We start from the raw sequence: 57671 nt of genomic DNA, 5'->3' as shown, positions 1-57671 counted from the left end.
CGGCGAAATCACGCGCTGATAACCCGGTAAATGAAGTTGCTGGTGAAGCAGCAAAAGCAATTACTAAAGGTTAATCACAGTCATTGCTCATCAAATTGAGATAAACTGTAAAACTAGACACACATAGCAAAGGGAATAAACATGGGAATCTGGGATAAGTTATTTGGCGAATTTGTCGATGTTATCGAATGGACTGACTCGAGTGTTGATACGATGGTTTATCGTTTTCAACGTTACGGCAACGAAATCAAATTCGGCGCAAAACTAACGGTACGCGAATCTCAAATCGCGGTATTTGTCAGTGAAGGTCAGATAGCAGACGTACTTGGCCCGGGTTTGTATGAACTTGAAACCAAAAACTTACCGATTCTGTCTACGCTTCAGCATTGGTATCATGGTTTTGAAAGCCCTTTCAAGGCTGAAGTTTATTTCTTTAATACGCGTCAGTTTGTCGACCTTAAATGGGGTACCAAAAACCCGATTATGATGCGCGACAAAGAATTCAATATGGTGCGTTTACGTACCTTTGGAACTTACAATATCCGTATTGATGACCCCGCAAAATTCATCACTGAAATCGTCGGCACTGATGGTCACTTTACCGTCGACGAAATCAGCAGTCAGTTACGCAACTTAATCGTGACGCGTTACACCGATATCCTTGGTAGCTCTGATATTCCGGTACTTGATCTTGCAGGTAATCAGGGGCAGTTAGGTGAATTACTCACTCAACGCATTGCGCCTGAATTTAAAGATTACGGGCTCGAACTGACTAAGGTTCTGGTTGAGAATATTTCCTTGCCGCCAGCGGTTGAAGAAGCACTCGATAAGCGTACCAGCATGGGTATGATCGGTAATCTGGATAAATACATCCAGTTTGGTGCAGCAGAATCAATGCAAAATGGTTCAACGGGCGGTGGTGCTGGTAGCGCCATTGAAATGGGACTAGGTTTTGCCATGGCGAATAAAATGGCAAACGATATGAATGCCCAGCCAACTGTTCCAATGCCAACACATACTACACAAGCGCATCCAGCCCCTGCTCCACCGCCATTACCTGATACCAACTGGCACGTAGCAATTGATAGAAAAGCAGCCGGACCGTTTGATCTTACTGAATTGCAACAGCTTGCGACCAATAGGCAAATTTCTCCTGGTACTTTGGCGTGGATAGATGGCATGGAAGAATGGAAATCGATCGAATCGATTCCTGCCCTAGAAGGTTTATTTGAAGAAGATAAAGCCGAGCCACCAGAGCTTCCTAATTCGTAAACTGATTATTCCTTAATAATATAAGTAATAAGATAAACATTAAGCCAAACGATTAGGCAAAACCATAACTACATAGCCACCCCCCCACTTATAGCCTGTTTTTTTTATATTTTGTTTGTATAAAAAAAGTGCTTATAAGTGGGGGGGTGTCACTAACCTTTTATTTCATGAGCTTTTCATGAAATTTACAAAAATCAGGCATGAGACTCGACAGTAGTGAGTAGTTTATTCGACAAGGAGCTGAAATTTACGCCCCTTAACACCACAGACGAAAAGAAAAACTTCGCGCGAGCCAAAGAAGACGCTCATGTCATTTCGCAAGCGCATTTTAGCTGTAAGAACTGTGGTTCAGATCTGGTCTACTCTCCTTCCTCACAGGATTTAGTATGCCGATCTTGCGGTCATCATTATCCTGTCGACACCAAAGTCGAACCCATCAAAGAATTCGATTTTAAACAGGCCTTAAAAGAACTCGATCGCCTGCAACATATTGATCCCAAAAACCAGGACGACGTCGCTGTTATTCAATGCCCTTCTTGTGGTGCAGAATTTAGCTTTAAACAGCATGAACACGCAGGCGAATGCCCCTATTGTGCGACTCCGGTTATTACCGATACCCGTTACGCACGCTTTATCGAGCCTAAGTCCTTACTGCCTTTTAAGTTTGAGAAAAAACAGGCCATTGCCATTTTTGATGAATGGATCGGCAGTCACTGGTTTGCCCCCTCTTCTTTAAAAAGCCACAGTAAGCGCGAAGAAAAACTCGTGGGGATTTATCTCCCTTACTGGACCTACGATAGCCAAACCTACAATCAATACCGTGGACAACGCGGCACCACCTATTATGATCGTCAGGTTTACTCCACAGTTGTTAATGGAAAACGTGTACAACGCGTCAGAACGGTTCCAAGAATTCGCTGGAAGCCTGTTGGTGGACAAGTCGATCTACATTTTGATGATGTCTTGATTGGTGCGTCCAAAACCCTACCCAGAACCATTATCGATCACCTACAGCCGTGGGATCTGGATAACCTGGTGCCTTATTCTGAAGAATATATCAGCGGCTTTCGCAGTGAAATCTATCAGGTTACTGTCGATCAGGGCTTTCTCCAGGCTGAAAACATTATGGAGCGTAAAATCAAGCAGTCGATACGTTACGACATTGGCGGCGACCATCAACGTATCTCTGCAGTTAATACGCAACATCAAGACACCACCTTCAAACACGTATTGCTACCTGTTTGGTCAGCGGCGTTTCAATACCGTGGTAAAACCTACCGCTATGTTATCAATGGTCGTAACGGCACCATTCAAGGTGAACGCCCTTATAGCTTTATCAAGATTGGGCTTGCGGTCATTACTGCAATCGCGGCTGCATTGGCATTGCTATACGTGATGGAAACGAACGGTGTATTCGAAAACATGAACCAATTTCAAAGTTTTTAATCAAAAGCGACGTCTTTAAAGCATATATTGCCCTGCACAAATTCACTGATTGCGAAAAAAAAATTGTGTGTTTAATATCCAAGAAACGCCCATTCTAAAGTTTGGTTTTACACCTGGTTTTAAGCTTGATTTTGATTATCGTTTTAAGTCCCGTTCTAAAGCAGATAGTTAAATTTAGCGCTTAGAAAACATGTGTTTCTGTGAATGGTATTTTTCGATGAGACAGGCGCTAATAACATGAAAATCAATAATCCTCAGAATGAGCTTTTAAAGCATCTAGAAAGCTGCAAACCCAATTGGAGCTTACCTCAAGCGTTTTATAATGATGAGAATATTTTTCAGGCTGATTTAGAAAACCTCTTTTATAGCGAATGGATTTTTATCGGACACGATTGCCAGATTCCGGATGTGGGAGACTTCTTCCGCTATGAAATTGGTGATTACGATATTATCGTTTTACGCACTGAAGACAATAGCGTCAAAGCCTTTCATAACACCTGCCGACATCGCGGTTCTCGCCTTTGCAAAGAAGATAAGGGGCAAAAATCCCAGTTAGTCTGTCCATACCATCAATGGACTTATGACCTTTCAGGCAAGTTGAAATATGCCAAAGATATGGGAGAAGATTTCAACCCTAACGACCATAAACTACATAGCGTAAATTGCGAAACCATTGAGGGTATCATTTATCTTTGCCTTAGCGATGATGCGCCTGAATTTGAGTCATTTAAAAAAACGGTTACTCCCTACCTTGAAAAGCATCGACTACACGATGCAAAGATCGTCCACGAAAGCAGCATTATCGAAGAAGGTAACTGGAAATTAGTCTTAGAAAATAATCGCGAATGTTACCATTGTGCCGGCAGTCATCCAGAACTCTGTCGTACTTATTCTGACGACCCTTCCTTCACAGGAATACCGGATGAATCCGACCCAACACTGGGCATGGTTCAAGAGCATTGGGATAAATGCGATACCTTGAATATTCCTGCAAAATTCCACCTGAGTGATGACGGACAATACCGCGTTACCCGAATGCCTTTACAGCATGAAGCTGAATCATTCACCATGGATGGCAAAGTAGCGTCTAAAAAATTAATGGTGGATTCCGCAGACAAAGAACTTGGAACGCTGTTATTTTTTCATTATCCAAATACCTGGAATCATTTTTTATCGGACCATAGCATCACCTTTTGTGTGACACCCTTAAGCACCAACAGAACCAAAGTAACCACAAGATGGCTGGTTCATAAAGACGCTGTAGAAGGCAAGGATTATGACCTAGAGACTCTAATCGCCGTATGGAAAGCGACTAACCAGCAAGATTTGGAACTGGTCGAAGAAAACCAGAAAGGGATTCGCTCACCTAATTACACGCCTGGTCCTTACTCTGTTGTTCAAGAAGATGGAGTCATTCAGTTTATCAACTGGTATCAGCAAATCAGCCAGCAAAAAGCATCTGCCGTACTCAATGCACATAGCTTAGATAAAACAGATAACACAGTACATAACGCAGATAACAAAATCGTCTATGTCGAAGATTTACCGCCCACCATTCCAGGTGAATTGACACCTGCCATCGACCTGGAAAAAGCAGTAAATGCCGCTAATACTCCAGCGACAGCCCCGATTAGCCCACAAGATTCAACACTTTTTGAGAATACGACGACACACCACGATAATTCAGCGATTGACCTGTTACAAAAAGCCAACCTGAAAAACTTTTCTAAAAAGTCCGAAGAAGATGAAGAAGATATCGAAAAGCCGAGTTTTGATCAGAACAAAATTCCCCACCTGTATTTAGACCAAAGCCAGCCGTGGGAAGCACAAAGCTCGATGTTAAAACTGATCAATATCGTGCCTGAAACGCATGATGTCATCACCTTCACTTTTCGTACGCACACCAATAACTGGTTTAGTTTCGCCCCGGGACAATTTATTACACTCGAATTGCCTATGCCCGGGGAAAAGATTTACCGCACCTATACCATTTCATCCAGCCCTTCCAGACCGCTATCTTTATCCATAACGGTTAAATTAAATCCAAACAGCATTGGCAGTAAATGGATGTTTGAAAACCTCAAACTAGGCATGGAGTTACGCGCCTTCGGCCCCGCTGGCGAATTTCATTTGTATAATCACGATGCGGATAAATACTGCTTTATTTCTGGCGGTAGCGGTATCACACCGATGTTATCGATGACCAAATACCTATTCGATCGTGGTGGTGAATTAGACATTAGTTTTATCCACTGCGCACGTAGTCCATCAAATATTATCGCCAAAGAACAGGTAGAAAGACTATCGACACGGTTTCTTAATTTCCAGATTGCATGGATTGTGGAAGACCGTGAACCCTTCCTTCCATGGACCGGATACACCGGACGCATTAACCAATTAATTCTTGAATTAACCACGCCTGACTTTTTCGAACGGGAAATTTATTGCTGTGGTCCTGCAATATTTATGCAAACGGTTCGTGATATTTTAATTGCTGCTGATTTTGACATGAGTCATTACCACGAAGAAAGCTTCGATATGCCAGTGCTGGAAGAAGAAAAAGTGGCACATGATGATGTCTTTCTGGATGAGTCTATAAAGACTACGGTGTCATTCTTAAACTCTGAGAGAACATTGCCTTCTAATCAGAAAATTACCCTATTAGAAACATCATTAGAAGCGGGTTTGAATATCCCGAGCGCGTGCCAGTTTGGTGTCTGCGGCACCTGTAAAGTGAAAAAGAAATCGGGTGATGTGCACATGGTGCATAACGGTGGCATTAGCGATAAGGAAGTCGATGATGGCTATATTCTGGCCTGTTGTTCCTACCCATTGAATGATGTGGAGATTCAGTACTAGCCTCAATTAAACGTGTGGTTTTTGGTTTAACTCACAAAACATTGAGAAAAAAACTCGCTATAAGTGGGGGGGGGGGTGCCTATATAACGCGACTAGTAATGATTTTTAGTCTTAGAATTCGCCTGTTATATGCATCCCCTGTTTTTATACCAACACACTTGAAGCTTGCCTCCTATATTGTGTCCTGATCACACTAAAGTTGGGACTAGTTTGCAATAGGCGCAGACCTTCCTTATCTTTAAGCACAAGGAAGCTAACATCTAATCAAAGAAGCATAAAACTCGCCATCGCAATACTACTACCTAGTGCAATTCCCGCTAATACATCGCTAGGATAGTGAAGCCCAAGAATCAAACGGGATAATCCAACAAGTACCGTAAACGGGACAACCAACCAATACCATTCCGGGAAATACTGTAATAAAACCGTAGTGAAACCAACCGCATGCATGGTGTGCCCCGAAGGAAAACTAAACTGATCTAACACCGCAACATTCTGCAGAATATTATCGTCAAAACGGTACGGTCGAACACGAAGTGTAGCTGATTTTAGACGGCGATAAATCAACAGTAAAACAATTGCCACAATCAGCATGTGCAGTGAAACTTTAGCCCCTTCAACACCATAGATAATGGGTAAAAGCGCGATCAGTACATACCAGAAAACGCCGTTTCCCAAGCGGCTGATCACTGCAAAAAAACGGTTGAATAAACGTTTATGGTTGAATTTATTAAAAAGCATACATAAAGGTATTTCGCTCTGGTTAAGTCGTTCTAAAAAGTTGATCACACTCTATTTCCTCCTCGATTAATTCACTTAAAATGACGTCGAACTTGTCGTAAATACTATTCCAGCTCAGTTCTTCTGCCTTTTCTCTTGCCTGCATTCCTAATTTTTTCATGTAGGATTTTGACGTGATGATTTCCACAACTGCCTGAATAAACCCCTCGTTGTCACCAAAGGGAACCGCAATACCATTGACCCCGTGGGTGATGTTTTCCTGAGTGGCGGCATAATTAAAGCTCACGGAAGGCAAATTACTCGCCATCGCTTCTATCAAAGTATTGCCAAAGGTTTCGCTCATACTGGGTGAAATGAATAAATCTGCCGACGCATAATGTCTGGCGAGCGCTTCTTTCTTTTTAACGCCACAGAAAATAAAGTCAGGGTTTTCAGTTTCAAGTGTTTGACGCATAGGGCCATCCCCCACCAGAATAAATCTGGCTTTTGGGTCTCTTGTTTTTATTGCCTGAAAAGCCTTTACTGCGAGCGGTAGATTTTTTTCAGCAGCCAGTCTGCCGACGAAAATGACGGCTAAATCATTCTCATTCATACCCCAGCTTTTGCGCAATGCATTGTCACGACGAGATGGATGGAAAAGTTCGGTGTCTACGCCCCGTGATAACACCCCGACATTGTCATAGCCCTGAGAATGCAATTCGTCTTGTAATACCCGCGTAGGAACAAGCGTAATATCGGTTTTATTATGAAAGCGACGCAGGTAACGACGCGTTAAACCCAGCAGAAAGCCAAGGTGATAATAACGGCAATACTGATCGAAATTAGTGTGAAATTCACTCACGACAGGAATGCCAAATTTATGCGCCACTTTAATGGCAGAAGCCCCTAAGGGACCTTCAGTCACAACCAATACGACATCGGGTAAGTTTTCACCCCACATCTTTTTTAAGGTGTGTTTTGCTGGTAGACCTACTTTTACTTCTTTGTAAAACGGCAGCTTAAAACCAGGTAGAAGGTATTCATGATCAGCAACGAGATCTGTATTCTCATTATGTTTGGTGGAAGAATAGTAGACATCAATTGCGTAGCCTTTTTGCTTCATTCCCTGAACCATATTGCCCAAGGTCAAAGCAACACCATTAATATCGGGTAGCCAGGTTTCTGTGACCACTGCTATTTTATAAGCACCTGAGTTAATGGGTAGATCTAAAACCGTTTCGTACATATAACCCCCTCTTTCCATTAGGGTGACTGTACTCATCGTTTGTTACGAGACTTTGTCAAATTCATGACAAATTAATGACTGATTGATTAAGGAATTATGACAAGTGTTTCTAAATGAACGCTATACCGATATGTCTTTTTAACAACTCAAAAATGTAACGATGTATTTGTTTCCTATTGTTTCCTATTGTTTTTTATTCATCACTCGCATCTAGTTTGGCTTTAATCATATCCAGAGTATCACTCCATTGCTTGAAAGCACCGCCCGCTTCCAGCTGATCTAAACCTGCTTTGGTATATGTACCTTCACGCGCGATTTCTCCCGCGAGTTCAGATAAGTCCTGTTGAGGTCTACCCAAGGCATAGTGCGCAGCTCCCAGGGTATTATGTAATACCATATTGCGCGCATCCTCTTCCTCGATACCATTTTTAATCAACCAATGATATTGCTCATCAAAGAATCGATACAACCAGCCATTCAAACAAGCCATTGCAGACGCTTCTTCAAATTGAGACTCCTGTTTGAATGCGATGGTTTTACCCAGTGAATCTGCCAACGCTTTGACTTCTGGTATGTCGGGATAAATCGGCACAAAACCTTGTGCATTTTCTGCCGCGACTACCGGTAAAATCAGCGCGAGTTTGTCAGGTAAATCAGCCTTATTTCTAACTTGATCCAGAGTTAAGCCCGCAACCGCCGAGACCACTATTTTATCTTTAGGAAAAACCAGCCCTTCCAGTAACTCGGTTAGTTGCCAAGGTCTAACGGCTAATAGAATCAAATCGGACTGATCAATCACACCTTGATTATCTTCTGCAACGATGCACTGCTGATTATCCGCGAGGTATTTAGCGCGTTCTGCATTTCTGGGGCTTACTATTACCTGACGTGTATCACCAGATCGTCTTAAACCGGTTACGGTGTACGTGGCTAAATGACCTGTGCCGAGGATACCCAGGCGTAGACGATTTGCTTGTTGATCTGTTTGTTGATTTGCTGATTTCATTAGTTATCTCGTGATTAATCTGTTTCTCTGGTTCACTAAAGCGTAAACCACTCTGTCGATAAAAACAGGAATAAATAATGATTAAATGAAAACCTTAAGCCACCCCCCTACTTATGGGGCATTTTTTATTGAGGACTTATTTTTTAAGTATGGCTTCAAGTGATTTAAGAAGGATTAAAACAATGTGAACTCAGGTCATTTTAATCGAAATATCCATTTTAATTGAAATATCCATAAAGAATAAATTTGTGATCAACCAAATCCAATCCATATTCTTCTGCGATTTCTTTTTGCCGTTTCTCAATGATTTCATCATGAAATTCAACAATCTTGCCTGTTCTTATATCAATCATGTGATCATGATTGTCTGCCGCACACAGCTCATACACCGCATTATCTGGAGAAAAGTGATGACTTTGTATTAAGCCTGATTTTTCAAACTGATTCACAACCCTGTAAATAGTGCCGAGTGATAACGGCGTCTTGTTGCGCTGTAATGCCATATAGATATCGTTAGTGCTTAGATGCTTTTTCTCCTGTGCTTCAAATATATCCAGAATAAGCATTCTTGGTTGAGTCTTTATCAGACCTGCTTTTTTTAACGACTTCATCATACCCTCAAACAGTAATAAATCTCATTTGCATCAAAGACAATGATAATGGTTATCATTTCTGTTTTCAAATACTTTATACCGTCTAATCCATGACCTCTGTCAGCCCCTTTGAGAAAGCAGACAAGCTTGCATGAGGAATGAACACCAGCTGTTTAGTATTATTTTGGCAATGGCGTTTAACGGCATTCATCGCGGTATGGCTGACACAATCTAAAGGACAAACAACAACATCTGCTTTTGAGACAATACTTGCTAATTTTTGGTGACCATCTTCTCGCCCACCGTCGTGGTGAATGAAGGCACCATTTTGTTGTTCTACTAATTGACGGAAGTGCGTGTATTGACTATTTCTTCCGCCGATATATAAAACACAACGGCCACACAAATCAGAATTAGTATTCGGGCATGCTTCACAACTATCGATTGCACCATCGGTTTGATTTAATAAACTTGCCAGAGTACTTTCAATACTGGTTTTTTCATCAGATAAGTGACTTAACTGTTGATTGAGCTCACGGTTTTTTTCTTGTTCTTGCATGGCAATTGCTTCCAATTCCTGATTGCTTTTATTGAGTCGCTCTACATTTGCTTGTGCATTTTCCAGCTCATCTTTCAATTGTTTAATTTCTTCTTCAAAACGGTGTATAAAAGGCGTGTCTTTAATACTATTCAGCTCTTCTTTTGCTTGTTGGTAGATACTTTTTTCTTGCTGAAGTTGGGACAACTCGGCTTTCAATTGTGTTAATTCTTTTTCTTTCTTATCCAGTTTTTTATTGTAAACGGCTTCATTGATGTCTATCTGATCTTGTAAGGCGTTATTACGTTTCTCTAGAATATGAAATTCACGTATATCGATTCGCGCGGTAGCACCTGATAGATGCGACAACATGTGGACCTTGCCATACACTTGATAAAGCGTCTCTTCTGTGGTGTCTGGATGCGTAAGCATCGCCCAGAAAGCACCTGCAATATCGCCGGTATTCACGGCATTATTCCATAGCGCTATTCTTTCATCTTCTGTTTTTGTTTTGGAAAAATACAAGATATTGATCTTATATTTTTTATCTAATAACTTATTTACCAGATTACTGACATAACATTTAGCATCTAATGCTTGTAAGAATGAAACGTGTATACAGTAATCGTCCCAGGAATTGATGTCCTTAATATTCGCTTTATTCCCAATTTGGCGTAATTCTTTCAACGTTAAACAGGTACCTAAAGCAGCACAATGAAAACGTGTACTTAATTCCCAAAACTTCAAACGAGATCCGCGTTTAGTCGCTTTCTTTTTAAGGTCAGGAATAGGTAATGTCGAAAGCGATGCAGATGTAACAGTAGAACCAGTTGTAAGCGATGTTTTATTAGAGGGTATTTGGCACATAACAAACCTGTAAGTCTTAAGTGAAAATCAGAATATTGCTTCTTGTAAATATAAACGATAATCATTATCATTAAAAGCCTAATCTAATGTTTTTACTTAAATTTATACTGAGGCGATTATGACTGTATTAGCTAAAACACAAAAAATAGAAATACTTCAAAAACAAGACGTTGTAGATTTAGAGCATGATGTTACTTTAAAACTTGAGATTAAAAGAAGCACCCTGAAACGACTACTGGAAACAAAACAGGTTTGCGCCAGTGATTTTCGTTGTATGGATTGCATTACCAAACGAAATATTCAGGAATTGTGTTTGGAAACATGCCTAAAATGCTTGGCGCATTCATCTAATAACTAACCCAAATCATCCTAAGCAATATAAGGATGTAACAGTTAAAACCTTAACTGCCACCCCTACTTTGAAGCCTTTTTTTATGATCTGGTCTGCTCTCTAACCACTCTATTTTATTAGTATAGATATCGGCTTATAGAGAGCAGTCCTAGAGCATAAAAAAGCAGATGCAATCTTGCTGCGATCTAACACTAAACCAAGCGAAGCCAATGAATGACTTGATTAATCTCTCTGGTGATTTATTTTATGCGGATCACTTTTACCGCCATCAAAACAGACCAGTATATCTTTAGCCAAAAAATGTCCGCTTTTCTCAAATTGCGCTTCTGAGGACAAAGAAGTAACAACGGATAAAAAAGGCCCCCTCATGGATTTTTGAATCAACTGTGTATTGATCTCACGCAGGTTTTTCTGTTTTTGGCGAAGAATGTACTTAATGACATTGAGCTCTTTATTCAACTCATTCACTTCTGTCGATAAAAGCATCTGTTCATCTGTCAATTTTTTGAGCAATGGGTCGCTGTACTTCTGACGTTTCTGGTTATTTATATTCACTTCTCACACCTTTGTTAGATTTTGTTAGATTTTGTTAACCTCTGTTACCTCGATTGATATTTTAAGAGGCTCATCTATCTCTATTCCCTGATCCACTAATTGATTTAATAAATTCGGCTCTGTCCAGGCAAGTAAATGGCTCTCTGCCATCAACAGCATTTCTAGTTCACTGTTATAACAATCGCATTTTTGATTCATCGTTCAATCTCGACCTACAACACTAACGTGCTGCTGCTTGAAGGGTCGATATCGGGATTATCTGCTTAGAAGTTTTAGCTTTTTGAATAGCTATTTGATTAGGAAATTTAGTCACAGCTTTGGGGGCACGTCTTTTCAAACCACCTTGTAACTCTGCCAACTGGATTTTAATGCGTTCATTTGACTGGATGGCCAACAATTCAGCAATGACTGTTAGCTGGTGATCACTATCCGTGTTTTGAAAATCATCGATACACAGATCACCGCTTTCGAATAATTGATTTACCTTATCCTCATTGAAATGCAACAACACATCATCATCAAATTTATTGTGAATCGAAATAAAAGGGTGACTGCAGTCTAGCCAGGCATTGATATACACATTCATGCTTAAAAAATTCATATTTACGCTCTCTATTATGTTTAGATCTATATTATGTTTAGATCTATACTATTTTTAGATCTGTACTGAGATTGATTTCGATAAAAAGCTTAGAGTGAAAAAAGCTAAAGCTCGTTATCGATCATCAATCTCACCTAAGACTGATTGAGTAAAAAAGATCTGGCTAGCACGAGACGGGGTAGAACACGTATTGGCTTGAACATAAAAAACATAACTAACACTTACCAAAGAAAAGTTATGTCTCTTTGAGGAACACTTTGTACTGCTTGGGTAATAATGATTGTTCAGCAGCAGTCAGGATTAATTTTCCTCGTCTGGTAATTGATAACAAATACTGCTTATCAGCATGACGGAGGATGGCTTTTTTATTGCCATTCAAGATTTTACTAACATCTATCTGATTCATATCTTCTGAAACCATTTTATTCACTAGTTGTTAACTCTAAATACAAATGATAACGATTATCATTACTATTGCAACTCTTTTTTTCTTTATGGTAACTTCCGCAGACAACCCTCATAAGATAAACTCTCGGTTTTTCTGTTGTGGTGAAGGTAATAACATCGTGAATAAAAATGATATTAAAGAGGCTGGTTTCAGGGTTACAAGACCCAGAGTAGAAATATTGAAGCTTCTTGAAACTTCAGAAAAACAGCATTACGGCGCAGAAGAAATTTATCAGGAGTTACTCAGCCAGGGAATCAAAGTGGGGATTGCAACGGTCTACCGCGTACTGACCCAATTTGTTGAAGCTGGGCTGGTGATCAAACACAATTTTGAAGGTGATCAATGTGTTTTTGAGTTAGACACTGGTGAACATCATGATCATATGGTTGATATGAAAACAGGTAAGATCATTGAGTTTCATGATGAGATTATCGAACAAAGACAAAGAGAAATTGCTGAAGAGCATGGCTTCGTGCTGATGGAACACTCGCTAACTCTTTATGGTGAATTTAAGGAGAAGTAACTCTTTTGATTGTATAAATTTACACCCCCCTACTTACGGGCAGTTTTTTCTGGAACGCATGCCTGATATTTAATGATGCTTTCATTCAGATCCATTCTTTTCTAGATACCTTCTTTAATAAATACGTTATTTGTTAGTAATACCTCTATTGCTACTTACGTTATTTTATCTAAATACGCGCCAACATCCCCTACTCTTCCCTCCTTTAAAATAGTTCTCATAACACTTTTTTTCTGCTGGTTTAAAGTGGCTCCCACACTATTTTTAATTTTTCTTGATAAATGTTAGTTTTTTTATGAAAAAAAATAGATCGCTTTGTGAATTATCAAAGACACCCCTTATGATACCGACTTTAATTAGCGCTTTCTTATTTACTAATACTTAATAATTTACTAACACTTCATACACGAGAGCATACTTATCATGATTCCAGAAGAAGTCGTCGATATATCGCGTTTGCAGTTCGCAACAGTCGCTTTATATCATTTTATATTTGTACCATTAACCCTGGGAATGACATTCATACTGGCCATTATGGAATCAGTCTATGTGATGACCGGTAAACAGATTTACAAGGACATGGTGATGTTCTGGGGTAAATTATTCGGCATTAACTTTGCCTTAGGTGTTGCCACAGGTTTGACCATGGAGTTCCAATTCGGCACCAACTGGTCGTACTATTCGCATTATGTGGGGGATATTTTCGGTGCCCCGCTAGCGATTGAAGGTTTGATGGCATTCTTTCTGGAATCAACCTTTGTCGGCATATTCTTCTTTGGCTGGGATCGTTTAAGCAAAGTCTCTCATTTAACCGTAACCTGGTTAATGGCTCTTGGAACTAACTTTTCGGCGCTGTGGATTTTAATCGCTAATGGCTGGATGCAAAATCCGGTTGGTGCAGAATTCAATATCGAAACCATGCGCATGGAAATGACCAGCTTTTCAGAGGTTTTATTCAACCCTGTTGCACAGGTGAAGTTTATTCATACGGTTTCAGCGGGTTATGTCGCTGGTTCTATGTTTGTCTTAAGTATCAGTGCCTGGTATTTGATAAAGAAACGTGATGTTGGCTTTGCCAAGCGTTCTTTTGCCATCGCAGCAGGCTTCGGTTTAGCTTCCATTTTATCCGTTATTTTACTCGGTGATGAAAGTGGCTATGAAACGGGCGAGTTACAAAAAGCAAAACTCGCGGCCATTGAAGCCGAGTGGGAAACAGAACCCGCACCCGCTGCGTTTACCTTATTCGGATTCCCTGATCAGGACGCACAGGAAACACATAATGCGGTGAAAATCCCTTACGCTTTAGGCATTATCGCCACCCGCTCTCTCGATGAAGAAGTGAAAGGCTTAAAGGATATTATTGCTGAAAATGAAGACCGTATCCGTAACAGTAAACATACTTATGCGCTGTTCGAAAAAGTGCGTAAAGGTGAAGCATCAGCAGTTGAAAAAGAAAGCTTTAATGAATCTAAAGGTGAGCTTGGTTATGCCCTGCACTTAAAGCAGTTTGCACCGAATGTTGTGGATGCAACTGAAGAGCAAATCAAAGCGGCAGCTAAAGACACCATCCCACATGTTGCACCCATTTTCTGGTCTTTCCGTATTATGGTCGCAGCAGGTTTTACCATGCTTTTAGTATTTGGTCTGGCATTTATCTTTACTGCACGACGTACTGTTTTCACTAAGCGCTGGTTCCTATGGGTGTCATTCCTCAGTTTACCGCTGCCCTGGGTAGCTATCGAGACTGGTTGGTTCGTTGCCGAGTATGGCCGTCAACCATGGGCTGTGGGTGAGATTTTACCAACGTCTATGGCGGTATCTTCACTTACTTATAACGATGTTCTCTATAGTTTAATTGGCTTCGTGGTTTTCTACACCATTCTATTGGTGATCGAAGTATACCTTATGCAAAAGTTTGCACGTTTAGGTCCAAGTAGCTTACATACTGGTCGTTACTACCACGAAAAAGAAGGTGGAAAAATGTATCACGCACCGCATTCATCAACCCCAGAAGCTGAGTTGTTATAAGGAGAACTATGATGGAATTTATCGATTACACAACGCTTAAAATGGTCTGGTGGTTACTCGTTGGCATACTCTGGCTAGGCTTTGCAATGACAGAAGGCTTTGATATGGGCGTCGGCATGTTATTACCCTTCGTAGGCAAAACAGACGAAGAACGCCGTGTTGCCATCAATGCTGTTGCCCCGCATTGGGATGGCAATCAAGTATGGTTAATACTGGCTGCTGGCGCGATTTTTGCGGCATGGCCGATTGTTTATGCGACCACTTTTTCAGGGTTTTATCTGGCATTAATGCTAATGCTATTTTCTCTGTTCTTTAGACCGGTAGGATTTGATTACCGCTCTAAGCTTGAGAACAAAAAATGGCGCAGTACCTGGGATTGGGGTTTATTCATTTCGGGAATCGTTCCACCATTAATTTTGGGCGTTGCATTTGGCAACCTGTTTTTAGGAGTGCCTTTTCACTATGACGATTATTTACGTTCATTCTATGACGGAAACTTTTTCGGTCTATTACATCCGTTTGCTGTGCTTTCTGGTTTACTCGCTATCTCAATGTTTGTGATGCACGGTGGTGCATATCTTATGATGCGTTGTGGAGACGAAGTCTATAACCGTACCCGCACTTACACACAATTTGCGGCGATCGCTGTGATCGCACTGTTTGCTATTGAAGGTTTGTGGTTGTGGACGAGTATTGATGGTTATGCTCTAACCAGCGAAATCAATACCGGAGCACCTGCGAATCCATTGGGTAAAACTGTGGAAATCTTTGAAGGTGCATGGCTAACAAATTACACTGAATATCCACTTACCATGATCGCGCCAATTGTTGGTTTTGTAGCAGCATTCGGAGCATTTTTATCGGCTCGCGCACGTAAAGCCGGTATAGCTTTTGCCATGACTACAATGAGCATGTTTGGGATAATCTTGACGGGTGCATTTTCACTGTTCCCTTTCATTCTTCCATCAAGCGTTAACCCCAGTCATAGCTTAACGATTTGGGATGCCGCTTCCAGTGAATTAACCTTATCAATCATGTTATTTGCAACCCTATTATTCGTACCCATTATTTTGATTTACACCGTTTGGTGTTACGTAAAACTTTGGGGTAAATACAGTGTTGAAGACATTCGTGCAAAACAGCACAGCCTTTATTAATAAAAGTACAAATAGGAGAAAATTATGTGGTATTTTGCCTGGATTCTTGGTGTTTTACTGGCTTGTGCTTTTGGCATCATTAACGTCATGTGGCTTGAGTTAAATGGCCTCGATGAAGATGAATAAACGTTAACTAATAAGATGTCTAAAAAACTAAGTAAGATATGTGGCTATGTCTGACGCCAAAGATTCTGCTAGTCCAGAATTTCTTAAAGCCCAAAAGAAAACAACGGGCGCATACTTACGCTTTTCAGTAGGTCTGGGATTATTATCAGGCCTACTGTTGATTGCTCAGGCCTGGTGTCTGGCAAACATTATCAACAATGTCATCTTTGAAAAGGCAACAGTAGCTAATCTAAACAGCTACTTTGTTGCTTTATTTTTTGTCTATCTGTTTCGTGCCGTGCTCAATTGGGCTTCGGAGTACACAGCGGTAGAAGCGGCTCTTCGCGTTAAACGCGACCTAAGAAAAAAACTACACGATCGCTTGTTCGAAGTCGGTCCCTTATCTTTAAATAACGAACGTAGTGGCGAACTCATCAACACCGTTGTCGATGGTGTCGATGCTCTGGAAAATTACTACGCACGGTATCTGCCAACCATGTCATTGGTGGCACTTATCCCACTTTCCATTCTGGTTTTCATCTTCCCCATCGACTGGATTTCGGGTGTCATTATGCTGGTGACAGCCCCTCTGATTCCGTTTTTCATGATCATGATTGGCAAAGGTACTGAACGCCTTAATAAAAAACAATGGCGCAAACTGGCGCGAATGAGTGCTCATTTTCTGGATATGATACAAGGCCTCACAACGCTCAAATTGTTCAATGCCAGTCGTCGAGAATCACAACTCATCGCCAGAATTTCAGATGATTACCGTAAAAGTACCATGTCCGTTTTACGTGTGGCTTTCTTGTCATCGTTATTACTAGAATTCTTATCAACCGTGAGTATTGCGATGGTAGCTGTACTGATTGGTTTTCGCTTGATGTACGGCGAGTTAGATTTTTTCTATGGCTTTTTTGCGTTATTGCTAGCCCCTGAGTTTTATCAACCGTTGCGCAATATGGGAACCCATTATCATGCGCGTATGGAAGCTATTGGTGCAGCTGAAAAGATGATTGAAATATTGCATCCTGATGACGTTGAAAGTGAAGATGGCTTGGTTAAGAGTGCGCTGATTAAAGGTGTCCTAAATAATGATGCTAAGATTTTAGTTTCTAGCAAATCTAGCAACTTGTCTCAAAACAATAAACTTGGAATCACTGATTCCATAGAAATTGAATTTAAGGATGTCAGTTTTGAGTACGAACCTGGCCGCCCTGCACTTGAGCATCTTTCACTAAACATTCATCCCAATGAGAATATTGCCATTGTTGGCTCAAGTGGCGCAGGTAAAAGTACGCTAATGAACTTGTTACTTGCTTTTATCAGTCCGCAGCAAGGTGAGATTGTTATCAATCAAAAGCCGTTGAGACAGGATCATCTCAATGAATGGAGACACAATATCGCCTGGATGCCACAACGTGCTCATCTATTCCAGGGAACCATCAGAGAAAATATATGTTTGGCAAACCCATCCGCCAATGATTCAGCAATGAAAAATGCCGCAAAATCAGCGTTGATTGATGAATATATCGAGTCACTGCCTGACAGCTATGACACTCACATAGGAGAACGCGGTGCAGGATTATCGGGCGGACAAATCCAGAGAATCGCTTTGGCGCGAGCATTCTTAAAAGATGCGCCACTATTATTGCTCGATGAACCCACAGCCCATTTGGATCAAGAAAGTGAGTTACTCATACAACAAAGTCTGCAATTACTCTCAAAAAACCGTTGTGTCATCAGTATCGCCCATAGACTGAATACCGTACAACAAGCTGATCGCGTGGTATTACTCGAAAAAGGCCGCGTGGTTGCAATCGCTAACCATCAAACCTTGATGACAGAAAACCCCTTATATCAAAAAATGGTCGATCTTTTCGAACAGGGAGATCAACACCATGCTTAGTGATTTTCAAGTCATGCGCAGGTTGTTTACCCTGATCAAACCCTGGTGGGGCTGGATGTTGCTTGGGGTGGTGTTATCCCTGCTCACTATTCTGGCTAATATCGGGCTCATGGCTTTATCTGGCTGGTTTATCGCCAGTATGGCAATCGCAGGAATAACAGGCGCGGCGATTAATTATTTTACACCCGCCGCGTTAATACGCGCTTTTGCCATTATTCGCACCAGCAGTCGTTATGCAGAGCGTCTTGTTACCCACGAAGCAACGTTTCGATTAATCGCCAGTTTACGCAGTTGGTTTTATGATCACTTAGAACCTCTTGCGCCAGCGGTTATACAAAATTATCGCAGTGGTGATTTACTCAGTAGAATTCGGGCTGATATAGACACTTTAGATAACTTTTATCTACGCATAATCGCACCGGTAACAGTAGCTTTTATCAGCAGTATTATTATCGTTATATTTCTCTGGCAATATAGTCAGACACTGGCATTTATCGAACTATTCTTTTTAGTTGCCGCGGGTGTTTTATTACCTTTGCTGATAAATCGCTGGGGATATTCAGCCTCTAGCAGACAATCAAAAATAACCTCGGAATTACGCTCCGCAATCATGGATAGCACTCAGGGCATGAGTGAGTTATTGATTAATGACGCAGCCAAGCGACATTCTGATTCTGTTGAAAAACTCAGTGAAGGTCTGTTAAAAGATCAGAAATCACTAGCCACACTTAATGGTGGCTCACAGGCTATGTCCGGGTTATTGGCAAATCTATGCGTGCTGTTAATGTTGATTATCGCTATCCCAATGGTAAACAGTGAAGCCATCGGACCTGCGAGTTTACCAATGCTCGCCCTGTTCACCATGGCAAGCTTTGAAGCGATTATGCCGTTGTCTTTGGCGTTTCAAACTTTACCCACAACACTCGCAGCTGCGCGTCGATTATTTGATATTGTGGACAGTAAACCTGCCGTTATCGAACCAGAGATTCCACACCCACTACCTGAATCTGCAGATTTAGTGTTTAACAATATGAGCTTGCGTTACCCATCACAGGAAAATGACGCCTTACAAAATATAAACGTAAACATCCCCACAGGAACGCATATTGCGATTGTTGGACCAAGTGGTTCGGGCAAGAGTAGTTTAATCAATGCACTAATGAAATTCTGGCCAGTAAGCTCTGGCGAAATCTGTTTTGGCGGTGTTTCTATCGAACAACTCGATGGTGAAGAACTGCGCTCACAATTTGCCGTTGCATCGCAACACAGCACACTGTTTAACAGCACCATTAAACGCAATTTGTTATTAGCAAACCGCAAAGCTACGGACAGTGAATTAGAGGCTGTCTGTAAAGTGGCCCAGATTCATGATTTTATTATGGAACTGCCAGAAGGCTATGACACCTGGATTGGTGAAGCAGGCCACAAACTTTCTGGCGGTCAAATGCGTCGCATCAGTATTGCCCGTTCCTTATTAAAATCTGCGCCTATTCTGATTTTGGATGAGCCAGGTGAAGGGCTTGACAGTATTACCGAAAAAAACATGCTGCAGTCAATCATTGAACACAACAAACAACGCACCTTGATTTTAATTACGCATCATCTTTCTGGACTTGATGCGATGGATCAAATTGTACGTATAGAGAAAGGGAATATTGTCTCTAAACAGGATAAAAAATAAATTGAAAGTCACCCCCCTACTTTAAGGCACTTTTTTTATTACTCGTTAATATTACAAGTTAAACAGATATCTCTGTTTTAAACGCAATTACCGCATCACCACCAATTCTTACTGTTACGGGTAAACCATTTTCAGAATCGACAATGACATTGACAATACCCGGTCTTCCCATCGCTTCACCCTGAATGGCTTTGAAACTGACTTGATCTTTTCCATTCTGATCGACTTCCAGTATTTTGTGTTTGACCAGATAAGCACCTAAAGGACCATTTGCATTACCCGTTACCGGATCTTCATTGATACCAATTGCAGGAGCAAACATTCGCCCATGACTAATAATAGAATCATCTGTTTTATCATTCATAGCAGCATCATTCAGCGCAAACACAAAAAAACCATTTGAATTCACTGACTCACTGATTGAAGCTAACGCCGACATATTAGGAGTTAGTTCGTGTAATGTATCTTCGCTATTGATGCCGATCATTACTTTCGAATGGCCTGTTGATGACACCTGTATCGGGCAACGTTGATCTCGATCTGCTTCTGATATGCCCAAAGCGAGAAGAATATCATCATTAATTTGCTTACTAACTGTGGGTGAGATTTCAACCTCTCCCTGAGTCATCATAATACTGTAATCACCGTGGCTGTAATCACCGTGGTCCTCAGCAACAGAATAATTCTGGATTATTTCTACAGGCAGAATACCTATAGCCACTTTCTGTTTTAACACACACGAAGGTAAGTTGTTTTCCATCGCATACACATAATGCGCTGAAACAGTCGCATGCCCACAGATAGGGACTTCAGTCATCGGGGAAAAGAACCGCACCCAGATATCATGCTCTTCAGCATCACTGTTTACATCCGGAGATAAAATAAATGCGGTTTCCGAATTATTTAATTCACGCGCGATTGATTGCATTTGTTTATCACTCAAACCATCGGCATTGGCGACAACACCGGCAGGGTTGCCTTCAAATTTTGTTCTGGTGAAAGCGTCAACTTGATAGATTCGGTATGTATTCATGTTTTAAACCTTCTTATTGTTAATGTCATGTGACAAAGTCACCCTCCTATTTACCATGCGATTGCCATTTCGTTTTTTGAAATGGACAACTCATGTATGCCAGAGTTTAAAGCTAGCTTGCCGATAGGCAATACTAGGTTTTACCGTGTATAGGGGCACTTTTTATTTGATTACCCGTGGTTCAGGCTCTAAGGTAATCCCAAACTTATCCTCAACAGAAGCGATAATGTCCTCTGCAATCTGCCAAAGTTCTGTACCTGTCGCATTCCCATGATTCACCAGCACCAGCGCATGCTTATCAGAAACACCCGCATCACCGACACGATGACCTTTCCAGCCACATTGATCAATCAACCAACCTGCTGAGGTTTTCACTTCATGATTGTGATTCTGAGGAAATCCGGGTAATTCTCCATGCTCACTTTTGAGTGATTCAAACTCACTGACTTTCAGCACAGGGTTCTTAAAGAAACTTCCTGCGTTACCGATTTGTGCAGGATCGGGTAATTTACGTTGTCTTTCGGAAATGACTGCCTGGCTAATTACATCAGCAGTGAGCACTTCACCTTCGAGTGCTTCGCGTAAACCAGCGTAATTAATATGCCACTCCGGTTTTTTCGGCAAACGAAAAGTGACAGAGGTAATTAAAAGCTTATCCAAAGCCTGCGATTTAAAGAAACTCTCACGGTAACCGAATTTACAAAGCTCATTATCGAACTCGAGAATATCACCGTTATCAAGGTTTACCGCCTGTAATGAGTGCAAGGTATTAGATAATTCGACGCCGTAGGCGCCAATATTCTGGATTGGTGCGGCACCGACACAACCCGGTATCAAGGATAGATTTTCCAGCCCTGCAAAACCTTTATTTATTGTCCAGCGAACAAACTCGTGCCAGTTTTCACCACCAGCAGCTGAAACATAAACCGCTTCATCGTCTTCCTCGGCAATATCTTTACCTGATAAACAGACTTTCGCGATTAGCCCTTCAAAGTCATTTTTAAACAGTAAATTGCTGCCACCGCCCAATAATAAAGCAGGTAAATTATGCTTTGATCTCCACTCAAACAGTGCTTCGATATCCTGTAAATTTGTGATTTCACAGAGATATTTTGTATTAGCCGCGACTCCGAAAGTATTTAAGTCTTTTAAAGACACATTTTCATTAATTTTCATGACGTAGATTCTACTTTATTTCCAGTATTAGATGTATAATCTCGCGTCTTTATAGCGCCCAATATTGGATTAATTATGTCTTCAAATACTACTGCCACAAACAAACAGAACATCAAAAAGGTCGTACTTGCCTATTCAGGTGGTTTAGATACTTCAATCATCATCAAATGGTTAGAAGAAAACTACGGCTGTGAAATCGTAACATTTACCGCTGATATCGGTCAGGGTGAAGAAGTAGAACCCGCTCGCGAAAAAGCTAAAGCAGCAGGTGTTAAAGAAATTTATATTGAAGACTTACGCGAAGAATTTGTGCGTGATTTCGTATTCCCAATGTTCCGTGCGAATACTATTTATGAAGGTGAATACCTACTGGGTACATCGATTGCACGTCCATTGATTTCAAAACGTTTAATTGAAATCGCCAACGAAACAGGTGCTGATGCGATCTCTCACGGTGCTACCGGTAAAGGTAATGACCAGGTACGTTTCGAGTTAGGTGCTTATGCACTAAAGCCGGGTGTTGCGATTATTGCGCCTTGGCGTGAATGGGATTTGAACTCACGTGAATCACTAATGAAGTATGCTGAAGAACACGGCATCGAAATCGATTACCAGAAACAAGGCAAAAAATCGCCCTACTCAATGGATGCTAACCTACTTCATATCTCTTATGAAGGCGACATTCTTGAAGATCCATGGACTGAAGCAGAAGACGATATGTGGCGTTGGTCAGTTTCACCAGAACAAGCACCTGATGAACCAACGTACATCGAAATCGAATACAAAAAAGGCGATCCTGTTGCACTAAACGGCGAAGCATTAAGCCCAGCAACAATGCTTGAAACACTCAACAAACTGGGTGGCGAAAACGGCGTGGGTCGTTTAGACATCGTAGAGAATCGTTATGTAGGCATGAAATCACGTGGTTGTTACGAAACACCGGGTGGAACCATCATGCTTAAAGGACATCGTAGCATGGAGTCTTTGACTCTGGATCGTGAAGTTGCGCATCTTAAAGACAGCCTAATGCCTAAATACGCTGAGCTAATCTACAACGGTTACTGGTGGAGTCCTGAGCGTGAGATGATGCAGAAAATGATCGATGAATCTCAGGAATACGTGAACGGCACAGTGCGTTTGAAGCTTTATAAAGGCAGCGTGACCTGCGTTGGTCGTAAATCTGAAAATTCATTATTCGATGAAGCAATTGCTACATTCGAAGACGATGAAGGTTCTTACAATCAAGCGGATGCAGAAGGCTTTATCAAATTGAATGCATTGCGTTTAAGAATTGCTTCGCAAAAAGGTCGTAAATTACTTTAATTTTATTAGTACATTAGTTCCTTCAGGTTAACTATTTTGGAAAAACGACTAGAAAATTTGGAAATGCTGTCGATGGATCAGGAAAACACGATTGAAACTCTCAATCGTGAAGTCCACCGACAGCAGTTACAAATAAAAGCACTGGAACAACAAATAGAGATTTTGAAAACCCAGATCCAGTCAATCAACAAAGAAGATTTACTGGTTTCAGAGGAAGACGAAAACCCTCCTCCGCATTATTGATACAGTTCTATTCATCGACGTTTATACTCTTGAGCATTAACTATGAATAAAACTATCATCGCTATCACCGCTGATCGGGGCGTACCCAAGATCAAACTAGATAGGCTTTCGCAGCAGACCTCGATCCCTGTTCTGACAAAAAAAATCTCACCAGATTATCTACTTCACATCAGTACCGACCAGTTAGAACTGAGAAAGGTACCTGAAGTCACGAAGAAAAAGCCAGATAAAGCCCTTTCAATCTCCATCGACTTTGCGGCTGGTAAAACACAGCACAGACGTTTGCACGGTGGTGGCAAAGGTCAGGATATTGCGAAAGCGGTCGGCTTACAAAAAATTCAAAATCCGACAGTATTAGATTTGACAGCTGGTATGGGAGGCGATGCTTTTGTTTTAGCTTCTCTTGGTGCAGATGTCACTATGCTGGAAAGAAATCCGGTGGTGCATGCCTTATTGAAAGATGCATTAGATAGAGCCGCACTGGTTATGGACAGCGAATTAGAAGAAATACTCGCTAGGCTTGCGTTAGTCAATCAAGGTGCAATGGATTATCTTGAATCACTCAATGAGTCTGAATTACCAGATGTCATTTATTTTGACCCGATGTTCCCTAGCCGCAATAAAACCGCACAAGTAAAAAAGGAAATGCAGTTTTTTCACGATATCGTCGGCGATGATCAAGACAGCGAGTCAGTATTGATGCTCGCACTTTCTAAAGCCGAAAAACGTATTGTGGTTAAACGCCCAAGATTGGCCGAAAAACTCACGGAATCACTGGAGCCTGCGTTTCAAATCACCGGCAAATCGACACGATACGATATCTACCTACCTAAAAAATAGTGAGCCATTGATTTTACAGCGTTTTAGATCAATTTCAGGCTTTAAAAATGAACACCATTTATCTAGATATTAAGCTGAGGCTTATATTGCATGTTATATAATCAGGCGAAACTATCATTATTTAATTCGTCATGAAAAAAACAAAAAATAAAACACTATTCTTTACCCTTACCTCCGCACTTCTACTAAACGTTGCAATATCAGCAAATACACAGGCAGAAACCCCTGAATCTAAAAGTAATGTGAACGAAACGAATAAAGAAATAAGTCAGCTGTTAGCCGATGCGAGAAAGAATAATCTTTATCAACAATGTGGAAAAGAACCACTTCCAGTGCAAAAAGAAGATTATAAAAAGAACTTTATGTCTTTACGTGGTCTAACAGGTATCTATGTCAATATTGATGATATTATCAAAGGGGCAAAAACAAGAGACATTATCCTGGCTGAAAACTTAAAACAAACAGTCATCGATAAATTAAAAGCCGCTGGCATGACCTTACTGAACAAAGAAGAAATAAAACTTATTCAAGGTCAGCCCGAGCTTTCTGTATTTGCCTCTTACCCTAAGCATTTGTCTAAACCCAAAGAAGGCGAACCAGCAATGCAGTTTAATAGTGCTTGTTGTTTAGCCAGTACCTGGACGTCATTTCAACAAGGTGCCAAGGTCTTACGAGACCCAACAACCAGTTTCAGATTATCAACCTGGGGCGAAGGACATAGTACGTCGGATTGTTCGAATTTAACCGAGTGGTATCAAGGTACTGTTCTTAAAACGATTGAAAACTTTATAGAAACTAAAGTTAAAGCGGACACCGAATACGAAAAAGAAAAGAAATCAGTATCGCAGAAAAAGCCCGCTGATAAACCCGAAATAAAGGATAAAAACACACATGAGAAGAAAGATACGAAAACTAAAAATGATCCGAGTAAAAAAGTTGATCAAACACATAGCACCCAAAAAGCTAGTACAAGCACCAAGTTAGCAGTAAAAAATAGCGAGAAATCTTCTTGTGATATTTTAACGCCAGAATTTTTAGAACTATTTGATTCTGATGAATCAGCAATCAATGTAAAGAAAATTGCGAGCCTGGATAAAGTTATCAAAGTCATTAAAAACTGTACCCGTTATAACTTTATAATAGAGACGCACTCTGACGCGCGATCTGAAATTGAATATAACAAGAAGCTATCCATAGAACGCGCTGAAACCCTGAAAGATTATTTATACAAACAGGGTGTTCATCAATCACGTTTTACCACTAAGGCATTTGGTGAAACCAAGCCCTTATTAAAAGGTAGCAGTGATTTAGTCCATATTACTAATCGAAGGGTTGTCGTTAAACCCATTCTTATCGATGAGCCTAATAATGATAGAAAGAGTAACTAGTTTGCTTGATATCATTTTTAGGTTTCAGGATTAAAAAGGACAAAACAGAAATCATAAAAGTTGAATATCATTATTAATGGTCTATGCTTGAAATACTGTTACTGCAAAATCAAAAGAGATGATATGAGCCACTATTCACTGTTAAAACAGACTTTCTGTATTATTCTACTCAGCATAATGGCTCACGCACCTGTATTTGCCGAAAACACAATTCTGGACTCTCTGTTTAAAGATTTAAAACACGCGTCCAGTGTGGAACAGGCGCGTAAGCTTGAGCAGGTAATCTGGAAACAGTGGATGATGTCAGGTGACGATAAGGTTGATGAATTGATGCAAGATGCCTTGCAGAAACGTCGTTCTTACGATTTTAACGGTGCGATCGAAGTATTGAATCAAGTCATCAAAATGAAACCTGATTATGCAGAAGGCTGGAATCAACGAGCTACTGTGTATTTCCATCAGGAAGAATACGAAAAATCATTGATAGATATTGCCAAGACGCTGGAACTCGAACCGCGTCATTTTGGTTCTCTCGCGGGTCGCGCGATCATTAGATTACGCCAGAACAAACTTTCACTAGCAATGCAGAATATTATTCATGCGTTGCAGTTTAATCCCTACCTTAAAGAAAAAGACTTCTTTCCTAATCTGACACTCACTTAATGCTAGCAATACTAGCTAGTAATTTATCTTTTTATAGGTAGAGACAGCGCTTTTTCGATTCCGTAAAATGCACTTTGAAGCTTAAACAAGAAATCATTCAAAGGTAACGCAATGAGTCACAACAGTGAACCGTCAAAAAAATGGGGAGCATTAGAAAAACAACAATGGCTTTCCCAACAAAAAATTCAACGTTCTTATCAGGACACCGTTGTTGCAAAAATTCAGCAACTCAACAATGATTTCGATATCCATCAATACGGAACTTTAGAATATCAAATTGGCAATTACCCCTTATTTGCCATCCACTCCAAATCCTGTGACAAAAATAAACCCAATATACTGATAACGGGTGGTGTGCATGGCTATGAAACCAGCGGTGTACAAGGTGCAATACGATTTTTAGAGAAAAAGGCTTTAGACTACACCGAATATTTTAACTTTGTTGTTGCACCCTGCATCAGCCCCTGGGGTTATGAAACGATTAACCGCTGGAACCCTGAAACCGTCGATCCTAACCGATCCTTTTCTTTACCAAGCCCTGCGCAAGAAGCAGCTAACATCATGGCTTATGTCGAATCATTAGACATAACATTTCTCGCACATTTAGATTTACATGAAACAACGGATACCGATAACTCAGTGTTCAGACCTGCATTAGCCGCAAGAGATGCTATTACAATGGACAACTGGGACATACCTGATGGATTTTATCTGGTGGGCGATACAGAAAACCCGGCACCCGAATTCCAGAAAGCGATTATTCAGAGCGTAGAGAAAGTCACGCATATTGCTCCGGGTGATGAAAAAGGTGAAATGATTGGAGATAAGGTAGAACAACACGGTGTGATTAATTATCAAACACGAAAGCTCGGCTTGTGCGCGGGCTTTAGTGGCACTCAATATTCATCGACGACTGAAGTGTATCCTGACAGCCCTAAAGTCGATGATGAAAACTGTATTCAGGCACAAGTTGCAGCAGTTGTAGGTGCTTTGGATTTCCTCATCAAAACTGATACCGTTTAAATAAAAAAATTTACACCCCCCACCTTTGGGGGCTTTTTTTGAAGTTATTATTTCCAATAACACTCACTCAGACACCGGTAAATGATTTTTTCAGATTGATATTTGTTAATTTCATTGAAATAAACTCTTGTTATGATCATTAATTAACTAACTAAAAATCAATTAACTAATGAACAGGTGAATGAGAATCATGAAAAAAACTACCATAATCGCATGCTTGAGTATGATTTTCTCAGCTCAGGTTTTCGCCCAGACTGATACGGCAAAAGCTGAAAAACACGCAGCAGTCAAAGAAGCTAAAATGATCACTCAGGCGTTTGCGAGTGAGCTAAAAAAAGAATTAGTAACAGCCATGAAATCCGGTGGCCCTATCAACGCACTAGGCGTGTGCAACACCAAAGCAATGCCTATTACCAAACAGGCTGCAATTGATCACAAGGCATTAGTCACACGTGTCAGCCTTAAAAACCGCAACCCTGAAAACATCCCCAATGCCTGGCAGAAACTTGTGCTTGAAGACTTCGATGCACGTACAGCAAAAGGCGAAGACGTGATGAAAATGGGCTATAGCAAAATTGTTGAAGAAGATGGTAAAAAGTCGCTGCGTTTTATGAAAGCATTACCAACGGGTGAAACATGCCTGCTGTGTCATGGCAGTAAAATTGGTGCTGATGTTCAGTCTAAAATAAACGAACTGTATCCTGATGATAAAGCTGTGGGGTATGAAAAAGGACAAGTTCGCGGGGCTATTGTCGTTATTAAAGACTTAAACTAAATAACAATTTGTAACCATTCAATTGCGTCATTTTTAATAGCCACCTCCCCACTTACAGGCACTTTTTTTAAAAAAGTGCCTGTAAGTGGGGAGGTGGCTTAAATATACATAACTGATTCAAAGCCCAGATTCAGCTCGTAAAACAAGACTAAATTAACCTTTCTCGCTCAATAAGAAGATTATTTGCACCATCCGTAATCTGAAGATCACCGTCTTGTAACACACAATTTAACGACATTCTCTTATTGTTGAGTTTTTCCAATTCATTGGCATTTACCGAATACACTTCGAGATTTTTAAACCGATTCAATCTGTCTTTATTCTTCCCCCACCAATCACTCGTACGGTTTTGATTATAAGAATAAACGATAACTCGCTTGGAAAGTTTGCAGGCTTTTTTGATCCGTTTAAAGTCTGGTTGACCTAGATCTATCCAGAGTTTGATTTGGTTATCTGCAGAGTGTTCGAGAAGTTCTGGCTGATCGTTATGCCATTTTTGATTTCTTACGGTGAGTTTGTCGTTAGCACTATAAATATAAGCGACAATGCGCATCATATTTTTTCGAATCGTTTCAGTCGATAGATGTGCCAGGGTAAGCTGGTGTGACTGATAGTAATGGCGATCGATATCTGCAATGCTTAGTCTAGCTTTACAGACCGTTGTAACTGGCGTCAGTGTAGAAACTGTAGTGGTTGAAAACGTGCTGTTCATACATCCCCCTTTTATTATTTTTATTATTCGGGGGAATTTGTTGAACGATTCTATTATTACTTATTGAAGCTTGCTACAGGATGAACGGTACCATTCTTTTTAAAATTTCCTTATTCAGCAGTTTACTGGTGTTAAGACCCAGCAACCACCATGCCTTCCACAAGAATAGAACCTGTTCGCGTTCCGCCACGTAAATCAACATCGGTACCGACCGCAACAATATTCTGGAACATATCTTTGAGGTTACCCGCGACTGTCACTTCTTCGACGGCAAACTGAATCTCACCATTCTCTACCCAGAAACCTGCTGCTCCACGTGAATAATCACCAGTGATATTATTCACACCACTACCGATGAGTTCTGTCACAAACAAACCTGTTCCGAGCATTTTTAATAGCTCTTCAAAATCCTGACCTGTCGAATCGATGGTTAAGTTATGGGTGCCACCTGAATTCGCGGTACTTTTTAAGCCTAGTTGACGCGCTGAGTAACTGCTCATGATGTAGTTTTGAACAATACCATCGACGACTAAATCGCGATTACTCGTGGCTACGCCTTCTTTATCAAAATAACCACTACCGAATCCGCGTTTGATATGCGGCTGTTCGTGTAAATGGATAAAATCTGGAAAAACCTTTTCACCAATACTGTCGAGTAAGAAGGTAGATTTACGGTATTGTGCGCCGCCGGCTATTGCACTTGTGAAATGACCAATCAGGCTGCGGGCAGTTTCAGGCGAATACAGTACATTGGTTTCGCGGGTACTAATCTGCTTGCTCATTAAACGCGCCAGAGTTTTTTCTGCCGCTTTTTGACCGACTTCTTGCGCAGATTGTAACTCGGCATTCACCCTCGAGGTGCTATACCAGTAATCGCGTTGCATGGCGTCATCACCTACTTCCTGACCGATTACCGAACAACTTAAGGTATGTCGACTGGAAGGGGTTGTGCCCATAAAGCCATGCGAATTAGCAATCACACCAATTCCACTGTATGTGCTGAGTGCGCCGCCGTCTGAATTGATAATACGTGGATCAAAATCAAACGCTGCTGCTTCACATTCCTTAGCTACCTCAATCGCTTTTTCTGCGGTTAAATCCCAAGGGTGGTATAAATCCAGATCTTTAGCATCGGTGGCCATCATATCGGCATCGGCTAGACCGGTGTATTTGTCTTCTTCGGTATATTTAGCGATGTTACACGCCGCTTTTACCGTGTCTTCAATTGCTGCTGGCGATAGGTCACCGGTACTCGCTGAGCCAGTATGTTTACCGATATATACCGATAAATTCAAACCCTGATCTCGATGGTATTCGAGTTTATCGACATTCGCTTTATGAATTTCTACGGATAAACCTGCGCCTTTATTCAGGCTCAGCTCTGCATCAGTAGCGCCGTATTTCTTTGCCAGTTTTAAAACGGTTTCTGCTGTTTCCTGTAGAAACGCTTCATCTTGTTTGATGTTGTTATTTGCCATATCTAATTTATCCCCGGACTAAGCGTCCGTGCCCCCTACTGTCAATCCATCAATCTTCAAGGTTGGCTGCCCAACACCTACTGGCACGCTTTGACCACCTTTGCCACAAACGCCTACGCCTCTGTCGAGCTCCAGATCGTTACCAATCATACTGACTTTAGTCAGTACATCTGGACCGTTACCAATCAAGGTGGCACCTTTTACGGGGCGAGTCACTTTTCCATTTTCAATCAAATACGCCTCAGAAGCTGAGAATACAAATTTACCCGAGGTGATATCGACCTGACCTCCACCGAAATTCACCGCATATAGGCCTTTCTTTACCGATGCAATAATCTCTTCAGGATCATCATTGCCAGGCAACATATAGGTGTTTGTCATACGCGGCATGGGTAAATGCGCATAAGATTCACGACGACCGTTACCGGTTGATTCAACCCCCATCAATCTCGCATTGAGCTTGTCTTGCATATAGCCTTTCAACACGCCGTTTTCGATTAAGGTTGTGCAATTTGTTTTAGTGCCTTCATCGTCGATACTTAAGGAGCCACGACGATTTTCAATGGTTCCGTCATCCACCACGGTTACCCCTTTTGAAGCAACGGTTTCGCCAACACGACCGCTAAATGCAGAGGTACCTTTGCGATTGAAGTCACCTTCTAAGCCGTGTCCTATCGCTTCATGCAGTAGAATTCCTGGCCAGCCTGAGCCTAATACCACGGTTTGTGCACCTGCTGGTGCATCGACCGCATCCAGATTAACCAGCGCTAATCTAACCGCTTCTTCAGCGTATTCTCGAATGCGATCTGCCTGAGTAAAGTAATCAAAACCAAAACGACCACCGCCACCCATGCCAGCGGATTCACGTTTTCCGTCTTTCTCGACAATCACGGTAATATTCATTCTGACTAATGGACGAATATCTGCACTAAGGTGGCCTTCGTTATCGGCCACTAATATGTGTTCATGTACACCCGCAATATTAGCGATAACCTGAGTCACGTACTGGCTTGCAGCACGCGCTGATTTATCGGCCAATCGTAGCAATGCTATTTTTTCATCTTCCGACATTGAAGCCAATGGATTATCAACGCCATACAATGCAGTCACTGATTTATTTTCACGCGCCTGCCATGCTTGAGTTTGTGCAGATGTACCTGAGCGACCAATTGCGGCAGCGGCTTTCGCCGATTCGGTTAAGGCTTCTATGGTAATTTCGTCTGAGTAAGCAAAACCGGTTTGCTCACCGACTACCATGCGCACACCCACACCTTGATCGATGCTGTATGAACCGTTTTTGATGATGCCTTCTTCCAGCACCCACGATTCAAAACGGTTAGATTGAAAATAAAGATCGGCTAAATCAGCGCCTTTCAAATGTGAAAAGACATTCTCAAGATTTGATTCTGTCAGCCCTGAAGGCTCGAGTAAATGCTGTTTAGCTTGGTCTAGAATGGATGAATTCATATATACATGCTCTTTATACGGTTTTAGGTATTTGCAAACACACCCCCCTACTTTGTGGCCTTTTTTTAATTAGGACTTAGCTGGGTGTATCAACATCTGATTATTAAGCCAATGATTTGCCGACTGACATTAACAAACAATTTTAACGATAACAGTGGTGACGGTAACGATGATCACAATAGCGGTAGTAACATTAACGGTAACGATAACAAAAATGATGGAAACTATATTGCAGTAATAATAACGAAATGGTTTCTCGCCTAGATCAGCTTAGTGTGTTTTAGCACAGGAAAACTTTCACGCAATTTTTTCTGTGCCTTTAAATCTATATTAATGGTGATGATTCCCGAACCTTTCAAGCGTAGACCGTGAACTTGTCCCAAATAATCTACAGCCATGCTATTTCCATAGGTATGTCGACCATTCACATGATAGCCACCTTGAGCGGGTGCGATAACATAACACTGGTTCTCGATAGCGCGGGCCTTGATTAGAGGCTCCCAGTGAATCTTTCCCGTTGATTTGGCAAAAGCCGATGGGATAAGAAATATCTCTGCGCCTTGTTTGACCATTTCGCGGAATAACATAGGAAAGCGCAAGTCATAACAAATAGCCATGCCAATTTTGCCAAACGGGGTGTCGACAACAACGATGTCTTTGCCGTATTCGAAGGTATCGCTTTCTCGGTAATGCTCTTTTGTTTTATTGTCGTCGCTATTGATATCGACGTCGAATAAGTGAATTTTGTTATATCGAGCGACTATCTCGCCTTTATCGTTAAACATTAAGGAAGAAGCGCTGACTTTTTCAGAATCATCCAGCTTTAACGGAACCGATCCAGCAACAATCCAGACTTTATTATCAATTGCGCATTGGCGCATCGTTTCTTGAATTGGGCCTTTACCGTAGTTTTCAGCCAGATCAATATTTTCTGATTCGTGCATCGCCATCAAAGCAAAACTCTCAGGCAAAACAACCATTTGTGCGCCTTTCTTGGCTGCTTCTCGAATCAGTCGAGTGGCTTCCATTAGGTTCGCTTTTATTTGTGGCCCTGAAGCCATTTGAACTGCTGCTATTTTAGTTAACAAATATTTTCCCTTATTGGTTTCCTTTGATGCTTTAGGTAAAGACTTAGTCCCCCCCCCTACTTACGAGGGTTTTTTATAATTGCTCAATTTACTTTAGTTTAGTCTGCTCTGATTAATCCAGAAAAGCGAGAATCTCCTTCTCTATATCCTGTTTATCAATAACAGTGCTTTGCGTAATCTCTTTATCAAACAAGCTACTAATCATTCCGGGTATCTCAATATTCGCTTTGCTCGCAATGGCCTGAAGTGCTTCTTTATCGCTTCCACCGTCTTCACCCGTTAATGCATTCGCAATAGTTGGGGAAAACTTAGTCCATTCTGCGGTTGAGTAAACAATCGTTTTTAAAGGCTTATCCCGACAGGTATCGTATGTTTTAAAACAAGTCGCTGTATGAGGGTCCATTAAATAACCTGCTTCAAATGCCTGTTTGATGTATTCCTGACCTTCTTCATTCGTACAGAAATCAGCAGAAAATACCTTTTGAATTTCAGCAAGTTCACTAGGGATCAACGCATAACGTTTATCTGTATCCAGATCTGACATTAGCTCTTTGGTACGCTCACTGCCAAATAAATCAAAGAGAATACGTTCAACGTTTGATGATTTTAAAATATCCATCGCTGGTGAGCTTGTAGGTATTACAGATGAATCACTAATATCGTAAATACCTTCATTAATTAAATGCGTTAACACATTGTTTTGATTAGAGGCGATGAGTATTTTTTCAACGGGTAATCCCATTCGCATCGCGTAATAACCACCCAGTGCATTACCAAAGTTTCCGCTTGGTACGTTAAGGTAAACCTTGTCACCCAGTTCAATTGCGCCCTGTCTAACCAGTTCTAAATAACTGTGAATGTGATACATCAGTTGGAAGATAATACGCCCAAAATTCACTGAGTTTGCCGCAGATAAGGAGATGTTCTTTTCTTTCAATTTGGCATTGAAGGATTCAGAACTGAGCAATAGCTTTAATGCAGATTGAGCATCGTCAAAGTCGCCATGTATTCCGATGACTTTGAGGTTTTCTGCATCTTCAGTCACCATTTGCAGACGCTGAACGTCAGAAGTACCACCATCAGGGTACAAACACGCTACACGTACATTTTTACGATTCTTAAAGGTTTCTAGTGCTGCAGGTCCAGTATCACCACTGGTCGCCGCGAGAATCAGGTATTCTTCATCACGCTTTTGCGCAATTGAGGAAAGCACTACACCAAACGGTTGCAATGCCATGTCTTTAAAAGCACGGGTTGGGCCGTGATAAAGTTCGCTCACATAAAGGTCATCTTTAACCTTCACTAATGGCGCAGGGTTTTCGCTATTATCGAACTCATCATACAGATTCAATGCCGTCTCAATATCTGACTGATCGATATCGACATTAAACGCCGCCAGAATATCACGCGCTAACGCTTTATAATCTTTGTCCAGATGACTCTGTAAAAAATCAGTACCAAGATCAGGTAAATACTCAGGTGAATATATACCACCAAAAGATGACATTGGGCCGAGGATAGCTTCTGAGAAGCTCACTTCAGTGGCTCTGGTTCCATCATTTCCGCGTGTTTCTATAAATTTCATGCTGAGTTTTCTTCCTGTTTAAACGTATTTATATATTCTTTCTAACTATCTGATTAGTAATAGTATTACCAATCAGATATAATTAAATCTAGCTGAGTGATTCAACGCGGATTCTGGTTGCTTCACCATTGATCACATCCAGTGCGGCAATCTGCTCTAAGGCACTATTCATATTGCCTTCATTGACCACATGCGTCAGCAAAATAATATCAACGTCCGTTTCTCCTTTTCTTGGCTCTTTCTGGATAAACGCTTCTATGCTGATTCCTTGCTGACCTAAAACACGCGTCACTTCAGCGAGAACGCCAGCCTCATTCTTGGCAGACATACGCAAGTAATAAGCCGTTTCAATATCATCCATACCAACAACAGGTGTGTCAGATAAAGCATCTGGCTGGAATGCCAGGTGAGGAACTCTGTTTTCAGGATCAGTTGTTAATGCGCGAGTGACATCTACGATATCAGCAATTACAGCTGATGCTGTTGCCTCATCACCTGCACCTGCACCGTAATAAAGCGTTGCACCCACTGCATCGCCTTTTACGAGAACCGCATTCATTACGCCATCAACATTTGCGATTAAGCGTCTTTCCGGTATTAGTGTTGGATGTACGCGTTGCTCAATACCTTTGTCTGTACGTTTTGCCACACCAAGATGTTTGATGCGGTAACCCAGCTCTTCTGCGTAAGCCACGTCTTCCTGAGTGATCTTAGAAATACCTTCGGTATAGGTTTTATCAAACTGCAGTGGAATACCAAATGCGATTGATGAAAGGATACTCAATTTATGCGCAGCGTCGATACCTTCGACATCAAAGGTCGGATCGGCTTCGGCATAACCGAGTGCCTGAGCTTCGGCAAGCACATCATCAAAATCTCTGCCTTTGTCACGCATTTCAGTCAGAATGAAATTACCTGTTCCGTTAATGATGCCCGCCAGCCATTCAACGCTGTTTGCAGATAAACCTTCACGCAATGCTTTGATGATTGGGATACCACCAGCTACTGCAGGTTCGAATGCAACGACTAAACCTTTCTCTTGTGCTTTTGCAAAGATTTCATCGCCGTGTATGGCAATTAATGCTTTATTCGCTGTGACCACATGCTTGCCGTTTTCTAGGGCTTGCATCACAAGCTCTTTAGCCGGTGAATATCCACCAATTAGCTCAACCACGATATCGATATCTGGGTCGTTTACAACTTCGTAAGCATCTTTGGTTAAACGGATATTCTCTACGCCTAATTCAGCTGCGCGTTCTGGTTCTAGGGTTGCAATAAAGTCGATTTCAATTCCGCGTCCTGCGCGTCTTGCGATTTCTTTTGCGTTTCTTTTTAGAACAGTCGCTGTACCGCCACCCACTGTTCCTAATCCCAATAATCCAACCTTTACCGCTTTCATTAGTTACCTTCATTTCGTGTCAATAATTAGACGCAGAACATTACAGTTGTGTACCTTGACTGTCAATCAGCATTCACTATGATAGGGTTAGGTTTTCCTGATATTTACAGCCTTTATTTAAGCTGTAAATATTACCATTTACTTAGCGATTAATTGACTCATCATTGCAACTATGAAATTTGCCGAAGATCACAACAGTGCGCGTTATAAAATCAGTGCTTACGATAACAATTCAGTTGCAATCAATGGCGAACCGTATATGCGTTCGCTAGTATTATCTCCCATGGAATTAATTGCAGATTGGGCACCTCAACGCTATTCAGATTTAACAGCTGATCACCTTGAAGCGTTTTATCGTTTGAATGCAGAAATTATTATTCTGGGAACGGGTAATACCCAGATTTTTCCATCAGCCGATATTCTACGACGTTTAGCCGAGGGTAAAATCGGTTATGAAGTGATGGATACTCAAGCAGCCTGCCGTACTTTTAATATTTTAATGGCAGAAGGCAGAAACGTAGTCGCTGGACTGTTTCTTGATTAACTAAACTTTAAATAAAATAACTGCCTTAAAATAATCAATTAAAGCTATCCCATTATTCCCACCCCCCTAGTTTGGGCGACTTTTTATTTTATTGTTGTCTCACTGTAATCGGCGCGTTGTTGCGCATTGAAAGTGTAAATAGAACCGATTCAAATCTGTGAGTCTTTATAGATACTCAATTTTTAGACAAAAAAAAGCATGCCTATAAAGACATGCTTTAATTTACAAAAAGTTACCCTTTATTGTGCGATCTTCACCTCAACACGTCGTGCTTCATTACGGGTACCCGAACCAACAGTTTGTGTCGGTTTAGCAACGATTATTTGATCGGCTGAGATACCAGCACGCTTCAGTGCAACCACAACGGCTTCTGCTCTTTTTAATGACAGAATCTGGTTCAGCTCAAGGTTACCCGTAGCATCATGAAAACCTGAAACCAGTACCTTTGAGCCGTCATTATCTTTTAAATAGTCGATAATTCCAGACAACGTTTTAGTTGTATTTGCAGGTCTCGTTGCACTATTAATCCTAAAATAAAGTTTAGCCGTATCAGGCAAGTCACCTGCTGGAGCTTTCATCATTTTTGGTTTAGCGCTCTCCAGTTCCTTAATGCGTGAACGTAATCCCGGAATAAGCTTGTTTTCGATTTCAAGGAAATTAATTTTATTTAATAACTTGGGGTTGTCCACTTCTTTGGTCACAGTCACGGGCTCAATACTTTCGAGTGCTGCAATCTTGGCTTTAAGTCCGGCTATTAAGCCATTCTCTTTTTCCAATACAGCGAGACGTGCAGCTAATTCAGGATCTTCTTTCTTAATCGTTATCGGATCAATGTTTTCCAAGGCCGTGATCTTAGCTTTTAAACCGGGAATTAAACCATTCTCCTTTTCTAAAGCTTCAACACGTTTCGCTAACTCAGGATTTTCTTTATCGACGGTAATTGGGTTTATCCCTTCTAAAGCGGTGATTTTAGCTTTCAAACCAGGAATTAAAGCATTCTCCTTTTCTAACTTGGCTAAACGCTCAGCAAACTCTGGGCTCGCTTTGTTAACTGCTAATGGGCTAATACCTTCAAGCGCGGTAATTTTTGCACGTAAGCCTTCAATCAAACCGTTTTCTTTTTCAAGCTTAGCTAGACGTTCAGTGAGTTGTGCATCATTCGCATCTGCTTTTTTGATCACAATTGGATCAATTTTCTCGAGTGCGCCAATTTTCGCCTTTAAACCAGGAATTAAGCCATTCTCTGTTTCGAGTAGACTAATTTTCTTCAACAGTTCTGGATTATCAACTTCTTTGGTGACAACTTTGGGTGGCATAGCCTCAAGTTCAGCTATTTTAGCTTTTAGCTCTGCAACCATGCCGGTTTCTTTTTCCTTAGCTTTTTCGAGATCAGCAATTTGAGTGAGTAACACAGGGTTGTCTATGAGTTTTTCTTTTTCTACAACTTTTTCAACAATAGTTGGTGGAACTTCGCAGTTTCGACCACCGGGGCCATAACCTAATGCCCACAGTAGCAAAAGCAATAAGAATAAAATAACAGCAATGACGCCCCATATTTTACGAAAACCAGGCCAGTTAGATGATATTTGTGAATTATTACTCATGATTATTGCCCTCCATCCAATTCATCTTGCCACTTCTTTAAAGCGTCCCATCTATTCTCCGCAGCCATTTTGGCTTGGTCTGGCCATGTGCCAGGTTTTGCCAGCTTATATCTTGGCCCAGCATCATCGAGAATTTTCTGGATATCATCTACTGATGTTGTTGCCAAAGCAGCGTAGTAGTGAATATCGGCAGCATGGATTAAGTCGTTTATTTTTGGTCCGACTCCTTCAACAATAGTAAAATCGTCTTGTCCGTTCTTTTGTTTTACTCTAAAACCCGCTTTTTTTGCAGCATCCAGATCAACCATTGAACCTTGTGAAGATGATGGCTTAGTCACAGGAGTTGAAACAGAAGATGGCGTAGAAGCAGCTGGAGTTGCGGCAGTTGTAGATGTACTCGCTACACCGTAGGTATTTGTATTGCTTGAGGAAGCTGGAGCTTTTGATGCGTCGCTTTTAAGTGCACGAATTTCAGCTTCAAGCTCGCTTATTTTCTTTAAATGCTCAGGATTATCTACTTCGACTATTTTTTCAGACTTAACAACTTTATCTACCGTTACTTCTCTCGTTTTAGATCGCGCTGATTCTAGACTTGCAACTTGAGACTGTAGTCCCGCTATTTGGCTATTTTCACTTTCTAGTTTACTGATAAGCGATAAATGTTTTGGATTATCTACAACTCTATCAACTTGCTTTTCTACAATTTTTTCAACAGGTGGTTCACCGTGCTTAAGTCGTTTAGCTAACCAGCCGGCGAGTAACCATCCAATCAAACCACCAGCCAGATATGGCCATAGCTGACATAAGAATAAAGTCATATGTATTGCTCCTAACAGTAAGTAAAAAGTGAAGGTTTAAATTTTAAACAAAAGGTAAAAATGCCAAACAATATTCCCTCATTAACTCTAGTAGTATCAAAGATATAGATAGTTCATAGCAGGCATTTAAAGTCTAAGATTCAAATTTATTTCGGTGCAGGTGGCGGCATTTCGTCAAACGTTTTTATGCTCTCATCCATGCAGTCCCAGACTGGTTTCTTTTTATTATAAACAATGACTTGCGGCTTAAACCAAGAACTATCATCAACACAACCAACGGCAATACTAGTGATTGCTGGCGCAGAAGTATTCGTACCAAACAACCTGCTACCGCAATCAGGACAAAAATGACGTGTTAACTGCGCACCATCATCTGCCGTTGTTGTGTAAGAACTTGTTTGCCCTGCAATTTTGACATCTTCTTTCTTGAAGAAAGCGAGAGACATATGCCCTGTGCCTGTAGAGCGTCGACAGTGATCACAATGACATTGTGCCATTCGTGCCGGTTCGTTTGCCAAGGTATACGTAACTTTTCCACATAAGCAGCCGCCGCTTGCAAAGGATTGTTCGCTCATTTTTTTCTCTCTTTCTATATTAAATTGTAAAGAGTATAGAAGTTAATCTGGACTACAGCATGAAGAACCGATAATTTGTGCTTGAGGACAAGGATAATCACCATAACTGCAGTAAACACAACACTCACCTTTTTTGGTTTTAATCACCTCTTTGCATTCAGGACAACGAAAACTAGATTGATACGTATTCTCGGGCATTTGTTCTTGAAATTTATGGTTACAATTAGGACAAGTTAGTATTGAATCAATTATCATAGCCATACATTAACACGATTTTTCATTTAGCTAACGACATTCAGACCTCCAAATATGACCTTAAAAACCAACAATAAAAAAAGAAGAAATTATCCCTTTAAGCGTCAGTTAAATAGAAAAGTCAGACGTATTATCTTTATGTTAGTGGCCGCTGCAATTGCAACTGGCATCAACTATTACAACACCAATTTTAAAAACTCTGATAACTCACACGTCGAACTCAGTGAAAATCACAATAGTTCTGATATACAAAAAGATCAACTGTTCAGCAATAAGCATCAGACTCAGGCACTCGCACAACTTGAAAAAGCAAAAGATCAAACCAATTCACGATTCTGGGTTGGCTTGAATGCAACTGTCATCAAACTATTAAAAGATGATTTAACAGGCAGTCGTCACCAGAAATTCTTAATCAAAGTAGAAAATGGCATGACTCTATTGGTTTCTCATAATATTGATCTTGCGCCACGCGTTCCGATTAAACAGAATGATAAAATCAGCTTACAAGGACGTTATGAATGGAATAACCGTGGCGGAGTGATTCATTGGACTCACCACGACCCAAAAGGTAAAAAGGCTGGAGGCTGGATCTCAGTTAATGGTAAAAAATATAAATAATTCAATAGCTCAACCGATTCATTTAAAGCCACATCAAGTAAACGACTATGCCTGACCTTATAACTAACTTATCTGTCTTGTTAGATAACCTGCATCTCCCTACTAATTCTAGTGAACTTGAACAAGCTCAACGAATTTTTCATGGTAGAGGGCATGCCTATGAAGGTTTACATCATGTAACGATTGACTGGTTACCACCGATTATTTTGATTACCCTGTTTGCCAAGGAATCCACAACTGCTATAGACGAATCAGCTACAGAACTTAGAAAAAAACTTCCAGATGCAAAAAAGGTATTGTTGCAACACCGTTACTTATCGCATGGACCTATAGACGAGATTCACAGTGATGAGCCATCTAGTCCTGTGCAAAGGCTGGAAGTTTTAGAAGATGATTTAAAATTCCAGATAACTTTAGGAAAAGCGAGAAATACTGGCTTATTTCTAGATATGAGGAATGGCCGTCAATGGGTTAAGCAACACAGCTATCGTAAACGTATTCTGAATTTATTTTCGTATACCTGCGGTTTTTCTGTCGCTGCAATCGAAGGCGGTGCAAAGTCTGTATTGAATATTGATATGAGCAGTGCTGCATTGAATATCGGCCGAACTAATCATCGACTCAATAACCATGATCTGGATAACGTACGCTTCCAGAAACTGGACATCTTTAAATCTTTCAGCAGAATAAGAAAATTTGGCCCTTATGACTTATTGATTTGTGATCCTCCAACCTTACAAAAAGGAAGTGTCGATATCGCAAAAGACTACGCTAAGATTATTCGTCGACTGGATAGCTTTATGGATTTTGATAGCCAATTGATGATGTGCATCAATGCGACTCAAATTGAAGGAGAGAGCAGCAAGGAATTCTTGCTCAGCAAGATGGAAGAGTTTGCGCCAAATTACCAATTGATAGAGGAAATCAAACCGCCAAGGGTTTATAAAGAAACACAAGGAAGGGGCGTAAAAATACTGATCTATAAGCGATCATCATAATAACAATAGTTAATTTACACCCCCCTACTTTGAGGGCTTTTTTTAACTATAAATGCTAATTGGAAAAAACTCTGTGACAATAATCGCAGGATGACCATTAACCCGAATACGATAACTTCGAGCAATTATTTCACCGGGAAGTTGATTGGTTAGTGCGTCTTCAGCAGGTGCAGATTTTATATAATTAACATCAAAAATATCTCTGTAGGTTTCCACACCCTGCTCTCTTAACAGTTCACCAATACCTATTTCACCTTCTTCTAAACGTTTGCCTATATGCTCTGGTAAATGCTGTAAAGATACCGTTGACCTGGCTGCAGCAAATAATTGACCACTATGGTCCCCTTTTAAATACACTTCACGTTGCAATACTTTATCCCCTGCATTAACCTCCAAACCATCAACTTTATGACTTAGAATTTTCAAAGTATTGTTTAAAGGAGTGATGCTAATGGGTTCCCAAAACCAGGCTTCAAGCGATTTGGTTACAGTCCCATCTGTGACTAGCATAGTCCTTAGAAATGGCGGAATATTGTTAAGATCAAGGTCAGGTCCAACCACTGATTTAATCATTGAATCAGCGGTATAGCCACAGCTTTTAAAGTAAGAATTCTTTGTCATTATTGTTTATTGCTGCTTCCAAAGCCCTGTTAAGGAGATAAAACGATTACCCATTTTTTTAAAGTTTTTGACATTCTTTGAGGTTGGCCAAGAATCGTAATTGCCACTGAGATTTTCAGTACTGGTCGGTAAAAGTTGCTTTTGATCCGTTTTAATCCATTTCAAGGTTAATCTAATACCTTCTTGAAACAACAAACAATTATTAAAAAACAACGATTTGGTTTTATCGACATCATACGCACGCTGCATGAGTATCTCTCCTGAATCGAATGTTTCTGCCATCATGTGCACAGTAACACCAATTGTTTTTTGCTCATCATTCATCGCGAAGAACACCGGATCAACACCTTGATATTTGGGGAGTAATGAAGGATGTATATTGATACATTGAAGCGAGTCTAATGCTAAAACATCTTTTTTTATTAATTGATTGAAATGACTGCCCAATAAAAAATCAGGAGTCACTGATCTTATAAATTCAACGGAGTCTATAGAATTAATGTCTTTGGTATCGTGAACGGGAATATCATGTAATTTAGCCAATCGATGTACATCTCGTAATGGCCATTTCTGGAGCAAGAAAAAGGGCTGTAATGCTTTAAATGCATCGGTCACCATAAAAAGATAACTCGAGTATCGTAAGCCAGATGTTTTTATTTGTTTAAGCGCACCACTTAAATGACCATATTTAGTACTTAATACACGGGTAGAGTTTATGACCCCTACTAGTTCTATATCATTATCTGCTATGAGCATTTCCATAACTTTGGAGGAATAAATGCTGGCGTAGGTGCAAAAAATAATTCTTTTTTTAGCTTGAGCAGACGGACTCTCATTCTTTAATAGAACCATCGTCTATTAAAACTTGCCCATTTCTTCAACGAGAATATCGATGGTCTGTTCTATTTGCTCTTCAGTATGAGAAGAACAGATAAAGAAACGTAGGCGCGCCATACCTTCTTGCACTGCAGGATAAAAAATAGGTTGGACATTGATACCACGCTCAAAACACGCATTAGCAAGTCTTCCAGCAGTTGCTGAGCTACCTGTTATGATAGGAATGACTGATAAACCTGCGCTCGACCCAACATTCAATCCTTTTTCTTTAGCTAATTTCAAAAATTGCTGACCACGAGCTTTGAGGCTTTCAACGCGCTCTGGTTCACGATCTAGTATTTTTAAAGCAGTAATTGCAGAAGCTGCTAGCGGTGGAGAAATCCCTACACTGTACAAAAACCCGGGAGCTGAATACTTAAGGTGTTCAACCAGTGCTTTTTCACCTGCGATATAACCGCCACAACTCGCTAACGTTTTACTAAGTGTACCCATCCATAAATCAACTTCATGCCCGTCTACACCTTCCTGCTCTTGAAGTCCGTGGCCTTTTTCACCCAGAACCCCCAAAGAATGAGCTTCATCTACCATCAAAAAAGCTTTGTGACGTTTTTTGATTTCTATAAAACGTTTCAGATCGGGATAATCACCATCCATGCTATAGATGCCTTCGATAACTATCAGCACTCGCTCATAATTTCTTCGTTGCTGAAATAACAATTCATCCAGAGCTTGCCAATCATTGTGCGGAAACGGTAGACGAGTTGCACCCGATAATTGACCGCCTTGAACGACACTGTTGTGAATCAAAGAATCATGTAAAATTAAATCTTTAGGACCAAACAAATAACCAATGGTGGTGACATTCGTCGCATGCCCACTGACAAAAACAATACAATCATCGACTTCGTATTTTTTCGCTAAGGCAATTTCCAATTCACGCTGAATAGGTCTTTCACCCGCCACAGGTCGACTCGCAGATGCAGAAGTACCATATTTATCGATAGCTTGTTTTGCCGCTTCAGAAACTTCAGGATGCCCACACAAATCCAGATAGTTGTAACTGGCAAAGTTAATATATTCATGACCATTGATAGTGGTCGTATTACCAGCAACACCTTCATGTTCTTTAAAGAAAGGACTGGGTACGCCTAATTGTTTTCCGCCCGCTTCCAAGATTCTGATTTGTTGGTAACCAGGAAACATATCAAATCGACAAAATTCATCAGGTATCTTCGAATTTGATTGAAGTGACTTTCTTGTTCTTAACACATCACCGTTCTGCATCTTGGCTTCTGTGACTTTCTTTAAGCGTTTTTCTAGCATTTTTTGTGCTAGTTGGTCTTTCACAGACCCGCTCAAACCGAACAAGTTACTCTTTTTAATTTTTGACATCCGTTTACTTTACCACTGGTTAATGCTTCATTGCATCTTCGATAAGTTTCTTCGATAACTCTTCAGCTTCTTTCTCAGTCATATTTTCTGCATGACCGTGACGAGATGCTGCGACAGAAATACTTTCTTCATGTTCTGATTTATTATTAGCTAGATCTGAATCAGGGGCCATTGAATCATCATCAGACTCAGATAATTGCTCGGTAATTCTTTCTGCTATTCGGAGAATATTAGCCCCTTCGGTCAACGCCATTACTGGCAATTTAACCCCAAAACGTTCTTCAATCGCTAACACGAGTTCCATACCCATTAACGAATCCATACCTAGATCAAAAATTGACCTCTCTACATCAAGTTTCTCTCTTGGCAAACGCAATATCTGTTCTATCTCATCAAGTAACAAATCTACAACAAGCTCTTGAATCTCCGCCTGCCCCAGATTTGTAATCAGCGTCTGAATATCTTCAAAATGGTCACTGTCTGATGTTTTGACCATTCTCTTCAACTCGTCATATTTTGGAGAGTTAGCAGCAGGCATTACACGTTGTATGACCCCCCAATCCAAATCTATAACTCCAACACCGACCTTATCGCTAAGTATTATTTTTTCTAACATTTTAAGCGCTTTATCCGAGTTTAATGCTTCACCGCCTAAACGTGATTGTAACGCTTCTTTGGTTTCCTCGTTTCGTGCTAAATAACCCACATCAGAGATCGCACCCCAGGCTACATAATTTGCAGACAGACCTAATGACTTTCTATACGCGGCTAAAGACTCGAGATAACTATTTGCAGCAACATAGTTAGCCTGACCTGGATTGCCGACATAAGTAGTGGCAGACGAATACAATACGAAGAGATCAAGATCAATATCAGTTGTAGCCTTATGTAAATTCCAGCCACCCATTACTTTAGGCTGCATTACTGTTAGCAACTGTTCTTGAGACATATTTCGAATTAACCCATCATCCAAAACCATTGCTGCATGAACAACACCTTTTAATGGCGGTATATCTTTTTGAATCTCAGACACTAATTTAGTTACAGCCTTCATATTAGTAACGTCACAAGCGCGAGTATAAATACTCACACCCTTGACCTTAAGTGAGTCTAATATCGCTTTTGTTTCTTCATCTGCTTTGGAAACATTGGCACTTCTACTCACTAGCACTAATGATCTGGCACCCTTATCCACCAACCAACAAGCTGTTTTTAAACCAAAACCACTGAGCCCACCGGTGACTAAATAACTAGCTTTTGAATCACAGACTAATTCTTCATCTTTAACTGGTAATGGATGAATATCATCTTGAGATATCGAGTTACCATTTTCAAATGAAACAACAACCTTACCTATTTGTCTTGATTGTTGCATATAACGAAATGCATCTTCAATTCGAGTGGCAGGGAAAGCTCGGTAAGGCATAGGCCTTAAACTACCGTCATCAAATAACTTCATCATTTCTTTAAAGAGACGATTAGCTAGCTCAGGTCTTTCAATCAGTAACTGATCTGCATCGATACCAAAATAGGAAATATTATTTCTAAACGGTCTTAACCCAACTTTACTATTCTCATAGAAGTCACGTTTTCCCAACTCAAGGAATCGACCAAATGGTTTTAATACTGACAGATTTCTTGTAATAGCCTCACCCGCCAGAGAATTCAATACTATATCAATACCCGAACCATTGGTTATTTCCATGATCTCATCAGCAAATGCTAAAGACCTGGAATCCATTACGTGATCTGCACCTAGTAATCGAACAAAATCTCTCTTTTCATCACTTCCCGCGGTAGCAAAAATTTCAGCACCACAATATCTCGCGTATTGAATAGCAGCAATTCCCACTCCACCAGCAGCTCCATGGATCAATATTTTTTCACCTGGCTCAATTTGTGCTAAGTGCTTGAGGGCATAATAAACAGTGAAAAAAGTTGTAGGTATTGTCGTCGCTTCTTCAAAACTCCAATCTTTGGGCTTATGAGTTATAGCGGTGGTTTGAGTAATGACTCTTGAACTAAAACAAGCCGGAGCAAAACCAACGACTTCATCTCCTGCTTTGAACTCAGTAACAGCACTACCTACCTTCGTCACAAATCCAGAAACTTCCATTCCTAAGGTTGGACCAGCAAAACCGTTTTCTACTGCTTCATCAGAGAGAAGCCCCATTGCGTACATGACATCTCGAAAGTTAAGTCCTGCTGCATGAGGTTTTATTTGTATCTCATCTGCTCTACAGAAGTTTTCTGATAATTCTTGCCAAATTAAATTTTTGAGCTGCCCCGGAGAACTAAATTTCAAACAGTAATCTATGTCTTTTTTGATTTTCGCAGTTGTTGTTTTAACGTTTTTCGCATTCTTTATCTTCTTAGTAACCACTTTCGGACGTAGATCTGTACGTTTCATACGCATTACATGACGTACGTTTTCATTAACAATGACTTCGTTTTCATTGTTTTCAGTACTTACCAGCATCAATTCGTTCATAAGAACGCGGCTAGTTATATCTAAATCAAATTTCCCCTGCAAATCAATAAGCTTGCAATCAAGATCCGGATGCTCATTCATGATGACTCTTCCAAGTCCCCACAATGGCGCTTGCGATGGATTTGACTCAAACAAAAAGTCCTGATTATCCTCTGCCAGTGTTGCACCACCAGAAGTTACAATTTTTAATTGAGGCATTTTTGTTACGCCAGACTTTTCTAAGCCTTTAACCAAATCTATTGTACTGCTACACCTTAAATTTTGAAGTCCAAGCTGTATATCTTCAACTTCACTAGATTCGGTTTCGTTATACCAACGTAAGCCCATCAAATGCACGATCACATCACAACTCACCTCTTGTTTCTTTAAGGTAGAAAGGATGTGATCAAAATGTTCTTCTTTTTCATTGTTGCTGGAATCAAAATTCAATGAAAAATGCATAGGACCCAGGCGTTTATAGGTTTCACCTGTTTCAACCAGAATGACTTGATGACCTGCTTTATTCAATTCTGTAATTACTGCATGCGATAATGAACTAGAGATTTCATCATCATCTTTCAAAATCATCCAGTTTTGAATTTCGCTCTCTTTGGTAGCTGTTTTTTCAATTTCTACAGTATGATTATGATTTGCTATAACCATAAAGGCACCAACATCACCTGTAGCTTCTGGTTCAACTAACAACTCGACTTGATCAAAGCCTAAATCCTTCAAATCTGAACGCCAGGAATTAGCTGTCATAAGAAGCGGAGATGGTCTAGTCACATCAGAGGTATGTATCCACCAATCAGCTTGCAAACCAAAAGTCATATCCATAAAACGGTCTGATTGTCTTTCAATCAACAACATAACCCCTTTAGGTGAAAGGACCTTTTTGATATTTTCTTGCGCTTTGGCGCAGTCATCTGATCGATATAAGGTATTGGCTGCAATGACTATGTCAAATTTAGCATCATTTAATAAACTGTTAGAAATATCCTGACTTAAGTCTATTTGTTGAGTATTTACAAAGTCCCAATCTTCTAATGAAAAGTCCGCTTTTAATAGCAACTCTTCATCGTGATGTACGTATAGGTAATCACACTGATCTTCTGGAAGAACAGGTAATATTTGTTGGCTGATTTCTGTATCGTTACCACCAATTTCTAAAACCCTAAGTCGTTTATTTGCAGGCCAGTCAGATACTATTTCACTTAAAATATTTCGTAGGGCTAGGTTCATGCTCAAGTTACTAGGAGAAGCACCACTCCAATGTTCTTGAATGCTACTTTTATTGGAAAATAACAAATTTTTAGCATCGACTTTATTCTGTAAAACATCAGCTAAATGTTTGCCACATCGTCCTAATAGCATTAACTCTGGAAGATAATCAGGTGAATCACCAAGAACCGAAAGCCAAATATCCTCTGCAGAAGGCAAGTCACTTGATGCTACTAATAGCCATTGATCATTTTCAAAAGTAGCTAAATCATCTTCTACTAAAATCTCGAGTAAACGAGATAATAAAGGAAGCTTTACAGATTCAATATGAGCTTGTTCCGCTAATGATTGAAGAGTGAACTCATCTCCTTTTGGATTTAACGTTTGTATTGCTTGCCAAGCAAACATGGACACCATTAAATCAAATAATGGTAAAACTTCCTGATAATGCCTATCTCTTTGCAGAGTAGATTCATGATCTTTTAAAAACTCAACAGCATTACTGACTAATACAGCAGGCTCCGCAACCGGAGAAACCGAAGCAGAATCATTAAGAGGCATTAAGAATGGTTGGAATTCATAACACGCTGGTAATAAAGCCGCACTGCGCATCAGCTGGACACCTCTGAAACGACAGTCTTTCAATTCAACTAAGACCGCTCCTTCAGAATCCAGCAATAAATAATCAGCAACTACTGATTGAGGGCTTTGTTTAGTTACATTCACATGTAAATAAGACAGGTTTTCTATGGACGATGAATAGTAATAGAGCTTACCTATTTGAACAGGTATTAATGCGGCTTGATTTCCGTTTTCAATCTTATTAGAGAAAATATCTACCAGTACCTGAAAACCAGCATCAAGCAAAGCGGGATGTAATAAATATAAACTATTGTCTATATTTAATTGGCTTTCGCTTTTAATTTTGGCTATAGCACTCAGCGATGAAACCCATACTTCGTCAATTCCCTGAAAGGTTGGACCATAGCTCAAACCAACTGATTCAGTTAATTTGTAATGCCCTTTGGACGAGATAGTATGATTTGAGTTTGTAACGAAACTATTTAGCGCATAGTTTTCTGGCACTTTCTTATTGGTTTTACCTAACAGCCTACCAACAACATTTTCTGACCACTGACTTTCACTCAGACGATCTCGACTACTAATGATGAAGCTACCATCTTTAGGAAATAATTTGAAAAGTAATGACTTACCATGATCTAAGACTATTGGAGCTCTGATTTCTAAATTTTCTATTTCCCATTGTTTCTTCTGGTCTTCATCCGTTGAAAACCATTCTTTAGAAGCTGCTAAAGCCATTTCTACAAAAGCAGCAGCAGGCATCACTGCACCACCATCTACGACATGATCATTCAAATAAGATAAGATTTCGACATCTACTTGATTTTCCCAGCACGCTTCATGATTCTTTAAGCGATAACCTAATAGAGGGTGCACTCGATCTCTATTTACAAGATCTGATCCTTCCGCAGTCAAAGAATACCAGTGCCTCTCTTTTTGCCATGGGTAATGAGGCAAATCAACATATTGACTAACTTTTTTAGGAAAAAGAACTGTTTCATCCAAGTTACATCCAGCAAGATAACAGCTGTAGAGCCCACTTAATAAACCAGTTTTAGTTTCACTTTGACGCTTAATCGTTGTTAATGCCAGAGATGATACATCCTTAGCTCTGCTACACTCATTAACGTAAGTTCGAAGTACCGGATGAGGCCCGATCTCAAGATAAACTTGATAACCTTCATCCAACATATTACCCATAGCATTAGAGAAAAGAACCGGCTTTCGAATATTCTCCCACCAATAATTTGCGTCTAGGTCTTCACCTTTGAATAAGTCCCCACTGACTGTAGAGAAAAATTCTATCTTGGATTTCTGAGGCTTCAATTCTTTCAAAGACGTCTGAATTTCATTTTTAACAGGATCCATAGCACTGCTATGAAAGGCATAATCCAAATCGAGAATGCGGCAAAAAATACTATTCTGTTTTAAGTTACTTTCAATTAACTGCAGAGACTCCAACGAGCCAGACAGCGTGACAGATTTGGGACTATTGATTCCGGCAATTGACACATCACTATCAAGAAGTAGTTCTGATATTAATTCATTAGCATCTGATTCACTAATAGCGACTGCAGCCATTCTACCCATGCCACTGGTTTTACCCTGTGCATGGCTTCTTCTATAAATAACTTCAGTTGCCTGAGCTAAATCCAAAGCCCCTGCTGCCCATGCTGCCGCTACTTCACCAACACTATGGCCAATAACAGCATCCGCTTTTAAGCCTTTAGATTCGAGAACTTTAATTACGCCAACTTGTAATGCAAATAATAGAGGTTGAGCAACTTCAGTTAGATGTAGTCGTGAGTTTTCCTCTGAAGCCTTAAACTCATCGATTAAAGAAATATCATCATAATCATTAATCAACTCATTAACTTTGATTACTGTTTCCAGAAAAAGAGGTTCTTTTTCTAATAGTTCGCACCCCATTCCCTGCCATTGTGATCCATTACCGGAAAATACAAGCGCAAGTTTCACTCCACCGTCTTTATTCAAAGAGTTTTTGTTTTGAATCTCTACTTTTGTTCCTGCTGTAGCGCCAGTATGAATTTCACCTTGAGAATAAGCATGCAAACACTCGACAACTTCTTCTACGGTATCAGCATTTATCGCTAAGCCATGATCAAACTTCTGACGAGTTTTATAAGCTGAGTATGAAATATCATCAAAATCTTCACTCGCACTCTGTAATAAATCACGATACTGACCAGCCATGGCTTTTAGCGCATTTTCACTTTTAGCTGAAAGCAATAGAGGAGAATGTGCAGCGTGTTGCTCTTCTTTATTTGCAAGTGCATTATTTATAAGTGCTTCATTTTTAACTTTTTTCGCATTTGAGGATTTTTTTGTTTTCTCTTTCTTATATTCCTCAACAATAATATGCGCGTTTGCTCCACCAAAACCGAATGAATTAACACCCATTAGTAATGGTTTTTTTCGTTCTCTTAATGGTGTAAACGAAGTAACAACGGATAACTTATCAGCTTCAAAATCTATATTAGGGTTAGGTATTTCAAAGTGTAATGAAGGCGGTATTGCTCTATTTTTTAGACTTAAGATTACTTTTAGTAAACCAGCCATACCAGAAGCTGTTTCAAGATGCCCAAGATTCGTTTTTGCAGAACCAATAGGCAATGATTTTTTGCGAGGTCTTCCCAGTACTTTTGCCAGCGCTCCAGCTTCTAAGGGGTCACCTACTGCCGTGCCTGTTCCATGCGCTTCCAAATAACTAAGATCATTTGGATGAATTCCTGCACGGCTGTAAATCGTTTCTAATAAGCCAGCTTGGCCTTCAGTACTTGGCAATGTGATTCCATTTGTACGACCATCACTATTTATCGCCGTGTCAACGATTACAGCATGTATAGGATCGCCATCGGCTTCTGCATCTTCCAAAGGTTTTAAGAATAAAACAGCAGAGCCTTCAGATCTTACGTAACCATCTCCAGTAGCATCGAAAGCACGACAGCGACCGCGAGGAGATAACATAGAAGCTTTTGAGAAACCGACAAAACCAAACGGATGAAGCAACATATTCACGCCGCCAGTTATCGCTGAAGGAGCATCACCATTCCAAATAGCATTACATGCCTGATGAAGAGCAACTAAAGAAGATGAACAGGCCGTATCTACGGAAACACTTGGCCCATGCAAATCATAAATATAGGAAATTCTATTAGATGCAATACTGGCTGTATTACCTGTCATTGAGTAAGGATCTAACGAACTCAAATCATCCATGCGGCGATGCGCGTAATCAGTACTCGCTATACCAACGTATACAGCACATTGAGATCCTGCTAGAGACTGCGGAATTTGTTTGCCGTCTTCTAACGCTTCCCATGTTAATTCTAAAAGAAGACGTTGCTGAGGATCCATCTGTGCCGCTTCACGAGGGGATATCCCAAAGAAAGCCGCATCAAATTCATCTACTTGTGGCAGAACACCTGCAGCAAAGGTATAACTTTTACCGGGTTCTTTTTTGTTTGGATGTTTGTAAAAATCAGTTCCCCAACGTTCTGAACTGACTTCTGTGACGACATCTTTACCATTTTTCAACACATCCCAATAAGCATCTGGTGAAGAGGCTTCACCTGGGAAACGACAAGCCATACCGACAACGGCAATTTTCTTTTTTACTTCTGACAATGAACTATCCTTGAGGAGATCTCACATCCTAATTATGTGAGGGATTCTACATGATATTGCACCTTTCGTGCATAGCTTCTGTCACTTAATTACAGGCTATGTTTATAACAGAAGAATCCAGAGTAACAATAAAAGCCGCACAAACCATTTTTCACTTAATAAATACCATATAAATAAAGCGTTAACTCATTAATTTCTATTCTGAATTTTCATTGGTAAACGCCCTTTTGGCCTTAATGTCAGGCGGCACTCATGCTCAACTTTCTGATTTTCATCGAGTGACAATCGGAATTTTTGAGCCAAAATAGCAATTGATAAAACAGATTCGATAATTCCGAAATTTTTCGCCAAACACACTCTAGGACCAGCACTAAAAGGGATATAGGTAAATTTAATTGGCTTAGGCGCATCCGGCATAAAGCGTTCAGGTATAAAATGATCCGGCTTATCCCAATATTTTTTATGACGTTGAATTAACCATGGAACAATCAACATAATCGAACCCGGTGGTACTTTCTTACCTCGAATAGTATCTCCTTCGAGCGCTTCTCTGGATAAAATTGGAACCGGCGGATACAAACGCATGGTCTCATCGAGAATCGCGCGTGTATATTTTAGCTTATCAACATCTGCAAATTCAGGCGTTCTTCCTTGCAAAACTTCATCTAACTCTGCGTGAAGCTTTTTTTCAACCTCAGGCGCTTGTGAAATCAGGTACCAAGTCCACGCCAACACATTAGCAGTAGTTTCATGACCAGCCATAAATAAAACAATTAATTCATTGCGAATTTGTTCCTTAGTCATGGTATCGATACCACTTTCAGTCTGGTTTGCTTTTAACAGTTCGGCAACCAATGTCCCGTCATGACCACCTTCTTCGGCTTTCGCAATGATTGCATCGACAGCATTATGAATTGTTTTTGCTGCCTTACGCGCCTTGCCCACTTTAGCATTAACATTTGGCCACCAATCCGGCAATCCGAGAAAATTACTTAATGCCATTTGCTTTACTACTGACTGATAAGCGGCAAAAGCATCAACCACAGCAGCACTATTCTCAGAACCTAATTTTTCCCCAAACAAGGTTCTTGCGATGATTTCAGCAGTCAGCTTACCCATCTCTGTGTGAACATTTACCTCTCCACCTTCAGGTACTTTCGCCCATTCTTCTGCCATTTCATGAATCGTGGAGGTCATCACCCTACTAAACATTTTGATATGTGCAGAATCAAAAAGTGGCATTTGAATTTTGCGTCTACTCGCCCAGGTATCACCATCACTTATGAACAACCCATCACCCAGTAAAGGCTCAAGCGCTCGTCTCATTTGAGGACTCTTACGCTCATAATTTTCTTTCGCTTCTACGAAGATATAGCGCACTAAGTCTGGAGAATTCGCAATAAAAATATTCTGCTTCAGAATTTTCCGATGCATAAACTCTACTTCGAATGATTCCTCATCCCAGATAGAGAGCAAGTCTTGTTGTGCATAGTAAAGCGCTTGAAACGGATTTATTTCTTTAGTGTGACGTTTCGGGTATGGCGGTATGAAATCACTCATAAAATTTTATTCTAAGTTTGGAGAGCGGCATAATATTGCCAGCACTAGTATTAAACAAGAGACTTATATCAAATTTAATCACTTCAACCGCTTAATTTTCACTAAGCCACCCCCCTACTTTGAGGCGTTTTTTTACACGTTTAAATTGGTAAGATGCAATCAAATCAGTGTAATTCAAATCATGCCATTCGCTTTAACCATCGCAAATACTTCCCTCAAACCGGTACCATTAGTACCTGAAATATAGACGGGATTCGCTTTACCATTAAATTTCTTTTTGTGTGAAGCATTCCCCTGGAATGGGTAGATATAATTTAATTTTTCGAAGGCATACCAGAAGGCTTTTCGAGTCAATTTATTATAATTGAGCTCTTGCGATAATCCTCTTTGCAAAAACAACGGTGACATCCCCAGATTTACAACTTCGACGCCCTCAGTTTTAAAAACCTCGATTGCCGCTAAAATAATCGTTGCGCTGGTGCCGTGTGGGACATTATCAGCAATACGATCAATATTGTGATAATAGGCAACAACCTTACCGTCTCGATAGATTGGATCAAAGGTAGCAAAAGCTATTAATTTATCATTCTGGTAAGCCCAGAAATAACGCACATCTTTTTCGGTTTCCGCTCTAAGCGGTCGAACTAGAAAGCTATATTCACTTCCACCTTTATTCTTCAACCAACTTTCAGAAATCTGCGAAATCGCTTGTTGCTCTTCCGTATCTGACATATCAGAAATATTTTTTTCAAATACAGAAACACCTTCACGCTTACATTTATTTTGCCATTGCCTTAGCTTTGCCCGCTGCTTACCTGCCAGACTAAAGTCTGAAATAGGTATTTCAGTTTCAATACCGAAAATATTTGTTTGATAACCTGCTTCATCAAGCACTTCAGCAAAACTGCGAGACGTTTGTACAAAAATCACATCTGAAAATTTATAGATAAAAGCATCCAGCATTTTTCTGTAGTTGTCAGGATGACAGACGGGATTAGAAAGTACTATTTTGCGCTCTTTGCGAGACCAAAACCAATGCTTGAAATCGATATAGGCGATATAGCCAATATCCTCCATAACAAAATATTTCATGCAGGGTTCTAGGCTTGTATAAGCCATACAATGACTTCCATATTTTTCCAGATAGGGAATCAGTCTGTTTTCACTAGGAGACAAGTTAATACTCTTTATTATTTCTATTTTTTAGCTATTTAGTAGCGGACAATAAATTAACTCAGGACAGTGATTAACTGCCCCAAGTAGCTAGCCGACTTCTCTGCTATCTTCATCATCAGAATCAATGGTAGATGGGTGACCTATTAGTGTCAGAGGAGCAAGTTCTTGTAACGCACGCTCATACACTCTTCGTTTAAAGTATACGACCTCTTTTGCGGGTAGCCAATAATTAACCCAACGCCAGCCATCAAACTCAGGCACATCACATGCTTCCAAATCAACCGAAGAATCATCACAGGTAAGTTTTAACAGGAACCAACGCTGCTTCTGACCAATACACACTTTTCCATTATTACAACGACGAACCATTTTATTGGGAAGGCGGTAACGCAACCAGTCTTGAGTAGAGCCTACTACCTCAACATGTTTCTCACGCAAACCTGTTTCCTCATGCAATTCTCTAAACATCGCTTCAAGTGGTGTCTCACCTTCATCTATACCACCTTGTGGAAACTGCCAGGATGTCTGGCCAATTCTTTTTCCCCAAAATACTTCACCATCGCAATTAGATAGAATGATACCAACATTGGCTCGAAAGCCGTCATCATCAATCACGATATTCTCCAAAACTATTAATTAAGTCGATTCTTCCACATCGGCAGTGAATCAGCAAATTTTTAGCGATACAATAAGGGAATTAATATTTAATAAGCAGGAAACAGCATGGCACTAGCATTATTCGATTTAGACAATACTCTTTTAGATGGGGACAGCGATTATGAATGGGGTAATTTTTTAGTTTCTAAAAAACTTGTAGATGCCGATGAATACGAAAAAGCAAACACCTACTTTTATGAACAATATAAACAAGGCACATTAGATATCGTTGAGTTTTCAGCTTTTAGCTTTAAACCTCTGTCTTTAATTAGCAGAGAAGAATTGAATAATTTGCACCAAGAATTTATGCAAACTTATATCTTACCAAGAATAAAACCTCAGACCCCTACAGTATTGAATAAACACAAAAACCAAGGTGATACGCTAGTCATTATTACTGCGACCAATAGCTTTATCACTCGTCCTATCGCGACTCACTTAGGCATTAAACACCTAATCGCTACCGAACCAAAGATTATAGATGGAAAATATACAACGGAAATAGAGGGCACCCCATGTTTTCAAGAAGGCAAAGTCACGCGTTTAAATGATTGGTTGAAAAAGAATAATGATTCAATGGAGGGAAGTTATTTCTACAGTGATTCAATCAATGACCTACCTTTATTAGAAATAGTAGATACACCTATTGTTGTTGATCCGGATGAGAGATTACGTGAGGTTGGCACTAAACGAGACTGGGAAATCACCTCATTTAAATAAACTGAATAATAAGTCACCCCCCTACTTTCAGGCAGTTTTTATAAGATTATTTTCGAAACCCCATCAGAACTTGTCACAAACCATAAAATGGTGGCGAAGCAACGTCAGGCAAATTAAATCTTTCAGGGTATTTAACACTGACAAAATACAAACCACAGGCAGGTGCAGTTATTCCTGCCTGTGTTCGATCTTTTATTTCCAAGAGTTCTGTAAACCACTGCGGTGATTTATCGCCAGTTCCCACCAGAAATAAACTACCCACAATATTTCTAACCATATGATGCAAAAAAGCGTTGGCGACGATATCAACATAGATATATCGATGATCACGTGTCACTGTGATTTCCTGTAACTCACGCATCGCATGTTTTGCCTGACAACCAGCCGCTCGAAAGCTACTGAAGTCATTCTCGCCTAATAATTTGCTTGCAGCATCTTGCATAGCATTTTCATCAAGATGGTATCGAAACCAGCAAACTTTCTTATCCAATAATGCAGGACGTGTTGGTTGATTCAGAATGATATATCGGTAGCGCCTTGAAAGCGCAGCAAAGCGCGCATGAAATTCATCATCTACAGGTTGAATCCAGCGCAACGCAATATCATCAGGCAGATTGGTATTTGTTCCCATAATCCATGCTTTTTCAGTGCGTACAGCATCAGATTCAAAATGTACGATTTGACCTATTCCATGAACACCACTATCAGTTCGACCTGAGCACGTTAAATCTATAGCGTGATTTGCAACCGAGGAAAGCGCCTTTTCTACTTCACCTTGCACTGAAGGGCCATGCGATAAACGTTGCCAGCCATAATAAGCGGTACCATTGTATTCGATGCATGCTGCGTATTTCATTAATAACTCTCTGATGATGATACGTAAGTATATCGTTTAGTCTGAAGACTATTCTATCTTTTACCAACAGTTTTTCGATGATCCTATGCGATCGTTTTTATCTTGTTATTGAGCCAGAACTGCCTATTAATTTCAGACATAAAAAAACCGGGCTATGCCCGGTTTTTGATTTACTATTAAAAATTAGATCAGTTTGTAAGCATCTAACTCTTTAGTAGCTTAGCCATTGTTATGAAGTAGTTCTTCAGCTTGGCGTTTTTGCTCATCACTACCTTCTTCCATAACTTCTTCTAAAGTACTTCTTGCGCCTTCTATATCACCCATGTCGATATATGCTTTTGCAAGATCAATCTTAGTTTCAACTTGTGTTTCTTCGATTACTTCAGAACCTGAGTCCAGATCAAGGAATGATAAATTATC

52 protein-coding genes (2 of these 52 cut by a window edge) are annotated in these 57671 nt (G+C 40.4%); 22 read left to right on the top strand and 30 right to left on the bottom strand.

From position 1 onward, the window contains the following. From OO007_RS17360 to OO007_RS17345, 4 genes are all read left to right on the top strand, one after another. A protein-coding gene (locus OO007_RS17360; RefSeq protein WP_131906405.1) for a toxic anion resistance protein crosses the window boundary here: on the top strand, positions 1 to 74 show its 3' end. It extends 1129 nt beyond the left edge of the window; 74 of the gene's 1203 nt are visible here — the last part of the coding sequence; its start codon lies beyond the left edge, outside the window; it ends in the stop codon at positions 72 to 74. 67 nt (positions 75 to 141) lie between these two features. After that, entirely contained in the window at positions 142 to 1272 is a 1131-nt protein-coding gene (locus OO007_RS17355) for an SPFH domain-containing protein (protein WP_131906406.1), read from the top strand. A gap of 216 nt (positions 1273 to 1488) precedes the next feature. Further along, positions 1489 to 2718 carry a Trm112 family protein gene (locus tag OO007_RS17350; protein ID WP_325809744.1) on the top strand — a complete coding sequence of 410 codons (1230 nt, stop codon included), beginning with the start codon at positions 1489 to 1491 and terminating at the stop codon, positions 2716 to 2718. Positions 2719 to 2955: 237 nt separating this feature from the next. After that, positions 2956 to 5577 carry an SRPBCC family protein gene (locus OO007_RS17345; RefSeq protein WP_325809743.1) on the top strand — a complete coding sequence of 874 codons (2622 nt, stop codon included), beginning with the start codon at positions 2956 to 2958 and terminating at the stop codon, positions 5575 to 5577. A 264-nt stretch (positions 5578 to 5841) separates the two neighbouring features. On the opposite strand, the gene OO007_RS17340 is transcribed toward OO007_RS17345, so the two are convergent. The 5 genes from OO007_RS17340 to OO007_RS17320 form a co-directional block, all read right to left on the bottom strand. Then, positions 5842 to 6318: a phosphatase PAP2 family protein gene (locus tag OO007_RS17340; protein WP_325809742.1), complete on the bottom strand. Its 477-nt coding sequence runs from the start codon at positions 6316 to 6318 to the stop codon at positions 5842 to 5844. A gap of 22 nt (positions 6319 to 6340) precedes the next feature. Continuing rightward, complete coding sequence (locus tag OO007_RS17335; protein WP_325809741.1) at positions 6341 to 7543, bottom strand: glycosyltransferase family 4 protein; 1203 nt, start codon at positions 7541 to 7543, stop codon at positions 6341 to 6343. A gap of 193 nt (positions 7544 to 7736) precedes the next feature. Beyond that, entirely contained in the window at positions 7737 to 8549 is an 813-nt protein-coding gene (locus OO007_RS17330; protein WP_325809740.1) for an NAD(P)-binding domain-containing protein, read from the bottom strand. A gap of 218 nt (positions 8550 to 8767) precedes the next feature. Further along, complete coding sequence (locus tag OO007_RS17325; RefSeq protein ID WP_131906410.1) at positions 8768 to 9163, bottom strand: Fur family transcriptional regulator; 396 nt, start codon at positions 9161 to 9163, stop codon at positions 8768 to 8770. An 82-nt stretch (positions 9164 to 9245) separates the two neighbouring features. Then, positions 9246 to 10547, bottom strand: a complete 1302-nt coding sequence (locus OO007_RS17320) for a DUF2325 domain-containing protein (protein ID WP_325809739.1) — start codon at positions 10545 to 10547, stop codon at positions 9246 to 9248. Positions 10548 to 10665: 118 nt separating this feature from the next. Between OO007_RS17320 and OO007_RS17315 the strand changes: the two genes are divergently transcribed. Then, positions 10666 to 10905: a hypothetical protein gene (locus OO007_RS17315; RefSeq protein WP_325809738.1), complete on the top strand. Its 240-nt coding sequence runs from the start codon at positions 10666 to 10668 to the stop codon at positions 10903 to 10905. A 216-nt stretch (positions 10906 to 11121) separates the two neighbouring features. Here OO007_RS17315 and OO007_RS17310 read toward each other — a convergent pair whose 3' ends face one another. From OO007_RS17310 to hemP, 4 genes are all read right to left on the bottom strand, one after another. Next, entirely contained in the window at positions 11122 to 11454 is a 333-nt protein-coding gene (locus OO007_RS17310; RefSeq protein WP_325809737.1) for a hypothetical protein, read from the bottom strand. Positions 11455 to 11478: 24 nt separating this feature from the next. Then, complete coding sequence (locus OO007_RS17305; protein WP_325809736.1) at positions 11479 to 11652, bottom strand: hypothetical protein; 174 nt, start codon at positions 11650 to 11652, stop codon at positions 11479 to 11481. 22 nt (positions 11653 to 11674) lie between these two features. Beyond that, the gene (locus OO007_RS17300) at positions 11675 to 12055 is read right to left on the bottom strand and encodes a hypothetical protein (protein WP_325809735.1); all 381 of its coding nucleotides are present in this window, start codon (positions 12053 to 12055) and stop codon (positions 11675 to 11677) included. A 235-nt stretch (positions 12056 to 12290) separates the two neighbouring features. Then, positions 12291 to 12476: a hemin uptake protein HemP gene (gene hemP / locus OO007_RS17295; protein ID WP_325809734.1), complete on the bottom strand. Its 186-nt coding sequence runs from the start codon at positions 12474 to 12476 to the stop codon at positions 12291 to 12293. Positions 12477 to 12621: 145 nt separating this feature from the next. On the opposite strand from hemP, the gene fur reads away from it, so the two are divergent. From fur to cydC, 6 genes are all read left to right on the top strand, one after another. Next, positions 12622 to 13026 (top strand): ferric iron uptake transcriptional regulator, encoded by a 405-nt coding sequence (gene fur, locus OO007_RS17290; protein WP_131906416.1) that lies wholly within the window; start codon positions 12622 to 12624, stop codon positions 13024 to 13026. A 423-nt stretch (positions 13027 to 13449) separates the two neighbouring features. Continuing rightward, complete coding sequence (locus OO007_RS17285) at positions 13450 to 15054, top strand: cytochrome ubiquinol oxidase subunit I (protein ID WP_325809733.1); 1605 nt, start codon at positions 13450 to 13452, stop codon at positions 15052 to 15054. Positions 15055 to 15062: 8 nt separating this feature from the next. Beyond that, complete coding sequence (gene cydB / locus OO007_RS17280; RefSeq protein ID WP_325809732.1) at positions 15063 to 16211, top strand: cytochrome d ubiquinol oxidase subunit II; 1149 nt, start codon at positions 15063 to 15065, stop codon at positions 16209 to 16211. Between the two features lie 24 nt (positions 16212 to 16235). After that, on the top strand, positions 16236 to 16337 hold the full coding sequence (gene cydX / locus OO007_RS17275) for a cytochrome bd-I oxidase subunit CydX (protein ID WP_022954336.1): 102 nt from the start codon (positions 16236 to 16238) through the stop codon (positions 16335 to 16337). A gap of 46 nt (positions 16338 to 16383) precedes the next feature. After that, positions 16384 to 18225, top strand: a complete 1842-nt coding sequence (gene cydD / locus OO007_RS17270) for a thiol reductant ABC exporter subunit CydD (protein ID WP_325809731.1) — start codon at positions 16384 to 16386, stop codon at positions 18223 to 18225. Next, positions 18218 to 19906 carry a thiol reductant ABC exporter subunit CydC gene (cydC, locus tag OO007_RS17265; protein ID WP_325809730.1) on the top strand — a complete coding sequence of 563 codons (1689 nt, stop codon included), beginning with the start codon at positions 18218 to 18220 and terminating at the stop codon, positions 19904 to 19906. Before cydD ends, cydC begins: the two co-directional genes overlap by 8 nt. Positions 19907 to 19964: 58 nt before the next feature. Here the strand turns inward: cydC and OO007_RS17260 are convergent, their stop codons facing one another. Next, positions 19965 to 20939, bottom strand: coding sequence for a PhzF family isomerase (locus tag OO007_RS17260; protein WP_325809729.1), 975 nt, complete (start codon positions 20937 to 20939; stop codon positions 19965 to 19967). Between the two features lie 162 nt (positions 20940 to 21101). Then, positions 21102 to 22115: a UDP-N-acetylmuramate dehydrogenase gene (gene murB / locus OO007_RS17255; RefSeq protein ID WP_325809728.1), complete on the bottom strand. Its 1014-nt coding sequence runs from the start codon at positions 22113 to 22115 to the stop codon at positions 21102 to 21104. A gap of 75 nt (positions 22116 to 22190) precedes the next feature. Between murB and OO007_RS17250 the strand changes: the two genes are divergently transcribed. The 7 genes from OO007_RS17250 to OO007_RS17220 all read left to right on the top strand — a co-directional run bounded on the left by OO007_RS17250 (position 22191) and on the right by OO007_RS17220 (position 28370). Then, positions 22191 to 23438, top strand: a complete 1248-nt coding sequence (locus tag OO007_RS17250; RefSeq protein WP_325809727.1) for an argininosuccinate synthase — start codon at positions 22191 to 22193, stop codon at positions 23436 to 23438. A 36-nt stretch (positions 23439 to 23474) separates the two neighbouring features. Next, positions 23475 to 23681 (top strand): SlyX family protein, encoded by a 207-nt coding sequence (locus tag OO007_RS17245; protein WP_131906423.1) that lies wholly within the window; start codon positions 23475 to 23477, stop codon positions 23679 to 23681. Between the two features lie 42 nt (positions 23682 to 23723). Next, positions 23724 to 24521, top strand: a complete 798-nt coding sequence (locus tag OO007_RS17240; protein WP_325809726.1) for a class I SAM-dependent methyltransferase — start codon at positions 23724 to 23726, stop codon at positions 24519 to 24521. Between the two features lie 131 nt (positions 24522 to 24652). Next, positions 24653 to 25909 carry an OmpA family protein gene (locus tag OO007_RS17235; protein ID WP_325809725.1) on the top strand — a complete coding sequence of 419 codons (1257 nt, stop codon included), beginning with the start codon at positions 24653 to 24655 and terminating at the stop codon, positions 25907 to 25909. A gap of 123 nt (positions 25910 to 26032) precedes the next feature. Next, a complete protein-coding gene (locus OO007_RS17230) occupies positions 26033 to 26572 on the top strand; it encodes a tetratricopeptide repeat protein (RefSeq protein WP_325809724.1) in 540 nt (179 codons plus the stop codon). 111 nt (positions 26573 to 26683) lie between these two features. Further along, entirely contained in the window at positions 26684 to 27595 is a 912-nt protein-coding gene (locus OO007_RS17225; RefSeq protein ID WP_325809723.1) for a M14 family metallopeptidase, read from the top strand. Between the two features lie 190 nt (positions 27596 to 27785). Continuing rightward, positions 27786 to 28370 carry a Tll0287-like domain-containing protein gene (locus OO007_RS17220; protein WP_325809722.1) on the top strand — a complete coding sequence of 195 codons (585 nt, stop codon included), beginning with the start codon at positions 27786 to 27788 and terminating at the stop codon, positions 28368 to 28370. Positions 28371 to 28518: 148 nt separating this feature from the next. On the opposite strand, the gene OO007_RS17215 is transcribed toward OO007_RS17220, so the two are convergent. The 6 genes from OO007_RS17215 to OO007_RS17190 form a co-directional block, all read right to left on the bottom strand. Then, positions 28519 to 29082 carry a YaeQ family protein gene (locus OO007_RS17215; protein ID WP_325809721.1) on the bottom strand — a complete coding sequence of 188 codons (564 nt, stop codon included), beginning with the start codon at positions 29080 to 29082 and terminating at the stop codon, positions 28519 to 28521. Positions 29083 to 29213: 131 nt separating this feature from the next. Continuing rightward, positions 29214 to 30560: a metalloprotease PmbA gene (pmbA, locus tag OO007_RS17210; RefSeq protein WP_325809720.1), complete on the bottom strand. Its 1347-nt coding sequence runs from the start codon at positions 30558 to 30560 to the stop codon at positions 29214 to 29216. 18 nt (positions 30561 to 30578) lie between these two features. After that, complete coding sequence (gene tldD, locus OO007_RS17205; RefSeq protein ID WP_325809719.1) at positions 30579 to 32027, bottom strand: metalloprotease TldD; 1449 nt, start codon at positions 32025 to 32027, stop codon at positions 30579 to 30581. A gap of 260 nt (positions 32028 to 32287) precedes the next feature. Beyond that, positions 32288 to 33115, bottom strand: coding sequence for a carbon-nitrogen hydrolase family protein (locus tag OO007_RS17200; protein WP_325809718.1), 828 nt, complete (start codon positions 33113 to 33115; stop codon positions 32288 to 32290). Between the two features lie 112 nt (positions 33116 to 33227). Next, entirely contained in the window at positions 33228 to 34700 is a 1473-nt protein-coding gene (gene thrC / locus OO007_RS17195) for a threonine synthase (protein WP_325809717.1), read from the bottom strand. Positions 34701 to 34788: 88 nt separating this feature from the next. After that, positions 34789 to 36099, bottom strand: a complete 1311-nt coding sequence (locus OO007_RS17190) for a homoserine dehydrogenase (RefSeq protein WP_131906433.1) — start codon at positions 36097 to 36099, stop codon at positions 34789 to 34791. A 172-nt stretch (positions 36100 to 36271) separates the two neighbouring features. On the opposite strand from OO007_RS17190, the gene OO007_RS17185 reads away from it, so the two are divergent. Continuing rightward, positions 36272 to 36643 carry an Mth938-like domain-containing protein gene (locus OO007_RS17185; protein WP_325809716.1) on the top strand — a complete coding sequence of 124 codons (372 nt, stop codon included), beginning with the start codon at positions 36272 to 36274 and terminating at the stop codon, positions 36641 to 36643. A gap of 239 nt (positions 36644 to 36882) precedes the next feature. Here OO007_RS17185 and OO007_RS17180 read toward each other — a convergent pair whose 3' ends face one another. The 4 genes from OO007_RS17180 to OO007_RS17165 form a co-directional block, all read right to left on the bottom strand. Next, positions 36883 to 38247 carry an OmpA family protein gene (locus tag OO007_RS17180; RefSeq protein WP_325809715.1) on the bottom strand — a complete coding sequence of 455 codons (1365 nt, stop codon included), beginning with the start codon at positions 38245 to 38247 and terminating at the stop codon, positions 36883 to 36885. A 2-nt stretch (positions 38248 to 38249) separates the two neighbouring features. Beyond that, the gene (locus tag OO007_RS17175; protein WP_325809714.1) at positions 38250 to 39065 is read right to left on the bottom strand and encodes a hypothetical protein; all 816 of its coding nucleotides are present in this window, start codon (positions 39063 to 39065) and stop codon (positions 38250 to 38252) included. Between the two features lie 146 nt (positions 39066 to 39211). Further along, positions 39212 to 39640 (bottom strand): GFA family protein, encoded by a 429-nt coding sequence (locus OO007_RS17170; protein ID WP_325809713.1) that lies wholly within the window; start codon positions 39638 to 39640, stop codon positions 39212 to 39214. A 42-nt stretch (positions 39641 to 39682) separates the two neighbouring features. Beyond that, on the bottom strand, positions 39683 to 39895 hold the full coding sequence (locus OO007_RS17165) for a GDCCVxC domain-containing (seleno)protein (RefSeq protein ID WP_279388059.1): 213 nt from the start codon (positions 39893 to 39895) through the stop codon (positions 39683 to 39685). Between the two features lie 54 nt (positions 39896 to 39949). On the opposite strand from OO007_RS17165, the gene OO007_RS17160 reads away from it, so the two are divergent. Continuing rightward, positions 39950 to 40513, top strand: coding sequence for a DUF3465 domain-containing protein (locus tag OO007_RS17160; RefSeq protein ID WP_325809712.1), 564 nt, complete (start codon positions 39950 to 39952; stop codon positions 40511 to 40513). 47 nt (positions 40514 to 40560) lie between these two features. Continuing rightward, positions 40561 to 41511, top strand: a complete 951-nt coding sequence (locus tag OO007_RS17155; protein WP_325809711.1) for a class I SAM-dependent methyltransferase — start codon at positions 40561 to 40563, stop codon at positions 41509 to 41511. Between the two features lie 42 nt (positions 41512 to 41553). Here OO007_RS17155 and OO007_RS17150 read toward each other — a convergent pair whose 3' ends face one another. The 7 genes from OO007_RS17150 to OO007_RS17120 all read right to left on the bottom strand — a co-directional run bounded on the left by OO007_RS17150 (position 41554) and on the right by OO007_RS17120 (position 55633). After that, positions 41554 to 42132, bottom strand: coding sequence for a chorismate--pyruvate lyase family protein (locus OO007_RS17150; protein WP_325809710.1), 579 nt, complete (start codon positions 42130 to 42132; stop codon positions 41554 to 41556). A gap of 6 nt (positions 42133 to 42138) precedes the next feature. Continuing rightward, positions 42139 to 42888, bottom strand: coding sequence for a formyltransferase family protein (locus tag OO007_RS17145; RefSeq protein WP_325809709.1), 750 nt, complete (start codon positions 42886 to 42888; stop codon positions 42139 to 42141). Positions 42889 to 42990: 102 nt separating this feature from the next. Then, positions 42991 to 44361, bottom strand: coding sequence for an aminotransferase class I/II-fold pyridoxal phosphate-dependent enzyme (locus OO007_RS17140; protein WP_131906442.1), 1371 nt, complete (start codon positions 44359 to 44361; stop codon positions 42991 to 42993). Positions 44362 to 44380: 19 nt separating this feature from the next. After that, positions 44381 to 52282, bottom strand: a complete 7902-nt coding sequence (locus OO007_RS17135; RefSeq protein WP_325809708.1) for an SDR family NAD(P)-dependent oxidoreductase — start codon at positions 52280 to 52282, stop codon at positions 44381 to 44383. 189 nt (positions 52283 to 52471) lie between these two features. Next, the gene (locus OO007_RS17130; RefSeq protein WP_131906444.1) at positions 52472 to 53842 is read right to left on the bottom strand and encodes a cytochrome P450; all 1371 of its coding nucleotides are present in this window, start codon (positions 53840 to 53842) and stop codon (positions 52472 to 52474) included. A gap of 174 nt (positions 53843 to 54016) precedes the next feature. Then, positions 54017 to 55018, bottom strand: a complete 1002-nt coding sequence (locus OO007_RS17125) for a DUF2156 domain-containing protein (protein WP_325809707.1) — start codon at positions 55016 to 55018, stop codon at positions 54017 to 54019. A gap of 87 nt (positions 55019 to 55105) precedes the next feature. Next, the gene (locus tag OO007_RS17120; protein ID WP_131906446.1) at positions 55106 to 55633 is read right to left on the bottom strand and encodes an RNA pyrophosphohydrolase; all 528 of its coding nucleotides are present in this window, start codon (positions 55631 to 55633) and stop codon (positions 55106 to 55108) included. 108 nt (positions 55634 to 55741) lie between these two features. On the opposite strand from OO007_RS17120, the gene OO007_RS17115 reads away from it, so the two are divergent. Further along, entirely contained in the window at positions 55742 to 56395 is a 654-nt protein-coding gene (locus tag OO007_RS17115) for an HAD family hydrolase (protein WP_325809706.1), read from the top strand. A gap of 73 nt (positions 56396 to 56468) precedes the next feature. Here the strand turns inward: OO007_RS17115 and truA are convergent, their stop codons facing one another. Together truA and OO007_RS17105 are read right to left on the bottom strand one after the other, a co-directional pair. Further along, the gene (truA, locus tag OO007_RS17110; RefSeq protein ID WP_325809705.1) at positions 56469 to 57251 is read right to left on the bottom strand and encodes a tRNA pseudouridine(38-40) synthase TruA; all 783 of its coding nucleotides are present in this window, start codon (positions 57249 to 57251) and stop codon (positions 56469 to 56471) included. A 219-nt stretch (positions 57252 to 57470) separates the two neighbouring features. Beyond that, positions 57471 to 57671, bottom strand: partial view of a FimV/HubP family polar landmark protein gene (locus OO007_RS17105; protein WP_325809704.1) — the final stretch only. 2745 nt of this gene lie beyond the right edge of the window; the window shows 201 of its 2946 coding nt (coding positions 2746-2946); the start codon falls outside the window, past its right edge; the stop codon is at positions 57471 to 57473.

The sequence above is a fragment of the Cocleimonas sp. KMM 6892 genome, assembly GCF_035798195.1.
GTDB classification, from domain to species: domain Bacteria; phylum Pseudomonadota; class Gammaproteobacteria; order Thiotrichales; family Thiotrichaceae; genus Cocleimonas; species Cocleimonas flava.
The sequence above is the reverse complement of the archived record's forward strand: the minus strand, read 5'-3'. Positions and strand labels throughout refer to the sequence as shown.

What these genes read in the sequence shown, in the direction of transcription:
- OO007_RS17320 (WP_325809739.1), bottom strand. Translation starts at nt 10,547, where the DNA reads ATGTGCCAAATACCCTCTAATAAAACATCGCTTACAACTGGTTCTACT.
- hemP (WP_325809734.1), bottom strand. Translation starts at nt 12,476, where the DNA reads ATGGTTTCAGAAGATATGAATCAGATAGATGTTAGTAAAATCTTGAAT.
- OO007_RS17355 (WP_131906406.1), top strand. Translation starts at nt 142, where the DNA reads ATGGGAATCTGGGATAAGTTATTTGGCGAATTTGTCGATGTTATCGAA.
- cydC (WP_325809730.1), top strand. Translation starts at nt 18,218, where the DNA reads ATGCTTAGTGATTTTCAAGTCATGCGCAGGTTGTTTACCCTGATCAAA.
- OO007_RS17190 (WP_131906433.1), bottom strand. Translation starts at nt 36,099, where the DNA reads ATGAAAGCGGTAAAGGTTGGATTATTGGGATTAGGAACAGTGGGTGGC.
- OO007_RS17175 (WP_325809714.1), bottom strand. Translation starts at nt 39,065, where the DNA reads ATGACTTTATTCTTATGTCAGCTATGGCCATATCTGGCTGGTGGTTTG.
- OO007_RS17315 (WP_325809738.1), top strand. Translation starts at nt 10,666, where the DNA reads ATGACTGTATTAGCTAAAACACAAAAAATAGAAATACTTCAAAAACAA.
- thrC (WP_325809717.1), bottom strand. Translation starts at nt 34,700, where the DNA reads ATGAAATTTATAGAAACACGCGGAAATGATGGAACCAGAGCCACTGAA.
- OO007_RS17305 (WP_325809736.1), bottom strand. Translation starts at nt 11,652, where the DNA reads ATGAATCAAAAATGCGATTGTTATAACAGTGAACTAGAAATGCTGTTG.
- pmbA (WP_325809720.1), bottom strand. Translation starts at nt 30,560, where the DNA reads ATGGCAAATAACAACATCAAACAAGATGAAGCGTTTCTACAGGAAACA.
- OO007_RS17220 (WP_325809722.1), top strand. Translation starts at nt 27,786, where the DNA reads ATGAAAAAAACTACCATAATCGCATGCTTGAGTATGATTTTCTCAGCT.
- OO007_RS17180 (WP_325809715.1), bottom strand. Translation starts at nt 38,247, where the DNA reads ATGAGTAATAATTCACAAATATCATCTAACTGGCCTGGTTTTCGTAAA.
- OO007_RS17260 (WP_325809729.1), bottom strand. Translation starts at nt 20,939, where the DNA reads ATGAATACATACCGAATCTATCAAGTTGACGCTTTCACCAGAACAAAA.
- murB (WP_325809728.1), bottom strand. Translation starts at nt 22,115, where the DNA reads ATGAAAATTAATGAAAATGTGTCTTTAAAAGACTTAAATACTTTCGGA.
- OO007_RS17185 (WP_325809716.1), top strand. Translation starts at nt 36,272, where the DNA reads ATGAAATTTGCCGAAGATCACAACAGTGCGCGTTATAAAATCAGTGCT.
- cydX (WP_022954336.1), top strand. Translation starts at nt 16,236, where the DNA reads ATGTGGTATTTTGCCTGGATTCTTGGTGTTTTACTGGCTTGTGCTTTT.
- OO007_RS17215 (WP_325809721.1), bottom strand. Translation starts at nt 29,082, where the DNA reads ATGAACAGCACGTTTTCAACCACTACAGTTTCTACACTGACGCCAGTT.
- OO007_RS17165 (WP_279388059.1), bottom strand. Translation starts at nt 39,895, where the DNA reads ATGATAATTGATTCAATACTAACTTGTCCTAATTGTAACCATAAATTT.
- OO007_RS17240 (WP_325809726.1), top strand. Translation starts at nt 23,724, where the DNA reads ATGAATAAAACTATCATCGCTATCACCGCTGATCGGGGCGTACCCAAG.
- OO007_RS17325 (WP_131906410.1), bottom strand. Translation starts at nt 9,163, where the DNA reads ATGATGAAGTCGTTAAAAAAAGCAGGTCTGATAAAGACTCAACCAAGA.
- OO007_RS17235 (WP_325809725.1), top strand. Translation starts at nt 24,653, where the DNA reads ATGAAAAAAACAAAAAATAAAACACTATTCTTTACCCTTACCTCCGCA.
- OO007_RS17130 (WP_131906444.1), bottom strand. Translation starts at nt 53,842, where the DNA reads ATGAGTGATTTCATACCGCCATACCCGAAACGTCACACTAAAGAAATA.
- tldD (WP_325809719.1), bottom strand. Translation starts at nt 32,027, where the DNA reads ATGAATTCATCCATTCTAGACCAAGCTAAACAGCATTTACTCGAGCCT.
- OO007_RS17115 (WP_325809706.1), top strand. Translation starts at nt 55,742, where the DNA reads ATGGCACTAGCATTATTCGATTTAGACAATACTCTTTTAGATGGGGAC.
- OO007_RS17145 (WP_325809709.1), bottom strand. Translation starts at nt 42,888, where the DNA reads ATGCTCATAGCAGATAATGATATAGAACTAGTAGGGGTCATAAACTCT.
- OO007_RS17250 (WP_325809727.1), top strand. Translation starts at nt 22,191, where the DNA reads ATGTCTTCAAATACTACTGCCACAAACAAACAGAACATCAAAAAGGTC.
- cydB (WP_325809732.1), top strand. Translation starts at nt 15,063, where the DNA reads ATGATGGAATTTATCGATTACACAACGCTTAAAATGGTCTGGTGGTTA.
- OO007_RS17160 (WP_325809712.1), top strand. Translation starts at nt 39,950, where the DNA reads ATGACCTTAAAAACCAACAATAAAAAAAGAAGAAATTATCCCTTTAAG.
- OO007_RS17225 (WP_325809723.1), top strand. Translation starts at nt 26,684, where the DNA reads ATGAGTCACAACAGTGAACCGTCAAAAAAATGGGGAGCATTAGAAAAA.
- OO007_RS17285 (WP_325809733.1), top strand. Translation starts at nt 13,450, where the DNA reads ATGATTCCAGAAGAAGTCGTCGATATATCGCGTTTGCAGTTCGCAACA.
- OO007_RS17335 (WP_325809741.1), bottom strand. Translation starts at nt 7,543, where the DNA reads ATGTACGAAACGGTTTTAGATCTACCCATTAACTCAGGTGCTTATAAA.
- OO007_RS17230 (WP_325809724.1), top strand. Translation starts at nt 26,033, where the DNA reads ATGAGCCACTATTCACTGTTAAAACAGACTTTCTGTATTATTCTACTC.
- OO007_RS17345 (WP_325809743.1), top strand. Translation starts at nt 2,956, where the DNA reads ATGAAAATCAATAATCCTCAGAATGAGCTTTTAAAGCATCTAGAAAGC.
- OO007_RS17330 (WP_325809740.1), bottom strand. Translation starts at nt 8,549, where the DNA reads ATGAAATCAGCAAATCAACAAACAGATCAACAAGCAAATCGTCTACGC.
- cydD (WP_325809731.1), top strand. Translation starts at nt 16,384, where the DNA reads ATGTCTGACGCCAAAGATTCTGCTAGTCCAGAATTTCTTAAAGCCCAA.
- OO007_RS17300 (WP_325809735.1), bottom strand. Translation starts at nt 12,055, where the DNA reads ATGAATTTTTTAAGCATGAATGTGTATATCAATGCCTGGCTAGACTGC.
- OO007_RS17150 (WP_325809710.1), bottom strand. Translation starts at nt 42,132, where the DNA reads ATGACAAAGAATTCTTACTTTAAAAGCTGTGGCTATACCGCTGATTCA.
- OO007_RS17340 (WP_325809742.1), bottom strand. Translation starts at nt 6,318, where the DNA reads ATGCTTTTTAATAAATTCAACCATAAACGTTTATTCAACCGTTTTTTT.
- OO007_RS17140 (WP_131906442.1), bottom strand. Translation starts at nt 44,361, where the DNA reads ATGTCAAAAATTAAAAAGAGTAACTTGTTCGGTTTGAGCGGGTCTGTG.
- truA (WP_325809705.1), bottom strand. Translation starts at nt 57,251, where the DNA reads ATGAAATACGCAGCATGCATCGAATACAATGGTACCGCTTATTATGGC.
- OO007_RS17155 (WP_325809711.1), top strand. Translation starts at nt 40,561, where the DNA reads ATGCCTGACCTTATAACTAACTTATCTGTCTTGTTAGATAACCTGCAT.
- OO007_RS17170 (WP_325809713.1), bottom strand. Translation starts at nt 39,640, where the DNA reads ATGAGCGAACAATCCTTTGCAAGCGGCGGCTGCTTATGTGGAAAAGTT.